This is a genomic window from Paenarthrobacter sp. NPDC090522 (assembly GCF_044769225.1).
Taxonomy (GTDB): Bacteria; Actinomycetota; Actinomycetes; order Actinomycetales; family Micrococcaceae; genus Arthrobacter.
Genome location: NZ_JBIVXL010000012.1, coordinates 56,774 through 114,444 on the forward strand (window position 1 = coordinate 56,774; position 57,671 = coordinate 114,444).

49 protein-coding genes (1 of these 49 cut by a window edge) are annotated in these 57,671 nt (G+C 62.1%); 29 read left to right on the top strand and 20 right to left on the bottom strand.

Going from position 1 to position 57,671, the window contains the following annotated elements; genetic code table 11:
- Positions 1 to 88 precede the first annotated feature (88 nt).
- The 3 genes from ACIQT2_RS16035 (at position 89) to paaZ (ending at position 3,730) form a co-directional block, all read left to right on the top strand.
- Positions 89 to 697, top strand: coding sequence for a GNAT family N-acetyltransferase (locus ACIQT2_RS16035; RefSeq protein WP_402948290.1), 609 nt, complete (start codon positions 89 to 91; stop codon positions 695 to 697).
- A gap of 77 nt (positions 698 to 774) precedes the next feature.
- Positions 775 to 1,488: a tyrosine-protein phosphatase gene (locus ACIQT2_RS16040; RefSeq protein WP_402948293.1), complete on the top strand. Its 714-nt coding sequence runs from the start codon at positions 775 to 777 to the stop codon at positions 1,486 to 1,488.
- 142 nt (positions 1,489 to 1,630) lie between these two features.
- Positions 1,631 to 3,730 carry a phenylacetic acid degradation bifunctional protein PaaZ gene (paaZ, locus tag ACIQT2_RS16045; RefSeq protein WP_402948296.1) on the top strand — a complete coding sequence of 700 codons (2,100 nt, stop codon included), beginning with the start codon at positions 1,631 to 1,633 and terminating at the stop codon, positions 3,728 to 3,730.
- Between the two features lie 149 nt (positions 3,731 to 3,879).
- Here paaZ and ACIQT2_RS16050 read toward each other — a convergent pair whose 3' ends face one another.
- The 4 genes from ACIQT2_RS16050 to ACIQT2_RS16065 all read right to left on the bottom strand — a co-directional run bounded on the left by ACIQT2_RS16050 (position 3,880) and on the right by ACIQT2_RS16065 (position 7,003).
- Positions 3,880 to 4,287 (bottom strand): VOC family protein, encoded by a 408-nt coding sequence (locus ACIQT2_RS16050; protein ID WP_402948299.1) that lies wholly within the window; start codon positions 4,285 to 4,287, stop codon positions 3,880 to 3,882.
- A gap of 215 nt (positions 4,288 to 4,502) precedes the next feature.
- Positions 4,503 to 5,105: a TetR/AcrR family transcriptional regulator gene (locus ACIQT2_RS16055; RefSeq protein WP_397325481.1), complete on the bottom strand. Its 603-nt coding sequence runs from the start codon at positions 5,103 to 5,105 to the stop codon at positions 4,503 to 4,505.
- Between the two features lie 88 nt (positions 5,106 to 5,193).
- Positions 5,194 to 6,534 carry a phenylacetate--CoA ligase PaaK gene (gene paaK / locus ACIQT2_RS16060; protein ID WP_402948303.1) on the bottom strand — a complete coding sequence of 447 codons (1,341 nt, stop codon included), beginning with the start codon at positions 6,532 to 6,534 and terminating at the stop codon, positions 5,194 to 5,196.
- Between the two features lie 7 nt (positions 6,535 to 6,541).
- Positions 6,542 to 7,003 (bottom strand): hotdog fold thioesterase, encoded by a 462-nt coding sequence (locus ACIQT2_RS16065; protein ID WP_400328483.1) that lies wholly within the window; start codon positions 7,001 to 7,003, stop codon positions 6,542 to 6,544.
- 199 nt (positions 7,004 to 7,202) lie between these two features.
- Between ACIQT2_RS16065 and ACIQT2_RS16070 the strand changes: the two genes are divergently transcribed.
- Positions 7,203 to 7,790, top strand: coding sequence for a GNAT family N-acetyltransferase (locus ACIQT2_RS16070; protein WP_402948307.1), 588 nt, complete (start codon positions 7,203 to 7,205; stop codon positions 7,788 to 7,790).
- A gap of 70 nt (positions 7,791 to 7,860) precedes the next feature.
- Here the strand turns inward: ACIQT2_RS16070 and ACIQT2_RS16075 are convergent, their stop codons facing one another.
- Entirely contained in the window at positions 7,861 to 9,417 is a 1,557-nt protein-coding gene (locus tag ACIQT2_RS16075) for a putative bifunctional diguanylate cyclase/phosphodiesterase (protein WP_402948310.1), read from the bottom strand.
- A gap of 2 nt (positions 9,418 to 9,419) precedes the next feature.
- Entirely contained in the window at positions 9,420 to 10,481 is a 1,062-nt protein-coding gene (locus tag ACIQT2_RS16080; RefSeq protein WP_400328492.1) for a hypothetical protein, read from the bottom strand.
- A gap of 107 nt (positions 10,482 to 10,588) precedes the next feature.
- Here ACIQT2_RS16080 and ACIQT2_RS16085 point away from each other — a divergent pair, with 107 nt between their 5' ends.
- Complete coding sequence (locus ACIQT2_RS16085) at positions 10,589 to 10,756, top strand: hypothetical protein (protein WP_021473873.1); 168 nt, start codon at positions 10,589 to 10,591, stop codon at positions 10,754 to 10,756.
- Between the two features lie 145 nt (positions 10,757 to 10,901).
- Here ACIQT2_RS16085 and ACIQT2_RS16090 read toward each other — a convergent pair whose 3' ends face one another.
- Positions 10,902 to 12,545 carry an ATP-binding protein gene (locus ACIQT2_RS16090; protein WP_402948312.1) on the bottom strand — a complete coding sequence of 548 codons (1,644 nt, stop codon included), beginning with the start codon at positions 12,543 to 12,545 and terminating at the stop codon, positions 10,902 to 10,904.
- 194 nt (positions 12,546 to 12,739) lie between these two features.
- On the opposite strand from ACIQT2_RS16090, the gene ACIQT2_RS16095 reads away from it, so the two are divergent.
- On the top strand, positions 12,740 to 13,123 hold the full coding sequence (locus ACIQT2_RS16095; RefSeq protein ID WP_402948315.1) for an STAS/SEC14 domain-containing protein: 384 nt from the start codon (positions 12,740 to 12,742) through the stop codon (positions 13,121 to 13,123).
- A 38-nt stretch (positions 13,124 to 13,161) separates the two neighbouring features.
- A complete protein-coding gene (locus ACIQT2_RS16100; protein ID WP_402948318.1) occupies positions 13,162 to 13,965 on the top strand; it encodes a class I SAM-dependent methyltransferase in 804 nt (267 codons plus the stop codon).
- A 79-nt stretch (positions 13,966 to 14,044) separates the two neighbouring features.
- Here ACIQT2_RS16100 and ACIQT2_RS16105 read toward each other — a convergent pair whose 3' ends face one another.
- From ACIQT2_RS16105 to ACIQT2_RS16125, 5 genes are all read right to left on the bottom strand, one after another.
- Positions 14,045 to 16,264: a S9 family peptidase gene (locus tag ACIQT2_RS16105; protein WP_402948320.1), complete on the bottom strand. Its 2,220-nt coding sequence runs from the start codon at positions 16,262 to 16,264 to the stop codon at positions 14,045 to 14,047.
- A gap of 148 nt (positions 16,265 to 16,412) precedes the next feature.
- On the bottom strand, positions 16,413 to 17,678 hold the full coding sequence (locus ACIQT2_RS16110; protein WP_402948323.1) for a hypothetical protein: 1,266 nt from the start codon (positions 17,676 to 17,678) through the stop codon (positions 16,413 to 16,415).
- Between the two features lie 164 nt (positions 17,679 to 17,842).
- Positions 17,843 to 18,769, bottom strand: a complete 927-nt coding sequence (locus tag ACIQT2_RS16115) for a diguanylate cyclase (RefSeq protein ID WP_402948325.1) — start codon at positions 18,767 to 18,769, stop codon at positions 17,843 to 17,845.
- Positions 18,766 to 22,260: a response regulator gene (locus ACIQT2_RS16120; RefSeq protein ID WP_402948328.1), complete on the bottom strand. Its 3,495-nt coding sequence runs from the start codon at positions 22,258 to 22,260 to the stop codon at positions 18,766 to 18,768. Before ACIQT2_RS16120 ends, ACIQT2_RS16115 begins: the two co-directional genes overlap by 4 nt.
- 137 nt (positions 22,261 to 22,397) lie before the next feature.
- Complete coding sequence (locus ACIQT2_RS16125; protein WP_402948331.1) at positions 22,398 to 23,921, bottom strand: chitinase; 1,524 nt, start codon at positions 23,919 to 23,921, stop codon at positions 22,398 to 22,400.
- Between the two features lie 256 nt (positions 23,922 to 24,177).
- On the opposite strand from ACIQT2_RS16125, the gene ACIQT2_RS16130 reads away from it, so the two are divergent.
- From ACIQT2_RS16130 to ACIQT2_RS16160, 7 genes are all read left to right on the top strand, one after another.
- Positions 24,178 to 26,538 carry a glycosyltransferase family 2 protein gene (locus ACIQT2_RS16130; RefSeq protein WP_402948334.1) on the top strand — a complete coding sequence of 787 codons (2,361 nt, stop codon included), beginning with the start codon at positions 24,178 to 24,180 and terminating at the stop codon, positions 26,536 to 26,538.
- 282 nt (positions 26,539 to 26,820) lie between these two features.
- A complete protein-coding gene (paaA, locus tag ACIQT2_RS16135) occupies positions 26,821 to 27,816 on the top strand; it encodes a 1,2-phenylacetyl-CoA epoxidase subunit PaaA (RefSeq protein WP_402948337.1) in 996 nt (331 codons plus the stop codon).
- The gene (paaB, locus tag ACIQT2_RS16140; protein WP_402948340.1) at positions 27,816 to 28,214 is read left to right on the top strand and encodes a 1,2-phenylacetyl-CoA epoxidase subunit PaaB; all 399 of its coding nucleotides are present in this window, start codon (positions 27,816 to 27,818) and stop codon (positions 28,212 to 28,214) included. Before paaA ends, paaB begins: the two co-directional genes overlap by 1 nt.
- Positions 28,211 to 29,134 carry a 1,2-phenylacetyl-CoA epoxidase subunit PaaC gene (gene paaC / locus ACIQT2_RS16145; protein ID WP_402948342.1) on the top strand — a complete coding sequence of 308 codons (924 nt, stop codon included), beginning with the start codon at positions 28,211 to 28,213 and terminating at the stop codon, positions 29,132 to 29,134. The genes paaB and paaC overlap by 4 nt, the downstream gene beginning before the upstream one ends.
- 8 nt (positions 29,135 to 29,142) lie before the next feature.
- Entirely contained in the window at positions 29,143 to 29,700 is a 558-nt protein-coding gene (gene paaD, locus ACIQT2_RS16150) for a 1,2-phenylacetyl-CoA epoxidase subunit PaaD (protein WP_402948469.1), read from the top strand.
- An 8-nt stretch (positions 29,701 to 29,708) separates the two neighbouring features.
- Complete coding sequence (paaE, locus tag ACIQT2_RS16155) at positions 29,709 to 30,914, top strand: 1,2-phenylacetyl-CoA epoxidase subunit PaaE (RefSeq protein ID WP_402948345.1); 1,206 nt, start codon at positions 29,709 to 29,711, stop codon at positions 30,912 to 30,914.
- Between the two features lie 9 nt (positions 30,915 to 30,923).
- A complete protein-coding gene (locus ACIQT2_RS16160) occupies positions 30,924 to 31,703 on the top strand; it encodes an enoyl-CoA hydratase/isomerase family protein (RefSeq protein ID WP_402948348.1) in 780 nt (259 codons plus the stop codon).
- 11 nt (positions 31,704 to 31,714) lie between these two features.
- On the opposite strand, the gene ACIQT2_RS16165 is transcribed toward ACIQT2_RS16160, so the two are convergent.
- Complete coding sequence (locus ACIQT2_RS16165; RefSeq protein WP_402948350.1) at positions 31,715 to 33,259, bottom strand: hypothetical protein; 1,545 nt, start codon at positions 33,257 to 33,259, stop codon at positions 31,715 to 31,717.
- A 161-nt stretch (positions 33,260 to 33,420) separates the two neighbouring features.
- Here ACIQT2_RS16165 and ACIQT2_RS16170 point away from each other — a divergent pair, with 161 nt between their 5' ends.
- Both ACIQT2_RS16170 and ACIQT2_RS16175 read left to right on the top strand, forming a co-directional pair.
- A complete protein-coding gene (locus ACIQT2_RS16170) occupies positions 33,421 to 34,053 on the top strand; it encodes a hypothetical protein (RefSeq protein WP_402948352.1) in 633 nt (210 codons plus the stop codon).
- Positions 34,054 to 34,167: 114 nt separating this feature from the next.
- Positions 34,168 to 35,109: a lipid kinase gene (locus ACIQT2_RS16175; protein ID WP_402948355.1), complete on the top strand. Its 942-nt coding sequence runs from the start codon at positions 34,168 to 34,170 to the stop codon at positions 35,107 to 35,109.
- Between the two features lie 31 nt (positions 35,110 to 35,140).
- Here ACIQT2_RS16175 and ACIQT2_RS16180 read toward each other — a convergent pair whose 3' ends face one another.
- On the bottom strand, positions 35,141 to 35,662 hold the full coding sequence (locus ACIQT2_RS16180) for a hypothetical protein (protein ID WP_402948358.1): 522 nt from the start codon (positions 35,660 to 35,662) through the stop codon (positions 35,141 to 35,143).
- Positions 35,663 to 35,775: 113 nt separating this feature from the next.
- On the opposite strand from ACIQT2_RS16180, the gene ACIQT2_RS16185 reads away from it, so the two are divergent.
- A complete protein-coding gene (locus ACIQT2_RS16185; protein ID WP_402948361.1) occupies positions 35,776 to 36,213 on the top strand; it encodes a VanZ family protein in 438 nt (145 codons plus the stop codon).
- Here the strand turns inward: ACIQT2_RS16185 and ACIQT2_RS16190 are convergent.
- Together ACIQT2_RS16190 and ACIQT2_RS16195 are read right to left on the bottom strand one after the other, a co-directional pair.
- On the bottom strand, positions 36,210 to 36,830 hold the full coding sequence (locus ACIQT2_RS16190; protein ID WP_402948364.1) for a low molecular weight phosphatase family protein: 621 nt from the start codon (positions 36,828 to 36,830) through the stop codon (positions 36,210 to 36,212). The genes ACIQT2_RS16185 and ACIQT2_RS16190 overlap by 4 nt on opposite strands.
- On the bottom strand, positions 36,830 to 38,362 hold the full coding sequence (locus ACIQT2_RS16195) for a polysaccharide biosynthesis tyrosine autokinase (protein WP_402948367.1): 1,533 nt from the start codon (positions 38,360 to 38,362) through the stop codon (positions 36,830 to 36,832). Before ACIQT2_RS16195 ends, ACIQT2_RS16190 begins: the two co-directional genes overlap by 1 nt.
- 288 nt (positions 38,363 to 38,650) lie before the next feature.
- On the opposite strand from ACIQT2_RS16195, the gene ACIQT2_RS16200 reads away from it, so the two are divergent.
- From ACIQT2_RS16200 to ACIQT2_RS16245, 10 genes are all read left to right on the top strand, one after another.
- Complete coding sequence (locus ACIQT2_RS16200; RefSeq protein WP_400328564.1) at positions 38,651 to 39,367, top strand: helix-turn-helix domain-containing protein; 717 nt, start codon at positions 38,651 to 38,653, stop codon at positions 39,365 to 39,367.
- 200 nt (positions 39,368 to 39,567) lie between these two features.
- Positions 39,568 to 40,209 (top strand): hypothetical protein, encoded by a 642-nt coding sequence (locus ACIQT2_RS16205; protein WP_400328567.1) that lies wholly within the window; start codon positions 39,568 to 39,570, stop codon positions 40,207 to 40,209.
- Between the two features lie 156 nt (positions 40,210 to 40,365).
- Positions 40,366 to 41,490, top strand: a complete 1,125-nt coding sequence (locus ACIQT2_RS16210; RefSeq protein WP_402948370.1) for a PqqD family peptide modification chaperone — start codon at positions 40,366 to 40,368, stop codon at positions 41,488 to 41,490.
- A complete protein-coding gene (gene lepB, locus ACIQT2_RS16215; protein ID WP_402948372.1) occupies positions 41,487 to 42,215 on the top strand; it encodes a signal peptidase I in 729 nt (242 codons plus the stop codon). The genes ACIQT2_RS16210 and lepB overlap by 4 nt, the downstream gene beginning before the upstream one ends.
- Before the next feature lie 45 nt (positions 42,216 to 42,260).
- A complete protein-coding gene (locus ACIQT2_RS16220) occupies positions 42,261 to 43,454 on the top strand; it encodes a polysaccharide pyruvyl transferase family protein (protein ID WP_402948375.1) in 1,194 nt (397 codons plus the stop codon).
- Positions 43,442 to 44,674: a lipopolysaccharide biosynthesis protein gene (locus tag ACIQT2_RS16225; protein WP_402948378.1), complete on the top strand. Its 1,233-nt coding sequence runs from the start codon at positions 43,442 to 43,444 to the stop codon at positions 44,672 to 44,674. The genes ACIQT2_RS16220 and ACIQT2_RS16225 overlap by 13 nt, the downstream gene beginning before the upstream one ends.
- Before the next feature lie 29 nt (positions 44,675 to 44,703).
- Positions 44,704 to 45,600 (top strand): hypothetical protein, encoded by an 897-nt coding sequence (locus tag ACIQT2_RS16230; protein ID WP_402948380.1) that lies wholly within the window; start codon positions 44,704 to 44,706, stop codon positions 45,598 to 45,600.
- Between the two features lie 390 nt (positions 45,601 to 45,990).
- Positions 45,991 to 47,019, top strand: a complete 1,029-nt coding sequence (locus ACIQT2_RS16235) for a glycosyltransferase (protein WP_402948383.1) — start codon at positions 45,991 to 45,993, stop codon at positions 47,017 to 47,019.
- Positions 47,016 to 47,780, top strand: coding sequence for a WecB/TagA/CpsF family glycosyltransferase (locus ACIQT2_RS16240; protein WP_402948386.1), 765 nt, complete (start codon positions 47,016 to 47,018; stop codon positions 47,778 to 47,780). The genes ACIQT2_RS16235 and ACIQT2_RS16240 overlap by 4 nt, the downstream gene beginning before the upstream one ends.
- The gene (locus ACIQT2_RS16245) at positions 47,777 to 49,144 is read left to right on the top strand and encodes an O-antigen ligase family protein (RefSeq protein WP_402948389.1); all 1,368 of its coding nucleotides are present in this window, start codon (positions 47,777 to 47,779) and stop codon (positions 49,142 to 49,144) included. The genes ACIQT2_RS16240 and ACIQT2_RS16245 overlap by 4 nt, the downstream gene beginning before the upstream one ends.
- Positions 49,145 to 49,156: 12 nt before the next feature.
- Here the strand turns inward: ACIQT2_RS16245 and ACIQT2_RS16250 are convergent, their stop codons facing one another.
- Together ACIQT2_RS16250 and ACIQT2_RS16255 are read right to left on the bottom strand one after the other, a co-directional pair.
- Positions 49,157 to 50,527, bottom strand: a complete 1,371-nt coding sequence (locus ACIQT2_RS16250; RefSeq protein ID WP_402948391.1) for a sugar transferase — start codon at positions 50,525 to 50,527, stop codon at positions 49,157 to 49,159.
- 480 nt (positions 50,528 to 51,007) lie between these two features.
- Positions 51,008 to 51,403: a hypothetical protein gene (locus ACIQT2_RS16255; protein ID WP_402948394.1), complete on the bottom strand. Its 396-nt coding sequence runs from the start codon at positions 51,401 to 51,403 to the stop codon at positions 51,008 to 51,010.
- A gap of 452 nt (positions 51,404 to 51,855) precedes the next feature.
- Here ACIQT2_RS16255 and ACIQT2_RS16260 point away from each other — a divergent pair, with 452 nt between their 5' ends.
- Positions 51,856 to 52,638, top strand: a complete 783-nt coding sequence (locus ACIQT2_RS16260; protein WP_402948397.1) for an alpha/beta fold hydrolase — start codon at positions 51,856 to 51,858, stop codon at positions 52,636 to 52,638.
- A 63-nt stretch (positions 52,639 to 52,701) separates the two neighbouring features.
- On the opposite strand, the gene ACIQT2_RS16265 is transcribed toward ACIQT2_RS16260, so the two are convergent.
- Positions 52,702 to 53,778 carry an LCP family protein gene (locus tag ACIQT2_RS16265; RefSeq protein ID WP_400328604.1) on the bottom strand — a complete coding sequence of 359 codons (1,077 nt, stop codon included), beginning with the start codon at positions 53,776 to 53,778 and terminating at the stop codon, positions 52,702 to 52,704.
- A gap of 546 nt (positions 53,779 to 54,324) precedes the next feature.
- Between ACIQT2_RS16265 and galU the strand changes: the two genes are divergently transcribed.
- Positions 54,325 to 55,218: a UTP--glucose-1-phosphate uridylyltransferase GalU gene (gene galU / locus ACIQT2_RS16270; protein WP_402948400.1), complete on the top strand. Its 894-nt coding sequence runs from the start codon at positions 54,325 to 54,327 to the stop codon at positions 55,216 to 55,218.
- A 741-nt stretch (positions 55,219 to 55,959) separates the two neighbouring features.
- Here galU and ACIQT2_RS16275 read toward each other — a convergent pair.
- Positions 55,960 to 57,671: the 3' portion of a hypothetical protein gene (locus ACIQT2_RS16275; protein WP_402948403.1), read on the bottom strand. It continues 10 nt past the right edge of the window; 1,712 of the gene's 1,722 nt are visible here — the last part of the coding sequence; its start codon lies beyond the right edge, outside the window — the gene reads right to left on this strand; the stop codon is at positions 55,960 to 55,962.

A 57,671-nucleotide genomic window follows, 5' to 3' on the forward strand; every position in this document is an offset into this window, starting at 1 on the left:
GGCAACCCAACTAAGTCGCAATTAAGCGCGTTTTGAAGCCTCAGAACGCGCTTAACTGCTACCCAGTTGGGTCGGTTAGGCTGACCGGGTGACTGCGATCGAACCCATCACCCTGACCGGCACCTTCGTTACTCTTGAACCGCTCCGCACGGACCATCACGACGGTTTGGTGGACGCCGCGCGAGATGGCGAGCTGTGGAAGCTCTGGTACACCTCCGTGCCCACTCCGGAGGGCATGGCTGCAGAGATTGAGCGGCGGCTTGCCCTCCAGGAATCCGGTTCCATGCTGCCGTTCGCCACGCGGCTGAACAGCACGGGCAAGCTGATCGGGATGACCACGTACATGAACATCGATCCGGCGCTGCCGCGTGTCGAGATCGGCTCGACGTGGAACGCCGCGTCCGCCCACGGGACGGGGACCAACCCTGACTCCAAGCTGCTGCTCCTGCGCCATGCCTTCGAAACGCTGGGTTGTCCCGCCGTCGAATTCCGCACGCACTGGCTTAACCAACAGTCACGCGACGCGATCGCCCGCCTCGGCGCCAAGCAGGACGGCGTCCTTCGGAACCACACGCGGAGCGCCGATGGAGCCCTGCGTGACACCGTGGTGTTTTCCATTCTGGAGCACGAGTGGCCTGCCGTCCGGAACGGGTTGGAGTACAGGCTCTCGAAGTACACCGCTTCGCCGAGGGGTTAGCTATTGGGGCTAAGCATGCCCCTAAAGCCCGGAAGCCAACCCCTCGTGGTGCGCACCCGTGTGGTTAGCTGGCTCTTATGGATGGGATGACTTCTGCTCCCCAGGCGGTCCCTTGGGACGGCGCCGTCAATGCGTGGCGGGTCGCCGGCGATGTGTACCGGATGGGCCGCCATGAGTGGGTCACCGCGGCCGGGTGGCAGCAAATGTACGACGACGGCGTCCGCACCGTGATCGATCTTCGCGCCTCGCGCGAGCGGCGGCAACGCGACACGGATCCCCAGGTGCCGGACGATGTGAAGGCGCGGATCGACGTCGTACACTGCCCAACAGAAGACCCGGATCATAGCCAGTTCACCACGCTCTTTGGCCCGTACCTCAAGGAGCCGGGCCAGTACGGGGAGTACCTCGCGCTGTTTGCGGACAAGATCGCGCTCGTTTTCACGGCGATCGCGGCCTCGCCGGGCAAAGTGGTGGTCCATTGTTCCGCGGGGCGGGACCGCAGCGGAGTGATTGCGTTGATGCTGCAGCGACTGGCGGGTGTCGATGACCGGGAGATCGTCCGGGGCTACGAGTTGGCTGCCCGCGGAATCAATGAACGGCACCGCACCCATGGTGCGCCGCATGCCCATGATCCCTACCTGCCGGCCGCGGATCTTGAAGCGCTGCTGGAGCGTCGACGCACGGCGCTTGAGGCCTTCCTTGTCGGGCTTGATGTGCAGGGCTACTTGCGCGCCAACGGTGTTACGGATTCCCAGCTTGAGGTGTTGAAGGCGAAGCTCACGGCCGCTTGATACGGCTGCGGCGAAATTTCTTGCTGACCTTGGCCGGTCCTTCATGTACCCTGTATATATTACCGAACGGCCGGTCAGTAATGTTGGGCCCCTCCAGCAATGACCGTGCCGCTTTCATGTGCCTTGGAAGGACCCGTCGACGATGACCACTACAGCAGTCGCCCCGGAAACCACAGCCGTTGCCACCGTCCCCAGCTATGTCCAGGATGCGTGGTGGACTCCCGCGCCCGAAGCCAAGACAGTGCCCGTGCGTGATGCCAGCACGGGAGAAGTCCTGGCCAACGTGAGCACCGACGGCCTGGACCTTGCCGCCGTCGTGAATTTCGGACGCACCACCGGCCAGTCCGAACTGGGCAAGTTGACGTTCCACCAGCGCGCACTCAAGCTCAAAGAGCTGGCCATGTACCTGAACGGACGCCGTGAGGAGCTGTACGCAGAATCCTCGCAGTCCGGTGCCACCAAGATCGACAACATGATCGACATCGACGGCGGCATCGGCGTGCTCTTCACGTTCGGCTCCAAGGGCCGGAGGGAACTGCCCAACTCACAGGTTGTGGTGGATGGTCCCATGGAGATCCTTTCCAAGGACGGGTCTTTCGCCGGCGAACATATCTACACCCGGATCCCGGGCGTCGCCGTGCAGATCAACGCCTTCAACTTCCCGGTGTGGGGCATGCTGGAGAAGTTCGCGCCAGCGTTCCTGGCCGGCGTTCCCACCATCGTCAAGCCGGCCACTCCCACGGGTTACGTCGCCGCTGCCGCGGTTCGGGCGATCGTTGAATCAGGCATCCTTCCCGCTGGCTCCCTGCAGCTGATCTCCGGCTCGGCCCGGACCCTCCTGGACGAACTCGACTACCGTGACCTCGTGTCCTTCACCGGTTCGGCATCGACTGCCAACTCCCTCAAGTCTCACCGCAATGTTGTCCAGGGCGGCGTTCGCTTCACCTCCGAGACCGACTCCCTCAACGCCGCGATCCTCGGCCCTGATGCCGTCCCGGGCACCCCCGAGTTCGACGCCTTCGTCAAGGCCGTCGTCACTGAGATGACGGTGAAGGCCGGCCAGAAGTGCACCGCGATCCGGCGTGTCCTTGTCCCGGCAGCACTGACGTCCGAGGTCGCCGCCGCCATCGGTGCCCGCATCAACGAGCGCGTTGTAGTGGGGGACCCGCGCGCAGAAGGCGTCACCATGGGTGCGCTCGCTTCGCTGGAACAGCTCGCCGACGTCCGGGCTGCTGTCCAGTCAATGCTCGACGCCGGCGGTGAGCTCGCGTACGGATCCCTCGATGCGCCGTCGGTCACCTCGGTAGGTGGAAACGTTGGCGTCGTGGAGGACGGTGCCTTCATGGCGCCCGTCCTGCTGAGCTGGGCGGATGCCGAAGCCGAAGAAGTGCACTCCCTGGAGGCCTTCGGTCCCGTGTCTTCCGTCCTCGGGTACACGGATCTCGCCGACGCCGTGCGCTTGGCTGCACGAGGATCCGGCTCGCTCGTGGCTTCCGTTTGCACGAACGACCCCGCCGTGGCGCAGGAGCTGGTGCTGGGGATTGCCGCCCATCACGGCCGCGTTCACATGCTCAACCGCGAGGATGCCCGTTCCTCCACTGGCCACGGCTCGCCCGTTCCGCACTTGGTCCACGGTGGCCCGGGACGTGCCGGCGGCGGCGAGGAGCTCGGCGGTATCCGTTCCGTGCTGCACCACATGCAGCGCACGGCTATCCAGGGCTCACCCAACATGCTGACCGCGGTCACGGGTCAATGGCACACGGGGGCCGACCGGAACTTCACCGTCGAGACCGAAGGCGAGCACCCGTTCCGGAAATCCTTGGCCACGCTGCGTATTGGCGACGCTGTCCGCTCGGAGCTTCGCCAGGTCACGCTGGAGGATATTACGGCGTTCGCCAACTCCACGGGCGACACCTTCTACGCGCACACCAACCAGGAAGCTGCGGAAGCCAACCCGTTCTTCCCGGGCATCGTTGCGCACGGCTACCTGCTGCTGAGCTGGGCAGCCGGGCTGTTCGTGGAGCCTGCCCCGGGTCCTGTGCTGGCCAACTACGGCCTGGAGAACCTGCGCTTCATCACGCCCGTGGCCGCTGGTGATTCCATCCGGGTGACCTTGACCGCGAAGAAGATCACCCCGCGTGAGACGGACGAGTACGGCGAGGTTGCCTGGGACGCCGTCCTGACCAACCAGAACGACGAGATCGTAGCCACTTACGACGTCCTCACCCTCGTAGAGAAGTAGCCCTCTCTCACCGAATGGCCGGTTTGGTGGGTCCCTCTCTCACCGAATGGCTGGTTTGGTGGGTCCCTCTCTCACCGAATGGCCCCTTAAGCGCGATGCTCTCTCACGAAGAACGCCTTCCCTAACGGGCAGGCGTTCTTCGTTTTCATCTACAACTGATATTCGGCTTGTTGGCCCAAGGTTTCATGGATGCATAGGACGTTATTTTCCGAGTCCATGAACCAAGCGCACTTTTCAGCATCCGTGGTGCAGATGTGGTTTTCGGTCTTGAGGTCAGGCTGGTCGTAGTCCTGGAAGGTGACACCCCGTGCTTCCATCTCGGCGACCAGGCGCTCGATGTCCTGAACCTCAAAACTCAATGCGGTATGGCTCGAGTGCATGCCATCCGTAATGGGCAACAGTTGCAGCATGGCGCCGCCGTCATTGCCGAACAAATCGTTTCCATCCCAGGTCCTGCCCCTGTGCGGCAGGCCGAGCTTTTCCGCATAGAACATGCGTGCGCGGCTCATGTCATCGACGGGCAGGACAGTTGTGGCTGTGTTGAGGGCTAGATGCATAATGGCCACCTCCTACGCTGAAAATTTTACGCTTGGGGAGGCCATCGTGACCTTACGATTCCTAGTCGGACTGCCCCTGTGAGAGAGGGATCGCCGGAGGGCGGTTGGGTGAGAGAGGGAGCACCAAAATGGGCGGTTGGGTGAGAGAGGGAGCAACAAAATGGGCGGTTGGGTGAGAGAGGGATCGCCGGAGGGGGCGGTTGGGTGAGAGAGGGTCAGGCGGCGGCGTGGAGGCCGTCGAAGGCCATGGTGATGACGTCGTCGGCGAGCTTCTCCGGGGACAGCGAGCCGCCGGGCTTGTACCACTCCACGATCGAGTTGATGGTGCCGAACAAGAGTCGCGTGACGGTGCGGGGATCGATGTCCTGACGCAGCGAGCCGTCCTCGCGGGCCGCGGAAATCAACGCGGCCACTTTGTGGTCGAACGCGCGGCGACGTTCCAGGGCATCGCGCTCGATGTCCGTGTTGCCCCGCAAGCGAAGCAGCAGGGTCACGAAGGGCAGCCGGTCCACCAGTACGGCGATGGTCTGGCGGAGCACGAATTCCAGGCGGGAGTCGGCCGGGCCGGTCAACGCGGCGGGCTGCTCCAGGATTGCTTCAAGACCGCCGAGCGCGTGGTCCAGGGCAAGCTTCAGGAGGTCGCCCTTGGAGGGCACGTGGTGGTAGATGGCTGACTTGGAGATCCCCAGGTTCTCGGCCAGGATGCCCATGGACGTCGCGTCGTATCCGTGGCGGTTGAAGACGTCGACGGCGATGCGGAGCACCGACTGCTGGTCGTAGCCGGGCCGTCCGCGCTTGGCTGTGGTCTCACTAGGCATGGTGGCATCTTCTCACGTTCTCTGGGCGTGACTGCCGTTCAGCGACTTCGCATGTCAGGGCAAACATGCGAAGCCGCGAGGAAGAACGTCAGCCTTTGGGGCGAAGGTCGTAAATCCGGCGGAGCTTACCGTTGGACCTTTCAAGCGAACCGGGTTCAACGACGTCAACGACGCAAGACGACCCGACATGGATCTTGATTTGCTCGCGCAAGGTGTGGGCCGCCGTCGTGCCCGCCTCGACTGGAACCGTTTCACGCCGTTCGATCCGGACCGTCAACGAATCCATGCGCTTGCCCTCGGGCCGGGTGATTTCGAGCTGGAAGTGCGGGCTGAGCTCCGGGATCCGCAACGCGATTTCCTCGATCTGGGACGGGAAGAGGTTCACGCCGCGCAGGATGATCATGTCATCGCTGCGGCCGGTGATGCGTCCCATGCGTCGGTGTGCGGGGCGGGCCGTGCCGGGGAGCAGACGGGTGAGGTCCTTGGTGCGGTACCGGATGATCGGCAGCGCTTCCTTGGTCAAGGACGTGAAGACCAGTTCGCCGGGTTCGCCATCGCCCAGGACGGTGGAGTGGTCGAACGGGTCGATGATTTCGGGACGGAAGTGGTCCTCCCAGATGTGGCAGCCGTCCTGGGTTTCGACGGCTTCGCCTGCGACGCCCGGGCCCATGACCTCCGACAGTCCGTAGATGTCTGAGGCCTTGATGTGCATGGTGGTTTCCAGCTCGTGCCGCATCTCCTCGGTCCACGGCTCGGCACCAAGCACCGCGTACTTGAGCGAGGTGGACGTGGGATCGATGCCCATGTGGGCCATGGCGTCCGCGATGGTCAGCAGGTACGTGGGCGTAGCCAAGATGGCGTCCGGCTTGAAATCCTGGATGAGCTGGATCTGGCGTTCTGTCTGGCCGCCGGACATCGGGATGACCGTGCAACCGAGGGCTTCGGCTCCGGCGTGGGCGCCCAGGCCGCCGGTGAAGAGGCCGTAGCCGTAGGCGTTGTGGACCTTCATCCCGGGACGGACGCCCGAGGCACGCAGGGAGCGGGCAACCAGCGTGCCCCAGTTGGCGAGGTCCGTCTTGGTGTAGCCAACCACGGTGGGCCGGCCCGTGGTTCCGGAGCTCGCGTGGATGCGGGCCACCTGGTCCTGCGGAACGGCGAACATGCCGAACGGGTACTCCAGTCGCAGGTCCTCTTTGGTGGTGAAGGGGAACTTGCCGAGGTCGCCGAGTTCGCGGAGGTCCGTGGGGTGCACGCCCGCCTCATCGAACTTGCGCTTGTACAGCGGCACGCGGTCGTAGGCGTAGGCCACCGTGTGCTGGAGGCGGGTGAGCTGCAGGGCCTCCAGTTCGTCGCGGGACATGGTTTCCTCGCGGTCCAGCACGGCATCGGACGTGGACGCAGTCGGTGAGGCGACGGTGTTCTGTGTCATGAGCTTCCTACTTCTTGGAGATGGTGCGGCTGCGGCCACGGAACTCTGCGATGAGTTCGCCGGGCGCGTCTGTGGAGGGGGAGTCGGCCGGGTCGGCGGCGTAGAGCTGGATGTCATACAGTCCGCTGCGGCCGGTACTCGCGCGGCGGTTCGCGACGGCGGTAATCACCTGGCCTTCGAAGGCCGGCTTCATGAAGTTGATGTCGACGCCGGAGGCCACCGTGATGGTGGCGGCTTCCTCGGGCGTGGGGTTGGCTGGGTTGCAGGCCAGGGCGAAGGCTGTGTCACCGAAGGCGAAGATCATTCCGCCGTGTGCCATGCCGAAGCCGTTGAGCATTTCCTGCCGGAGCTTCATGCGGATGGTGGCGTGGCCGTCGTCGAGCTTGAGGACCTCTATGCCCATCCATTCGGACGCGTAATCGTTGGTCAGGATGTGGTGCGAAGCACCGGAGAGGGTTGTTTCAACCATGCGTCATTGCCTCCAGCTTTATTTACCGAATGTTCATTAGGTAATCCCAGATCGGGCGAACTGTCAAGACTGGACGAGGATTCGGGCGGTGAAGCAGCCCGGAAAAATGACAGGGAAGGGACTGGGATACGCGGTGGGGTCCGTGCCCGGATGCCAACGATTGGACACCGCTTCGGGCGAACACTGTAGCCTCGGAGGCATGCCCGACATTGAGCTTCCCATCCTCACTGAACGACTCATCCTCAGGCGCTTCGAAGCTGAAGACCTTGAGCGCTTCCACAGTTACCAATCCCTGCCCGAGACCGCACGGTTCCTGCTGCGCCCCGAGCTGAGCAAGACCAAATCCATGGAGGTGCTGGGACGCTACGCCAACTTCGAGTTCAAGCAGGAAGGGGACTGGGTGTGCCTGGCCATCGAGCGGCAGGACAAGCCGGGACTCCTGGGCGAAGTGGTGCTGAAATGGTTGGAAGGTCCCGGGCAGGCGGAGATCGGATGGATCCTGCACCCGGACGCGAGGGGCCAAGGGATCGCCACCGAAGCGGCCGAGGCCGTGCTGGACTTGGCCTTCGGACTCCTGGCCTTCCATCGGGTGGACGCGAAGCTTGACGCGCTTAACGCCGGCTCAGCGGGAATTTGCCAACGAATCGGTATGCGCCTTGAAGCCACGCTCGTGGACATCTGGCACTACAAGGGCCAATGGGCTTCGGAAAACATCTACGCGATCCTGGACTCCGAATGGCGGGCACGCAGGGTCGCGAACAGCCAGGACGCCGACGCGCCCCATTAGCAAAACCAAAAGGACGCAGGCAACGCACCCAACCCGGCCCGCCGCCGTCGTGCGGCAACAAGCCGCAGGCTCAATCCCGGACCGGCCACGCCTTATGGTGCCTGAGCTGTTCGGTGAGCTGCGCCTCGGGCAGGGGACGACTGAAGAAATAACCCTGGCCGCTGGTACAGCCAATGCTGAGCAAGTACTCGGCCTGGTCCTCAGTCTCGATGCCCTCCCACACAGCACCCAGGCCGCATGCCCGGATGAGTTGCAGCACCGCGGCAAGCAGTGCCGGCTGCGAAGGGTCGCTGCCCAGGGCCGAGAGCAGGGAACGGTCCACCTTGACCGCATGCACGGGCAGTCGCCGGAGGTAGTCGATGGAGGAGTAGCCGGTGCCGAAATCGTCGATCTCCATGCCGACGCCCAAGCGCTCCAGGGCTTTGAGCGTGTACCGGTCAAGGTCGTTGCCCTGGATCACGGCTGACTCGGTCAACTCCAGAACCAACTGGGACGGGTCCAGGCCTGCCGAGTTCAACGCATCCCGGACGTCCTCCACGAACTCCAGCCGCTGGAGGTCCGCCGCGGAGACGTTGATGCGCATATTGAAATCGTGGTGGGCGGTAAGGGGGTCGCTGCGCCACTGCTGCAACTGCTCGACGGCGGTGCGCAGCACCCAGGTGCCCAGTTCGGAAATCATCCCCGTTTCCTCGGCGATGGGGATGAACTCGTCCGGCATCACCATGCCGCGGGTGGGGTGGTTCCACCGGACCAGAGCTTCCACTCCTTCGATCCCGCGCGTATCAAGCCGGATGATCGGCTGGTAGAACAGCACCAGTTGTGACCCGGTGATGGCTTCCTTGAGTTCGCTGACCAGCTGGTTGCGGAGCTGGCGGGCATGCAGCATCTCCTGCTTGAACACCTTCAAGCGCCCACGGCCCTCGGCCTTGGACTCGTACATGGCGATGTCGGCTTCCATCATGAGTACTTGGGCCGTCTGCTCCGGCTGCGCCATTCGAAGGCCCATGCTGGCGCCGCAGCGGAGGTGGTGCCCCTCGATTTCCATAATGCCGTCGACGGCGGAAAGCACCCGGTTGCCGATGGAATTGGCGATCGCCGGGGTCACGTCGCGCAGCAGGACCGCGAACTCATCGCCGCCCATGCGGGCCACCATGTCCTCTTTCCGGACTGCTCCGCTGATCCGCTGGGCCACGATTTCGAGCACCTGGTCACCGATGGTGTGGCCGAGGGAGTCGTTGATGCCCTTGAAGCCGTTCATATCCAGGAGGAGGATGGCGGGCCGTTGTCCGCCGTTGCGGGCGCGTTCCTGGGCATCGGTCAAGGCGGAGGTGAAGGCCGAGCGGTTGTTGAGTCCGGTGAGGGAGTCTGTCATGGCCATGTGCTGCATCTCGCGGTGTGCCTCGTGCAGCTGCTTGGTCCGGGCCGCTACGCGCTCTTCGAGCTCGGCGTAGATGATCTGGAGGTCCTCGGCCAGGAGGTTGGTCCCCATGATGACGGCATCGATCTCGTCCCGGGCATCGGAGACTTCAATACGGGCGTCGAGATCTCCTGCGGCCAGTTTGATGATGCCTTCCAGGAGCAACCCCAGACGCGGATCGTTGCCGGCGTCAGACTTCTCCTCGGACATGCTCACCCCCCGTGCGGTCCGCCTCGCTCATCTGCGGTACGCCCAACATTATCGCGGAGATACTCGTGAACGGCAGAGCTGCGTTCCGGGAGGGCTGCCTGCTCGAACAATGCGGCCGATTCGTCGAAGGTTGCCTGGGCCTCTTGCTGCCGTCCCAGGGCCAGCAGGGTCCGGCCCAACAGGAAATGCGCCTCGGCCGCTGTCTGGGTGGCCAGGACGGAGGAACGGTTGCACAGCGGCTCCAGGATGGCCAGGGCGGCGGGCATGTCCTGGTTGAGATAGTTCCAGCGCGCCCGGACCAGTGACATCTCCAGGTGGTCCCGTTCCGAGCCGCCCACAATGTCCGTGGCCAGCTCGGCCCTTTCGATGCAGCGCAGGGTAGCGGCGTCGCTCAGTTTGGCTTGGAGGCGCATTTCGGCGGATGCCCGGTTGAACCGTGCCCACAGGTCCACGTCCTTGGAAGGGGACAGCCTTTCGGCCGCGAGATCGTGGTAGAGGCCGCCGTCGGAAACCCTGTCCGCGAGGAAGGCGACGTTGCCGATCACCCAATAGCCCTTGCCTGCCGTGTCTTCGTCCACGTCGGCCAGCAGGTTCTCGAGTTCCAGGCACTCGCGCCACGCGTCTTCCAGCATCCTGCTTTCTGCAAGCGAGGCGATGAGGGCACGCTGGGCCAGGATCTGCACATACAGCAGGTCCGGATCCCCGGCAGCAAGTTTCGCGGCGTCCGAGGCCATGGCAGCGGCTTCGGCCAGGCGTCCGAGTCCCTGCAGGGCGACAGCCACCATGGTTCCCGCCATGGCGCCGCGTTCGGCAGAGGACGCGGTCAGGGGAAGGTCATTGAGGGCCGTTGCAAGTTTGAGGTATTCCTCGATCCGTCCTTGGTCGCGGCGGCACTCTGCCTGCAGGTAGAGCATGTTCCACCAGGCATCATCATCACCGGCCGATGTGGCCAAATCGGCGGCTTCGCCGGCCAGCCGGAAGGCTTCGTCGAAGTCGCGTTCCTTCCACTTGGCGCGTGCGTTGAGTCCGGCTACGACCACTGGCGTTAGTTGGGGACTCTGCATGAGGCCATTATCCATGTTATTGCGGAAGAAAAGCTCGTATAGTTTGCCCCGTGACTTTATTCAAGTCACGAACAAGAAATTCGCATCAGAACGAAAGGGCACAGCGAATGAAGAAATTTGCGGCAACACTGCTCATGGCAGCAGTCTTGGCGGTAACAGGCTTTGCTGCTCCGGCCAACGCCGAGCCTTCGCAGGACAGCACGGCAATCGGCTGGTGGCCGAACAGCGTCACCACCAAGACCAACACCACCAGCATCGGTTGGTGGCCGAACTAATTGGGGGGACGCCTGTAAAGGCCCCATGACGCAAATTGATGCCCCGGGTTACCACCCGGGGCATCAGTTTTGTTTCGGCATGTGTCGCGGATTAGTGACGATCCGCGTCAGGGCAGGCTGCCATGGTTGACAGTCTTGTCACAAGCTAGGGTCCCCCGACGGGCAGTTCCACGGACACGGTGGTCCCGGCCCCAAGCGTCGAGTCCAGGTCCAAGCGACCCATGTGCCTGCTGACGATGTCCTGGGCGATGGCCAATCCCAGGCCGCTTCCGGGGACAGCAGCCGCCGTCGCATTGGAGGCGCGGTAGAAGCGCGTGAAGATGTGCGGGAGATCGTGCTCGGGGATGCCCAGCCCGGTGTCTTCGATTTGGACGAGGGCCGCTTGGCCGCCATCCTCGGTGGCCGCCAGAACACTCGTGATGCCCACCCGGCCACCCTCGGGGGTGAACTTGATGGCGTTGGCAACGATGTTGGTGAACACCTGTTCCAGCTTGGCCTCGTCCGCTGTCACCTCGATGTCTTCGGAGGCCTCCACATAGGAGATGGCGACGTGCCGCGATTCCGCAAGCGGACGCAGCGTGGCAACCACCACCTGCAGCAGCTTGGCGATATCCACGGGTTTCAGGTCCAGGTTGCTGCCGTCCTGCATGGACACCGTGAGCATGTCTTCGATAAGCCGCCGCAGCCTGTCCGAATTCCGGGCGATGACATCCAGCATCTTCTTGATGCCGTCCGGCACGGGACCACCCGAGCCGTCACGGATCATGTCGAGGTAGGCGGTGATGGAGGTCAGGGGAGTACGCAACTCATGGTTCACCGTGGCCAGGAAGTCCGTCTTGGCTTTGTCGAGCTGCCGCAGTTGATGGAGAACCCGTTGCTGGGCGCTGATCAGGTGGCCCTGGATGAGGCCGTGTGCAACGTTCCCGGCAACGTGCTGCATGAGGTTGATTTCCGGGCGCGTCCACTCGTGGCTCGCCTCTTCGGTGGCCAGGAGGATGACGCCCAAAGCAGAAGCACCCTCACCAACGGGAAGGATCACCGAGGACACGGGGCTGAGCTCGGGCGACCATTCACGCAGCGCCGCAGTGATGCGTGAATCGGGTTCCGTCCGGTGGTCCAGGATGGCCCGGACATCCGCCTGGGTCCACAGCTTGTTGGCGAGGCCCATGATGACGCTCTCCATGTCGCCGAGCTTCGCGGGCAATTGCGCGACGCCGGTTCGGTTCCATTGGGCGCGGATGGAAGGAACCCGTTCGTCGCGGAACGTCGCGAACCACACATGGTCAACATCCAAGGCTTCGCCGAAGCCGCGCACCACCAAGTCCGCAATGAGCTGGGGATCGTTGGTTTCCCGGATGGCGGCGGAGACGTTGCGGAGGCTCTCGCGCAAGGTTTCCACTTCGCCGCGGGCACGGGCCCGTTCCTTGGATCGGCCGATCAGCGTGTTGACGCGATACACCAGTTCCTCGGGGCGGACCGGATTGAGGACGTAGTCCACCATGCGCCACGCCTCGACCTCTTCGAGGTCCACCTGGTCACCGGCATCCAGCAGCAACAGGACGGGGACGCCGGGGCTGCGGAGACCGTGTGCCAGGGAGTTGTCGAGCACCACCACAGAATGGCTGTTGTGTTCCAGGCTGATGGCCAGAGAGGCGGCATTGGAGGCAGGAAACACCTGGAACCCCGCAGCGGTCAGCGCAGCAGAGGTCACCGTCAGCCGTTCGATGTCAGAGTCCGCCACCAAGGCGGAGAGTGAGACCTGCTGGACATCGGCCCTGTCCGAAACCACTGAGCCCCCTCCGATACAACGTTCGTTCCACGGCAAATACCAGATTTGGCAACACCCTATCAGCGCATGCCCCGGCAGCGGACCAGCGGCGCAGAATGCGTCGGAGGGTTCTTTCGCATCCTTGCCCCAGGGATTTGCCGGCCTTAAAGTGCCTGTTAGGGCTGCCCCGCCCCGACCAAACGCCAAGGAGCATAGTGGAGCACCCAGAAGCTTCGGAGGACCTTCAACCGGTCACCTTCCAACTGGAACTCGAGGAGCAGGGCATCCTGCGGCTGACATGGCCGCGTGGAGCCAGGATCAAGGAGACGGACGCCCAACGTGCCATGGACCGGGTCAACGAGCTTTGCGGAGCAGACCGGTACCCGATGATCGTGGACATGGCCACCACGGACGATGTGACCCGGGGCGCCCGCTCGGTTTTCGCCAAGCCGTGCCAGGCCAACCGGATCGCCCTGTGGGGTTCGTCCCCGGTGGACCGGGTCATCGCCAACTTCTTCCTGGGGATCATGAAGCCACCCTGCCCCACCCGATTCTTCACGGACCAAACGGAAGCCCTGGAGTGGTTGGTTGAGGAATAAGTGCAGGTGAGGGCGGCGTGGCCCCCTATATTGGGAGAATGCTCTCCGCTCTCCGGAAATACCTGCTGATTCCACGCCTGATCCGGCTTTCCTCCGGTGCGCCCAAGGATCCGCTGACGGCATGGGATACGTACTGGGGCAATGTCCGTTCCACGGGGGCCGCGGGCGATGTCCTCTGGGATTCGGGCAGCAACCACGAGCTTGAGGGCTACCTTCCCAGGTTTTCCCTGCTTGATCGGTCCCTTCCGATCGTGGACGTCGGTTGTGGGAACGGCAGTTTCACGCGCTCGCTGGCGCAGCATTTCCCGCACGCCCTTGGCCTGGATTATGCGGAAAACGCGGTGGACCGGGCACGGCTGGAATCGGACGGAAGTACAACGGCGAGCTACGGGGTCTGCGATATGACGGCACCCGACGCCGCGCGAACTGTGGCGACGGCCTTGGGCCGGGCGGGTTACTCCGGCGACGCGAACGTGTTCATCCGCGGGGTGCTCCACGTACTGGACCGCAAGGGCCGTGCCGCCTTGGCAGCGAACCTGCTGCCCGTCGTCGGAAAACGCGGCCTGGTGTTCCTCGCCGAGACCAACTTCCCAGGCACGCCGGTGGACTACGTGACCCATCTGGGCGCGACGAAGGACTCCATTCCGGCGCCGCTCGAATGGGCCATCCGCGGCCTGCCGATGCCGGGCCGCTTTGGTGCCGCGCAGCGCCGCAAGGCCTTCCCGGCGGCGGATTGGGAGCTTGTGGAGGAGGGCGAGGCGAAGATCGAGACAAGACCCCTGAGCAACCCGTCCAAGCCGGACGTGATCCCGGGTTACTTCGCGATCCTCCGAGCCCGCTAGTACCCAACTGAGTCGCATTTGTGCGCGTTTTGAGCCCTCAAAACGCGCTTAACTGCGACTCAGTTGGGTGCCACGAGCGCTACTTGAGGCCCGCGCCCGGGAGGAGTTCGGTCGCGCCGAGGGAGTCAGCCACGAACGCGTAATCCCAGGCCCGTTCGCGCCACTGCACGTAGCGCCCCGAAGCGCCACCGTGGCCGCCGTCCATCTCGATCTTCATGACGATCGGCTCGGACCCGGTGGACGCCGAACGCAACGCCTGGACCCACTTGGCCGGCTCCACGTACAGCACGCGGGTGTCATTGAAAGACGTCACGGCCGCGATCTTCGGGTAGGCCACAGAACGCACGTTTTCGTACGGAGTGTAGGACTTCATGTACGCGTAGGCCTCGGGATCCAGGATCGGGTTGCCCCACTCTTCCCACTCCAGCGCGGACAGCGGAAGGTCCGGGTCCAGGATGGTGGTCAGGGCGTCCACGAACGGCACTTGTGCCACCACGGCCGCGTATTTCTTAGGAGCCAGGTTTGCCACGGCACCCATGAGGAGCCCGCCGGCGGACCCACCCATGGCCGCAATCCGCCCTGGAGAAACCCACCCCGAGGAAGCGAGCCAGTCCGTGGCTGCGATGAAGTCCGTGAAGGTGTTCTTCTTGGTGAGCTTCTTGCCGTCCTCGTACCAGTGCCGGCCGAGTTCGCCGCCACCGCGGATGTGCGCGATCACCATGACGATGCCACGGTCCAGCAGGGACAGGCGCGCAACACCGAAACCGGGGTCCATGCTCATTTCGTACGAGCCATACCCGTACACCAAACCCGCTGCCGTGCCGTCCTGCTGTACCGAAGCGTGCCGCAACACCGAGAGCGGAACCCGGGTGCCGTCGTCGGCCGTTGCCCATTCGCGCGTCGCTACGTAATCGGTGGGGGAGTAGCCGCCCAGCACCGGGCTCTCCTTGCGGAGAAGCAATTCGCCGGCGGGCTGCGAAGCGGTGGGCAGCACGAAGTCGTAGACCCGCGATGGCGTGAAGTAGGACGTGTAGCCCATGCGGATCACCGGGGCGTTGTAGTCGGAGCCGGAAACACCCGCGGTGTACAGCTCCTCGTCGAAGGACGGCTCAACCGGCGAGCCCTGCGCGGCAGTTCCCAGGCCCTCAAGCGGCAGCACCTGGACGCGCTCGATCGTGTCCTTGCGGATGGACAGCACAAGGTGGGTGGCGGTCACTCCGGCACCGTTGACGCGCACCTGGTCGGAATGCCCGACGACGGTACGCCAGTCCTGCTCGGCCAGCGGCTTGGCGAGTTCCTCCGGATCCACCAGGCTCACCTTGGAATTGATGGCGTCCTTGTTGTGGGTCAGGAGGACCGTTTCGCGACCGTCCAGGAGGAAGGGCTCCGCCTCATAGAGGATGTGCTCGTCGCGGGAAATGACAGTGGTGAGGCCGGCTTCGTAGTCCTCGAAGCGCAGGAGGCGCGTTTCGCTGAACTCGGAGCAGCCGATGCTGAGCACCAGGTGACGACGGTCGGAGGCGAGCTCGAAGCCCAACCACATGGCGACGTCGTCCTCCTGGTACAGCACCTCGTCCTCGGTGACGGGGGTGCCCAGGACGTGGGCCTTCACCTGGTACGGCCGCCAGGAATCGTCCACCACGGTGTAGAAGAGGCGGGTGCCGTCGGGGGAGAAAGCAATGCCGTAGAAGATGTTCTCGATGACATCCGGCAGGAGCTCACCCGTGCGGAGGTCCTTGATGCGCAGGGTGAAACGTTCGTCGCCCGCGTTGTCCACGGCGTAGGCGTAGAGGTTGCCGTCGATGGTTACGGCGGCCCCGCCGATGCTGAAGAACGGCTGGCCCTCGGCTTCTACGTTGCCGTCCAGGAGGATCTCCTCGCCCGCGATCGGCACACCGGGCTCCACGGATGGCGGCGTCCAGTCGGCCACGCGATCTCCGGTGTCTTCAGCCTGGACGCGGCACTGGATGCTATATTCCTTGCCCTCCACCGAGCGGCTGTAGTACCACCAACCGTCCTTGCGGCTGGGCACGGAAAGGTCGGTTTCCTGGGTGCGGCCCTTGATCTCCTGGAACATGGCCTCGCGGAGGGGCTCCTGGTGCGCGGTGACGGCCTCCTGGTAGCTGTTCTCAGCCTTGAGGTGCTCCACTACCTCGGGGGACTCCTTGTCCCGCAACCACTCGTAGTTGTCCACGAAGACATCGCCGTGGTGTTCGCGGTGGACAGGGACCTTCTTGGCGACAGGAGGCTGAAGCGCCGGTTCCGTGGCAGCGGCAGGTGCGGGGGAGATGTGGCTCATGTGGTCACTTTATCGACGGGCTCTGACAGCGAGCCAGCAATTTCGCTGAGAGCGCCGTCGCCTGACTTCGACCCGCGGCGTCCGGTCCAGTTCGACGCCGGACGCCCCACAGGCGGAGCCCAGATAGACCTGGGGTCCTCGTTCGTAGTCAGCAGGTTCCTGTTTGCACCGTGTTGTTCTGGTTGATGTTGCCGGTGCCCGGTGCGACATAGACCTTTCCGGCTGCGCACGCCCTGTTGTTGGTTGCGACCACGTTCGTGATCGGGCCGCGGGCGCCAAAGTCGCCGATGTGGATGGCATCGAAGCTACCGTCGGGGAACGCGTAACCTGCCTTCAGGTCGTGGATGTAGTTACCGGTCAGCGTCACCCCGTTGACGGACCCAGTGCGGTTGTCGTAGTAGCCAGTGCGGATGCCGTACGGAGCCCCGTAGAACTCGTTGTCCGCGATCTTTAGGTTGTAAATGGAGTAGTTGCCAACGGCCAGTTGCATGCTGTTGCCCCGGTGCCCGCCCCGAACCTTGTTCCCGATGTAGTTGATGTCGTGGGTGGTTCCGTTGATGGTGTGGGCTACGAGACCGTCGTCGCCGTCGGTACCGACGCGCTGGTCAATGGTGTTGCCGGTAACGTCGCCGAAGGATGAGTCCAACACGTGGATTCCGTCGAGCTGGTCGTATTTGCCGCTCGTAGCGACGGTGGTAGTGCTGTTCTTCACGCAGAACTTAGTGGTGGCGACGGCGACGATGGAGTAGGTGAAGGGATTCTTTACGTGCACGCCATCCACCACGTTGTTCGAGCCGCCCCGAATGTCAACTACGTACTCGTCCAGGCGCCCGTCCAAGGTGACGCTCGCTGCGAGGGTGTTGCCTGAATGGTCTGCGGTGAGGTTCCTGATGGTGGTGTTCTTCGAATTGTTGGTGCTAACGATCGGGTAGCCGCCCGCAGGTCCCCTTGTAGACAGGAAGTTCGGGCCCGCCTTAAGGATCGTGGTGGGGCCTGCGCCCTCCAGTTTGACGTTGTTCGCCATCCGAAGTTTGCCGTTGATGATGTAAGTGCCGGCCGCGAGTTTGACCACGCCACCGCCTGCTGCCCCTGCGGTGTTGATGCGGTTCTGGATGGCACTCGTGTCATCTCCGCTGTCGTTGACGGTGGTACTGACCGAGTAGACCGTGGTTGCATTGCTGCCCGTCGCGCCACTCTTAGTGCATGCCGCCACCGTGGTGGTGGCTGTGGGAATGGCCGATACCGCGCCCGTATTGGCAGCTGATGCAGGGGTCGCCGAAGCTGGGGCAGCAGGGGCAAAGGCCAAGGCAAGCGACGCGGCCGCGGAGGCAACCACCAAGGCTGACCACCGCCGTCGTGGTTTTGTCCAAGTGCGGTTTTGGGCGAGTCCCGGATCTATGTCAACAGTTCTCATTGCAGTCCCTCCAAAGTGATAGAGCGCTCCGTCCGCGCCGCTCGCTGGAGTTTAGGTGTTGACAGATGCACCCGGAAAACCACTCCCGTTGCCCTGTGGATAACGTCTTGAAGTAACTGGCATTTGTGGTTGTTCTGAGGGCCCAGAACAACCACAAATGCGAGTCAGTTGGGGGAGGAGCCGGGGCTGGCCAGGGTTACCCGGTTCCTGCCCGAGGCCTTCGCCGCATACAGCGCCAGGTCCGCTTCCTTGAGGAGTTGCTCCGTTCCGGCAGGGTGTTCATGGCTGTGCGCGGCGACCCCCGCGCTGATGGTCAGCACGCCGTCCGGATCAGCCGAGTGTTCGATGTCCAGCGCGTGCACGGCCGAGCGGACGCGCTCCATGACACCCTCGGCACCTGAAGCACCCTGCCCGCGAAGGACCAGCAGGAACTCTTCCCCACCGAATCGGTACACTCCATCGGTCTCCCGCACCTCCGCGGCGAGCGTGGCCGCGATGGCCACAAGCGCGGCGTCTCCCGCCTGGTGTCCGTAAAGGTCGTTGTAGCTCTTGAAGTTGTCCACGTCCACCATGGCCAGGCAGTACTCCTGCCCGTAGCGGTCGCTGAGACTGTGAAGCTCTGCCAGGTCCTCAGTGAGCTTCAGCCTGTTGTGAAGCTTGGTGAGCGGATCGGTGCGGGCCTGCTCGGTCAACGCGGAGCGGTACCGGGCCAGATCGGCGTGCAGGGAAGTGATCCGTTGCGCAGCGAGCAGGCGAATGCGCAGGTTGAACGGGTCCAGCGGTTTGGTGACATAATCGTCCGCGCCCGCTTCCATGCCTGCCAGCACGTCGTCCCGGGAACCATGGGAAGTGACCAGGATGAGGTACGTGTACGAGTCGCCTTCGGAAGAACGGATGGTCCTGCACAGGTCCAGTCCGTTCATGCCCGGCATCATGAGGTCCGTGACCACCGCTTCAGGACGGTGCAGTTGGTACAGCTCCCAGGCCTGGTCCCCGTCCAGCGCCACGATGCACTCATGGCCGGATTGCTCCACCGCGGCTTTGGTGATGAGGCGGGAAATCTGGTCGTCATCGGCGATCAGGACTTTCATGGGGCTCCCAACAAGGTCCGCTCGAGTGCGTGCTCAACCCGGGCGAGTTCGTCTTTCAACTGTTCAATCAGCGGCGTGGCGTCGGCTTCCAACCCCGGGCGGTCCTCCCGGCCCAGCTTTTCCAGATCCTTGGCCAGACCGGCGGCGCCAACAGCTCCAATGTTGCCCGCCGCTCCCGACAGCTTGTGCGCCGCCAGTTGCAGGGCCTTGCCGTCGCCAGTGGAAAGTGCCTTGCTGAGGTGGGCAAGGGAGCGTTCGGCTTCGTCGCGGAAGGCCGTGACGGCTGCCGGCAGCAGGCTGGGGCCGAGTTCGCGCAGCAACTGCAGCCGCTCGGCGTCCAAGGGCGCGGGACCGTCCAGCACCGCGGAAACGTCCGACGCCGGTGCTGCCGCAGTCGAGGGTGCTTTGCCCGCCGATTGCTGCGGCGCGGCATCCGGAAGGTGCCCGGCACCCACGGCCGGTTGCACGGGGTCCCGACCATCCGGCGTCGTACGTTCTCCTGAAGCGGCGCTGGCAGGCGCGGCCGGGACCCACTTCGCCAGGACCGCGCCCAGCTTGTCCACATCCACCGGCTTGCTGACGTAATCGTCCATGCCGGCGGCGAAGCAGCGCTCGCGGTCCTCGTCCAAGGCCCCAGCGGTCATGGCGATGATCGGGATCCTATGAGTGCCTGCGTCGCGGGCCCGGATGGTGCGGGTTGCTTCGAAGCCGTCCATCACGGGCATGTGGCAGTCCATCAACACCGCAGCGTATTTTCCGGTGAGGGTGGCAGCGACAGCTTGCGAGCCGTCGTCCACGATTTCCACGTCGTAGCCCAGACGGTTCGCCATGCCCCGGCCCACCAACTGGTTCACTTCGTTGTCCTCGGCTACCAGGAGCGTGCCGAGCCGTGGGAGGGTTTGCACGGGGATTTGGGGTGCGACTGGTTCGGCAGCCGTGCGTGGGCTCGTCTTAGTGGCCATGAGCCTTAACAACCGGTTGTAGAACTCGGAGCTGCGCACCGGCTTGGTGAGGTACTCGCGGATCCCGGCGGAGGTTAGGTCTGCCTTGTCAACGGCCATGGTGGAGGTGAGGAGGATGATCCCCGGCGACGGCGTTCCGTTGCTTTCGGCCTTGATCCGGCGGGCGAGCTCCAGGCCATCGGTGTCCGGCATGCACATGTCCACCACGGCGAGGTCATAGGGGGTGTGCGCGGTGGCGGCTGCGTGGTATTCGTCCAGCGCGCTCCGGGCATCGGGGAAGGCGACCGGCACCATGCCCCAACTGGCGAGCTGATTCTCCAGGACCAGCCGGTTGGTGGCGTTGTCGTCCACTACCAGGACCTTCCGGCCGGAGAGCGAGGCAGGGAGGGCTACGGTGTCCGGGGAAACCGGACCGACTGGCAGGTCCAGCACAAACCAGAACTTGCTGCCCACGCCGACGCGGCTGTCGAGCCCGATGTCGCCGCCCATGGCTTCGGTGAGCTTTCGGGAAATGGCGAGGCCCAGTCCGGTCCCGCCGTAGCGCCGCGTGGTGGACGCGTCTGCCTGGGCGAAGGAGTCGAAGAGACGCCGGTGGTCTTCCGGCCGGATGCCGATCCCCGTATCACGCACCTCGAAGCGCAGTTTGGCGTCCTCACCATCCTGTTCAAGGACCGCCACCTGGATTTCCACCTCTCCGCTGGAGGTGAACTTGACCGCGTTGGAGGACAGGTTCAGCAGGATCTGGCGAATGCGTCCGGAGTCGCCCATGAGCCGCGCTGGAACGTCAGGGTGGCAATAGGAAATGAGTTCGAGGTCCTTGCTCTGCGCTGCCTCGGCCACCAGTCCGGCGACTTCGTCCACCAAGGCACGCGGATCGAAGGAGGCGATGTCCAGGTCCACTTTCCCGGCCTCGAGCTTGGAGAAGTCCAGGATGTCGTTGATCAGGGTCAGGAGCACTTCGCCGGCGCCCTTCACGCCTTGGGCGTATTGGCGCTGGGCCTCGCTGAGCTCCGTGTCCATCATGAGGGAGGTCAGGCCGATCACGGCGTTGAGCGGGGTACGGATCTCGTGGCTCATGGTGGCCAGGAACTCGGACTTGAGCCGGCTGGCCTCGAGCGCGGCTTCGCGGGCGTCCAGGAGTTCGGCCTCTGCCGCCCTGCGCTCGGTGATGTCCCTGGAAATGGTTGCTACACCGCGGATCCCGTCGGGGCCGCGGACGGGGGACATGGTGATGGAGACGGGGATGGTCTTGCCGTCCCGGCGCGTGCGCTTGGTTTCGTAATTCTGGATGGTGCCGGAGGCTGCAGTCAGGGCGATGGCGTCGCGTTCCTCCACCAGCAATTCCTTGGGAATGAAGAAGGTGCTGTTCCGGCCGATGGCCTCCGCGGACGGGTAGCCGTAGATCCGTTCGGCGCCCGGATTCCAGCTGGTGATGATCCCATCGGTGGTCTTGCCAACAATCGCGTCGCCCGAGGAATTGACGATCGCACCCAGGCCCTCGAGTTCGGCCGTGCGTTCGGCGACTTTCGTCTCCAGTTCGCGGGTCAGCGTGACATTCTCGACGACGATCAGCACCTGCCGCACGATGACGAACGCAACGACCACCAAGCCTGTCACCAGCAGGATCGGGTCCGTGCCGATGGGGCGGCTGCGCGAGAAGAACACAGCGCTGAAGACGGGGAGGTAGGGGAGGAGTTCCAGCATCGCAGCATAGGCCCGGCCGTCCTTGCGCTGCCGGTCTGCTTCCGGGACCAGCGGGCTCAGTGCTACCAAGAGGAACGCAATCACCCAGCCAAATGCCAAAGGAGAACCGGTGACCCCCGTAATGCCTTCAAGGGTGAAGCGGACGTAGGTCAGGTCGGTGATGGCAAGGATCCAGAAGCCGATACCCAGGCACAACCACGGCAGGCGGCGGCCCCGTGCCGCACGCATGGTCAGGACAATGACCACCGACACCATCAACACGTCAGCAATCGGGTACGCCATCTGCGTCAAGTGGGCAAAGGCGTCCTGGTTCGATTCCTGTGCAAGGGGGCCCAGCACCGAACTCCACGCGATGAAGAACGTGGCGCTGGCAACCACACCAGCATCCAGGATGGTTCGCCGCAGCGACAGCTTCAGTCCCTGCCCCCGGAGCAGGAGGACCAGCCCGATGGCCGTTGGCAGGGCGTACCAGACGAACCCGACATCCGCGAAGGAAGGGAAAGGGTACTGGTGGTCAAGGGTGATCCCATTGACTGCCCATACAGTTTGTCCCGCGCTCCACACAGCCAGCCCGGCCACCACGAGCCAGCGGCCCACTGCGTTGCCGCGCCGTCTGAAAGCGGCCCGCGCGTGCGTGGCGAGTGCAGTGAGCACAGCCAAAAGGATGGCCAGATCGCCGGCGAGTTGCGCCGTCGTGCTTCCAATTCCGCTACCCAGACCGACGGCGAGCAACACGGCGCAGACGCCCGCAGCGATCAGGAACAGCGGCAAACCATGCCAACCGGTTGGGCGTACCGGACCAACCCCAAGCTTCACTTCTGCCACTGAACCCCTGCCTTCAACCGTGGCCCCACCAAAAGCGAACAGCGCCTCTTGCCCTCGCGCTGATGCGAGCATACGTGAAACCAACCTGAGTATCAGCACCTATCGGCATCAGTCGTCATGCCGATAGGTGCTGAGCACTATTTGGGTGAAGCAGTGGCGAGAAGTTTCGCCAGTTCCTCGTTGGAGAGCTTCGTCCAGGCCGTGTCAGAGGAGCCCTGCAGGGCGGCCTCCGGGCTCTGGGCCTGGACCCACCACTTGGCCTCGAAGACCTTCTGGTCGAACATGACCCGGTCGCCCTTCCGGTAAACCGTGGCGGACGACCATTCCGGATACGTCCCCGCCGGGACAGTTACTTCCGGTTGGGGCTTGTCTCCGGGAAGGACCGGGCCGATCAACGTCCATGGTGCAGCTGCCCCGTTGGCCACGGGGTTGTTGGGCACATCGTTCTTGGTCCACCACTTGGCCTCGTAGACATTGCCCTGCCAGACAATGCGGTCCGATTTGGAGTACGTGGCGATGGGCGACCAGATCGGGTACGGACTCGTGGCGGGATCGTCAACCACTGCGCTCGCCGTGCCGGTGTCCGTAGGAACCGCCGCGGAGGCCGGGGCACCCTTCTCCGAAATGTCGGCACCAAGGACGGCGGAGAAGAGGGCGCCACCTTGGGAGACACCGCTGCACGCATCAGAGACCACGGAGATGGTGGGGTAGTTGGGGCCGCACTCGGCGTCGCGGTTCAGGGACCACATGGACATGCGGCCCACGCCCTTGTTCTCGGCGAAGTCGTGCAGGCCCTGGGCATCGGCCAGGGTGAAGACGTCGGCAACAACATCGTTCTGGCCGATCATGGGGGTCAGGCCGACCTTCCGCCACAGGGTCTGGGCGCCGAGGTCCTGGTTGGCGGCCTTGAACACGTCGCTCAACTGGGCGTGCGTTGCCTCGGCCGCGGCAATGGAAGCCTGGAGCATCGACTGGCCGGGAACGCGGCTGTCACCGTAGTCCATGGTCATGATGTTCACGCCGGCCAGGTCAACGCCTGCGTCCAGCATTTGCTTCACTGCAGCAGTTCCTTCGGCGGTGAGTCCGCTGGGTGCCACCGGGAGGGTGAGCCACACGGCCAGGCCCTTGTCCGAGGCCTTCTCCTTCTGCAGCTCCCCCACGGACTTGGCCAGCCGCGCCAACGCCGCCTTGTCTGACAGGGCGGCACCCTCGATGTCCAGGTCGATCGAGGTCAGTTCGTACCGGTCCACCACGCTGGCGTAGGCAGCTTTGAGCTTGGTCTCGTCGGTGCAGGCAGTGGAAAGTTCCTTGTTGGTCAAGCCGCCGAAGGAAACGCTGACGTTGCCTCCGGACTGGCGCAGCCTGGCGATGCGCCGGTCCAGGTCCAACTGTGAAGCTGCCGCGTCCAGGCTGTAGAAGGTGCCCCACGACGGGGTGCAACCGTCCTTGGCGTCGGCCACGATGAAGGACAGGACCACGGATTTGGCGTTGGCATTGACGGGCTGTTCAAACGCGTACCGCGGGGTGGCCGTGACGTCCACGTATCCGGCGAATACAGAGGGTGAGGCTGCCGCGGCCCGGGTGTCCGTGTAACTGCGCCATGAAACAACTCCAGCAGTTACGAGTCCTCCCAGGAGGAGCAACAGAACGGAAAGCCTCACAATGGAGAGCTTCCGCCCCGGGAAATATTTCGACATGGAACACCCAAACGTTGAGGGGAATTTTGAGGTGGAGCAGGTACAAAGCGTGGTGCGGAGCTGCCGAATAAGACCGGCACTGTCAACCCTTAGAGACAGGAAATAACAGATGCCCAACGTCGATTACTATAAGGGCAATCGACGTGACTTGGGGCATAGAAGGCGCACGTCGAACCGGACAACGGGCCCAACGTCCCGTAATGCAGTCTGATGGGGAAACATGACAGACCAGCTGGTTGATTCACCTGATCTTGCGCGAAATTCGGCGGAAACGCCGGAAGAAGCAGCGGAAGGCAAGGGACGCAAGAGGCAGTGGGGATCCGAACGCAGGTCGGAGCCGCTCGCTATCGTGCACCCGACGCCGTCGTCACGGAAGATCGTCCTGGGCCGTTTGGCTATTTTGGTTACGATCGCCTCGTGGATTTATTACGTGGTTTCCACCATCATCCGGCAGTTCGTGGATAACCCGAACTCCGGATTCCGTTTTGGTCTGGAATCGGTTTCTTACCTTGTTGTAGTTACTTTCTTGACCTTTTCTGCCCTCATGTACCTCCTGGCGCGCCAAGGGGCACTTTACCGATTCAAGGAACACCGCCGGGTACCGCGGGGTGAATTGGATAATCATTTCACCGACTATTCGGAGGGCATTACAGTCCTGGTGCCTTCTTACGCCGAAGAGCCGGGAGTGGTCCGTGGAACTCTCTGGTCCGCGGCATTGCAGGAATTCCCCGATCTGAGCGTTGTCCTGCTCCTGGACGATCCCCCCAACCCCACGGACCCGGCGAAGATCCAGCGGCTGGATCAGACGCGGGCCCTGGCGGGCCAGATCCAGAAAGCCATGTCCGGGCCGGCCCAACGTGCCAGCAAGGCCTTGGAAGGTTTCCGTGCGGCCTACGGCCACTCACCTGCCACCTCCGACGCCCCGTCTGCCACCACCAAAGAACTCCAGTTGCTGATCGCCGAGTACGAGGCCGCCGTGGAGTGGCTGGAGGCCATGGCGGAAGCAGAGTCCGTCCAGGACCACGTGGACGAATTCTTTGTTGACCTGGTGATCATGGGCCTGGCCCGGGAACTCCGGCTCGTGTTGCTGGCGCTGGAGGCGGCGAAGGCCCAAAAGACGGCGCCGAGCCCGGAGCGCATGGAGCAGTTGTACCTGCGCCTTACCTGGATCTTCAACGTCCGCATGGACACGTTCGAGCGGAAGGCCTACGCCAGCCTGTCGCACGAGGCCAACAAGGCCATGAACCTCAACGCGTACATCTCCCTCATGGGCAAGCGGTGGCGGAAGGACCAGACGGACGGAAGCGTGGTCCTGCGGCCTGCCACCACCGAGCGCGAGGATGACCTGGTGGTGCCTGACAGTACCTACCTGTTGACCCTCGACGCCGATTCCCTCCTGTTGCGTGACTACTGCCTGCGGTTGGTGTACTTCCTGGAATCGGCCGGCAACGAGCGCGTAGCGGTTACCCAGACCCCGTACTCCTCGTTCCGCGGTGCCCCTACCCGCATCGAGCGCATCGCCGGTGCCACCACGGACATTCAGCACATCCTGCACCAGGGCATGTCCTACTACGGAGCCACTTTCTGGGTGGGAGCCAACGCGATCATCCGCAAGTGTGCCTTGGAAGACATCGTTGAAGTGGAAACCGTGGGCGGGTTCGAGGTCCGGACCTACATCCAGGACCGGACGGTCATTGAGGACACCGAGTCCAGCATCGACCTGGGAACCCATGGCTGGACGCTGGTGAACTACCCCGAACGCCTGAGCTACAGCGCCACCCCACCGGATTTCGGTTCGTTGGTGGTGCAGCGGCGGCGGTGGGCCAACGGTGGCCTCTTGATCCTGCCCAAGTTGTGGAACCAGTTGTCCCAGCGACGCATGCAGCGCCAACGGATCCTCATCCGCGAGGTGCTCCTGCGCGTGAACTACATGGCCTCCATCACCTGGGCCAGCTTCGGACTTTTGTTCCTGCTCGCCTACCCCTACGACAGCAGGCTCCTGAGCCCGGCTGTGTTCATCGCGGCCTTGCCTTACTTCCTGTGCATGGGTTCGGACCTGCGGGACTGTGGCCACCGGTTCAGCGACATTTTCCGGATCTACGGCTTCAACCTCATCCTCCTTCCGGTGAACCTGGCCGGCGTCCTCAAGTCCCTCCAGCAGGGCCTGACCGGTGACAAGATTCCGTTCGTCCGCACCCCCAAGGTCAAGGACCGGACCGCCGCGCCGGCCATCTATGTGCTGATTCCGTACCTGATTGTCGCGTTCTCCGTTCTCACCATCTGGCGGGACGTGCAGCAGCAAAACTGGGGTAACGTAGCCTTCGCCACCCTGAATGCCGTGCTGGCCATGAGCTGCATCCAGGCCTACATCGGCATTTGGAACTCCGTGGTGGACATCGCCCTGGGCGCCGTCAACTGGCTCTACGTCACGCCCAAGACCAAGGCGCCGCAGGTGTCCCTCGTGGTTCCCAAGACCGCGGAGGAAGTGGACTGGAAGTCGATCCTGTACCACGGTGACCGCAGGCTCAACCGGGACCTGCGCGGCGGAACCGACCGCCGTCGTCGTATCTCGCTCCGCTAGAGCACTCTGCTGAGGCGCCTAACCCAGGCGCTCCGCTGAAGCACCGTAAACCCGGGCCCGGCACACTGCCGGGCCCGGGTTCTTGCGTATCTGGCTCGAGATTTTGCTGCATCATTCCGCAGGGCGAACCTCGCAGGCCCGGAATGGCGGGCCCGGCCCGCGGCGTGCCGGGAATGATCCAGCAGAATGTCACGCCCGCGCTGAATCGAAGCCAAAAGGTTGACTGTAATCACCCGCTCCGCATATTCTGAACGAACGGTCGGTAATTTATTAGGAGCAACCATGGCATCGCAGAATCTGCAGTCTGTGCCCGCTGAGCTGTCCCCGGAGGAACAGGAGCGGGAGGCAGCCGGTCAGGCGTACTTTGATCGCATCATCTCGGAAGACTCGCGCATCGAGCCGCGCGACTGGATGCCGGCGGCTTACCGCAAGACTTTGCTGCGCCAGATCTCGCAGCACGCGCACTCGGAAATCATCGGCATGCAGCCGGAAGCCAACTGGATCACCAGGGCACCGAGCCTGAAGCGCAAGTCCATCCTCATGGCAAAGGTCCAGGACGAGGCGGGCCACGGCCTGTACTTGTACTCCGCAGCAGAGACGCTGGGGCAGTCCCGGGACCAGATGATGGAAGACCTCATTGCCGGCAAGGCCCGGTACTCGTCCATCTTCAACTACCCCACCATTTCCTGGGCGGACATGGGGGCCATCGGCTGGCTTGTTGATGGCGCGGCCATCTGCAACCAGGTGCCGCTGTGCCGTGCCTCGTACGGTCCTTACGGCCGCGCAATGGTGCGCATCTGCAAGGAAGAGTCCTTCCATCAGCGGCAGGGCTTCGAGATCCTGCTGGAACTGTCCAACGGCACGCCTGCGCAGAAGCAGATGGCCCAGGACGCCGTGAACCGCTGGTACGCGCCGTCGCTCATGATGTTCGGCCCGCCGGATGACGATTCACCCAACTCCAAGCAGTCCATGGCGTGGAACATCAAACGGTTCAGCAACGACGAACTGCGCAGCCGGTTCGTCGGCATGATGGTGGAGCAGGTGAAGGTCCTGGGCCTGACCCTCCCGGACAAGGACGTCCGCTTCAACGAAGAGACCAAGAAGTGGGAGCACGGACCCCTGGACTGGAACGAGTTCAAGGAAGTCCTGGCCGGCCGCGGTCCCTGCAACTCGCAGCGCATCGAGCGCCGCCGTGAAGCACACGAAGACGGTGCCTGGGCTCGGGAAGCCGCCGCAGCCTACGCCCGCAAGCAAGCAGAGAAAGTGAACGCAGCATAATGGCTCCTCACGGAAACCCCGAAGCACCGGCCAGCGCCGCCGGCGAAGTCGCCAGCGAGGCGCCCAAGGTTGCAACAAGCACGACGGCGGCACCGGTCACCTCCGGTGCGGCGCACGAAACACCGTGGTCCCTGTGGGAGGTCTTCGTCCGCTCCAGCCGTGGCTTGTCCCACGTCCACGCCGGCTCCTTGCACGCCCCGGATGCGGCCATGGCCCTCCGGAATGCCCGCGACCTGTACACCCGCCGCAACGAAGGCGTGTCCATCTGGGTTGTCCCGGCCGAAGCCATCGCTTCCAGTGATCCGGACTCCAAGGGTGCGTTCTTCGAGTCGCCCCAGGGCAAGGATTACCGCCACGCGACGTATTACACCAAGAGCGAAGGCGTGAAGCACCTGTGACTTCCCACGAAACGAACACTGACTTCGCGATCGACGGCCACGGCGACATTTCCGTGGGCGTTCACGGCGCCGGTGCCTCCGGTGACGGCTCGGCCAGCGCCACCCGCATCACGCCGGGCAACGCGCTGCGCCCCGAGGACATCGCCCTTGAAATCCGCCGCGGCGAGGTGAAGCCCAGCGAAGACGTTGCCGAGTTCGCCCTGCGGATCGGCGACGACGGACTGATCCTCGCCCAGCGCCTGGGCCACTGGATTTCCCGTGCCCCTGAGCTTGAGGAAGACATTGCCCTTGGCAACATCGCGCTGGACCAGTTGGGGCATGCCCGCTCCTTCCTGACCTACGCCGGTGCAGCCTGGGACAAGTCCGAGGACGACCTCGCCTACTTCCGCCGCGAGCACGAGTTCCGTTCGGCGCACCTGTTCGAGCAGCCCAACGGCGACTTCGCTGTGACCATTGCGCGGCAGTTCATTGTGAGCTTCTACCAGTTCGAGCTGTACACCGCGCTCATGGCGTCCACGGATCCCACCATCGCAGCCATCGCGGCGAAGGCCGTGAAGGAAGTGGATTACCACCGCGACCACAGTGCCCAGTGGGTGCTGCGCCTGGCCGGCGGTACGGACGAGTCCCGTGCACGCATGATCCAGGGCTTCAAGCTCGTGTGGCCGTACGTGGACGAACTTTTCGAGGACGACGAGCTCACCACCCGCCTGGCCGAGGCCGGGGTTACGGTGCAGCCGTCCAGCCTGCGCGAGGCCTTCGATCGGCTCACCGGCGAAATCATGGCCGAAGCCGGACTCGAGGTTCCCGGCACGCCGCAGTCCCTGGGCGGCGGACGTCGCGGTAAGCACTCAGAACACTTGGGCTACGTCCTGGCCGAAATGCAGGTCCTGGCCCGTGAACACCCCGGCGCGAGCTGGTGACCAGCGTGATGACGCCGTCACGAACACAGTCAAGGACTGAAGAGCAGCGGGCCTGGGATATCGCGTCCACGGTCTGCGACCCGGAAATCCCCGTGCTCACCATAGAGGACCTGGGGATCCTGCGCGGCGTACGGGTCACCGAAGCACCTCACGCTGAAGGCAACCACGACGGCGGGACCGCACGTCCCGCCGTCGAGGTCACCATCACGCCCACCTACTCGGGTTGCCCGGCGATGGACGCGATCGGTGATGACCTGCGGACCGCGTTCCGCAACGCCGGGTATGCGAGCGTGCACGTGAACCTGGTGCTCTCGCCGGCGTGGACCACGGACTGGATGACAGAATCCGGCAAGGCCAAGCTGGAGGAGTACGGCATCGCCCCGCCTTCCGGCCGCGCCGCTGCTGGTGGCCACTCCGGCCCCGTCCGGTTGAGCCTCGCCGTGAAATGCCCGCAGTGTTCGTCGCTGAACACCAAGGAGCTCACCCGTTTTGGTTCCACGTCCTGCAAGGCGCTGTTCGTCTGCCAGGACTGCAAGGAACCGTTCGACTACTTCAAAGTCCTCTAAGGAATTCCATGACCACCGAAACCCAGACGGCCAGCCGCCGTCGTGCGTCTTTCCACAACCTGACCGTCGCGGAAGTCCGGCGCCTCACGGACGATGCCATCGAGGTCACGTTCGGTGTGCCCGCGGAGCTGGCCGGCCAGTACGACTACCTTCCGGGCCAGTACGTTGCCCTGCGCACCACGCTGCCGGATGAGAACGGGGAGCCGCACGAGGTCCGCCGCAGCTACTCGATCTGCGCAGAGCCGCGCAGTTTCGAGGACGGCAGCAGCGAGATCCGGGTGGCCATCAAGAAGGACCTGGGCGGACTCTTCTCCACGTGGGCCAATGCCGAGCTGAAGGCCGGTGACGTGCTGGATGTCATGAGCCCGCAGGGTGCGTTCATCTCCCGGCACGGCAAGGATGGTGCGGCCGTGCAGCACAACGTGATGAACTCCATGAACCACCCTGAGGAGCTTGCCGGTGACGCCGGGAGCTTCGTGGCCATTGCTGCTGGATCCGGCATTACCCCGGTTATCGCGATCGCCCGGACGCTGCTTGCCGCTAACCCGGAGACCCGCTTCGACCTGATCTACGCCAACAAGGCCGCTATGGACGTGATGTTCCTGGAGGAGCTCGCGGACCTGAAGGACAAGTACCCGTCGCGCCTGGCCCTGCACCATGTGTTGTCCCGTGAGCAGCGGATTGCGCCGCTCATGACCGGCCGCATTGACGCGGAGAAACTGCAGTCGCTGCTCTCTTCCGCCATTCACGCGGAGGACGTGGACGAATGGTTCCTGTGCGGCCCGTTCGAGCTGGTCCAGCTGTGCCGCGATACGCTCGCTGCGCGCGGTGTCGAGCCCGAACACGTGCGGTTTGAGCTGTTTACCACCGGCCGCCCGGACCGTCCCGAGGGCCACGCCGGCCGTCCCGTGGTGGAGGACGAGTCGCAGGAAACGTTCAAGATCACGTTCAAACTGGACGGCCTCACCGGCGACGTCGCGAGCCCGACGCATGCCCGCGAATCGATCCTCAACGCCGCGCTGCGTGTCCGTCCGGATGTGCCTTTCGCGTGTGCCGGCGGCGTGTGTGGCACCTGCCGTGCCAAGCTGGTCACCGGTACCGTGACCATGGATGAGAACTACGCCCTGGAACAGGACGAGCTGGACAAGGGCTACGTCCTCACCTGCCAGGCCCACCCCACCAGCGAAGAAGTGACCGTCGACTTCGACGTCTAAGGAGTCCCCATGATCGAGCTCTCCCTTGAAAACGGCATTGCCGAAATTGTCCTCAATGCCCCGGAAAAGCTGAACTCGCTCAACGAGGACGCACTGGTTGAGTTGGGCAAGGCGTACGACGACGCTGCTGCCGCCGCCTCCCGCGGTGACGTGCGGGCGCTGCTCCTTCGCGGAGAAGGGCGTGCGTTCTGCGCCGGCCGCGACATTGCCGGAGTCACGCCCGAAACGGACGATGCCCAGGCGTACCTGGGGGGACTGGTTGAGCCGTTGCTGAAGAAGATGGCGGCGTTCCCCGCACCCACGTTTGCCGCTGCACACGGTGCCTGCCTGGGTGTTGGCCTCGGCCTTCTGTTGGCTACCGACGTGGTGTACGTGGCGGAAAATGCCAAGTTCGGCTCGCCGTTTGCCAAGCTCGGGGCCACGCTCGATTCCGGTGGGCACTGGTACTTCACCGAGCGCCTGGGCATGCACCGCACGCTGGACCTGATCTACACGGCGGACCTCATCTCGGGCTCGGAAGCCGTGGCGCAGGGGCTGTTCAGCCGGGCGATGCCGGCTGAATCCTTGCTTTCGGAGACCCGCGCGATCGTTTCACGGGTAGCTTCCGGAGCTACCCAGGCGTTTGTTGCTTCCAAGGAGCTCGTGGCACACATCCGCGACCAGCGGCTGGGACTGTGGGAGTCCATGGCCGAGGAGAATACCGAGCAGGCACGCCTGTGCAAGACCGACGACTACGCCGAGGGTTTCCGCGCGTTCCAGGAGAAGCGGGCCCCGATTTTCAAGGGATAGCCCGCTGGGGCCTAGGTGAATTCCTTCAGGAGCTTGTAGCCGGCCACTTTGCCCTCCAGGGCAATGACGGCGATCCCGTTGTCCGTGGTGTCGACGTCGGTGAGGGCGCCGTAGGTGAACGATGGGACGGCTGTTCCGCCCTTCGTGCAGGGGAAAGCGGTAAAGCCGCCCGCGGCGGTGGCGCTCTTATAAGGCGCGTTCGGAGGCACGTCGAAGTCAGTTTCCTTCAGGCAGACAAAGACGTCCTCGAACGTAGTCTTGCTTCGGAATTTTCCCGTGCGGGTGTCTACAAGGTTTGAATCCCAGAAAGTGCCTGCCATCACCTGGTCGCCGCGGTTTACCGATGGAAGCATGCCGTGGCTGTACCAGTTAACGTCCACAGGTTTCGACTCCCACTTTGAATCACCTGTTTGGGGGTCGTAGCCAACTACCTTGCCGCGGGAGCCGCGGTAATTGCCGGAGGGGTAGTCCACGAACCCTTCTGTGTACTCGCAACGAATAGGGAACGCATCGCCTCCTTCGAACTTGGTGGCCGCCGTTCCCATGGACCTGGCACACATGACATGCGATCCGGGCGAACTCCAGAGGACACGGCCGCTGGATGCACGGAACCCCACAGTCTTGAAGGCATCGCGTAGGTCGACGCTAAGAGTGGTCTCCCAGAGTTTGGCTGCCTCTTTGTCCGTGGGGTTGTAGCCCAGGGAACCAACATAGAGGTCCAACTTTTCCGAGTAGGTGAAGTACCAGCCCAGATCCGTGGTGGCACCTTTTCCGAAGATTTTCTCAACGTCCAGTTGCCACAAGACTTCGCCGTAGGAAACGCGGGCCAGCGATTCGGTTGCGCCTGTCACCACCGAGTACAACCCCTTGCCCACTGGACGGAAGTTGCCCGTAAGTGGATTGATGTCAGGACCGGAGAGGTCCTCGCCCGATGTGAGATCGATCCAATGCTCCACTGACAGCGACGCATCATCCAAGGAGATAAAGCACAAATCCACGTGGTCATCGCAGGCAAACGGGGGTGTGGTAACCAGTTCTGCCCGACCACGGAAAAGCTCCTTGCCCGTCTTCAGGTCCACGGCCACTGGAGTTGTCCACCAGGAGGTGCCGCCGTTATCAGCAGGGGGAGTTGCAGCTTGGAGAAAAATCGCTGCGGTTTGTCCTGCCTCGGTTTTGGTGAGGGCAGGTTCCAGAGGGATGGCAGGTGCCCCGATACCGGGATGCACGGGTTGTTTCCAGAGCTCCTTGCCAGTGGAAACAGCGATGGCGTGCGCCTCCACTCCACCGGAAACCTTGGCGTAAACCAATGCGACGCCATCGGAAACCACAGGCTGCCCGAGAGGTTCGAGCGGAAGCTCCCAGGCCGCCGTCGTGGTTTCCGTGTTCCGCGCATCAGGCGCCTTGGTTGGGGCCGGTGAGGTGGGTGTTGCCTTCGGCATTCCCGGCAAAGGGAGGGCAACGCAGGAGGACAGCAACAGTGCCCCCACAGCGGCCAGACCCACGCCGAGGAGCTTAAAGCGCTTACGCCCACGGGCGGTGGAGGCGGATGACATCATGGTTCCCCCAAGGAACGTTTGAGGTTCAGCACCTGTTGGGTGTTTGTTCCAAACCAGAGAGTGCCAACTGGACGTGGCTGAGATAGAGGATAGCTGACATCGGCGGCGGTGTTACTGTTGCGACGGCGCGGAGTCGCGTCCGGGATATTCATGGGGGTTCAGTGACCAACGAGACGAGCGATTCGGTCTACGGACGGCAACCAACGCAACCCGTGGGAGCGCCGCCGCTCCAGGCCCAAGGTTTCGCGCCGCCGTCGTACCCGCCGCCGATGCCGCAGTACTACCAGCCGCAGCAGCCCTTTCCCTACCAGGCGTATCCGGCGCCTGTACCGCCGTCGTACGCTGTGCCCGGCCCAGGCCCCGGCCCTGTGCCCGCACCGGCGCCTTACCCTTCGAGAGCGCGCGGGGCGTTTGGCCCATCATTCTGGTTTACGGGCTCACTCCTGGCCATTGTGGCTTTGGTCGGCGCAGTGCTTGGCAGCGGCGAGGCCATCCTGGTTTTGCTTGGCGTGGCGGCGGCGATCACCGGACTCTACGCGCTCGTGTTCAGGAGGGCTTCCTGGGCTGGGCTCTCCGGGAGGAGAGCCGCAGCCGCTGTCGCCATAGCCGGTGCCGTGTCGCTGGTCCTGGGCGGCATCGCCGCTGGTGTTGAAACGTGGAAGGAGAAGACGTGGCGCCAGGCGAGTACAAGACGGTCAACGAAGTCACGGATGGGTGCTACTGGCGGATTACCAGGCCCGGCGGAGGAAGTGACGGCACCATGGGCGCCGTCACCAGTGGATACCCTGTGGTGAAACTGAGCAAGGGGCAGAGGTTCACCACCCACGGCTGCGGTACCTGGGCCAGGCAGTAGGCCGTCCAGCCAGTACGCAGGGTTCTCCCAGGTGGGGCCACCTACCATGGACCACATGACTTCTGCCCGTGACGTACGCTCTGCTGCCGTGGTGATCAATGCGGCGTCACGTCGTGGCGCCGCTGCCACTGACGCCGCCGTCGCTGCGATGGGGCAGGCAGGCTTGCCGCTTTCCTCGGTGCACGCGGTTACCTCCGGCGCGGAGCTGGGGGCAGCACTTGAACGGGTGATCGCGGAGCAGCACGACCTTGTGGTGGTCGGCGGCGGGGATGGCACGGTCAGCTTCGCGGCGGGGCTCTTGGCCGGCACGGAGATCGCCCTCGGTGTCCTTCCGCTCGGCACGGCGAACGACCTTGCCCGGACGCTTGAGATTCCCAGCGGCCTCGCCGAGGCGTGTGCCGTGGTGGCCGAAGGCAAGGTAGTGGACATCGACCTCGGGCGCGCCAACGGCAAGCCGTTCCTCAACGTCGCCTCAGTGGGTCTCTCGGTGGGAGTTACCGAGGCCCTGAGCCCACGCTTGAAGAAGCACATTGGCCCTCTCGCCTATGGCGTCGCCACAGTACAGGCGTACGCCCGCCACCAACCCTTCCGGGCGCGACTGGAGTTCCCGGACGGGGACCACCAAACCCTGGAGCTTGAGGACCTGCTCCAGGTGGCCGTGGGAAACGGCCGGCACTACGGGGGCGGGAACACCGTCTCGCCCATGGCCGGAATCGACGACCACACCCTGGACATCTACGCCATCCTCGCCGCGCCACTCCGGGAGCACGTCAAGATCGCGCGCCTGCTGAAGGATGGAAGCTTCATTGAGCACGATCGCGTGTACCACCTGGAAACCCGAAACGTCCGGCTGGTCACCGAGCCGGCGTTGTCAGTGAACCTCGACGGCGAGATCGCCACCGAAACGCCCACGGACTTCAGTGTGCAGCGGAACGCGGTCCACGTCGTGGTGCCGCAGGCGAGCACGAGTGCCACGTTCGATGGTCCTGTGAAGTGACTCGCCGCGGATCGGAGAGCCCCGACGGAGTCTACGAGGCACTCATACTCATCGACATCAGCTCGGATGCGAACTCACTTCCGGACACCATGAATGGCTTGCCTTGCCCGAAGACATCAATTGCCAAGAGCCATTCCTCAACTGTCATGCCACCGGTGACGTCAACAGTGTCTTGGGTCTTTCCTTCAGCGGGAATCGCGGATGGTGGAGACTTTCGGTTGACTCGAAAGGACGTTACGTTGACCCGGTCGTCCAGGATGGTCACGAGCGTGAGCGCCTGTTCGTGCAGTTGCTCCATGCGATGAATGGTGACGACTGCGGACTCGGAGGGGTCGGCGACAACCACGGAGTACTCACCTTGGGAGTCAACAGGCATGACTTCGCTGGCGGCGTCGTAAAACTTCGGGGTGCGCATCAGGGCAGAAAACCGGGCCGCGATGTGTGCGCGACTCTTCTCGATGTTCTTGAGGGCAGGCCGGGTCTCACGGCAGTCATCGCATTTTTCGTGGTGTAAGAGGCCCTGATCGAGCGTCTTGTGGTCCCCAATTCCCATCCCACAAGGATAAATCCATTCGCAGACAATATTGGACCGAGCGAAGCCAAGAGGCCGGCGTTACATGCTTGTCAAGCACTAACTCCCGTCGGCCGGCCCATTAGGCTGGTCGAATGACCACCGCCGAGGACTCCGCCACCCGCCGCGCGCAGAGGTGGCTGCAGGCAGCCTTCGCTGCCTACCTGGTGGCTTTGGCCTTCGTGGTCTTCCTGCCGTCGAAGGAAGCCAGTACGGTCACGGGTTTCGTCGGGATCATCGCCGGTTGGCTTGCAGCGGTGGGACTGCCCCTCAAGGAAGCGGCTGTCGCCGTCGAGTTCGTCTCCAACATCGTCATGTTCGTCCCCTTCGGAGGACTGGTCCGGCTCCTCTGGCCAAGGCGTTGGAACTGGTGGCGCATCCTGCTGCTGGGAGCCGCGACGTCCACGTTCATCGAGCTCACGCAGCTGTTGGTTCCGGGGCGGGTGACGGCGTTGTCGGACGTCATCGCCAACACGGCCGGCGCAGTGATCGGCGCTGCTGCAGCGGGCTGGTGGCTGCGCCGGAGCGCCTAGAGGTGCTTGCCCAGGATCGCCACAACGTCGTCGCAGTACCCTGCGATGCGGTGGCCCACCTCGCGGTGCACTGCCTCGGTGGCGTTGATGGGGTCCGGGATATCGTCGGCGACGACCAGCACGGCGGCTGACCGGACGGCCGCGGTTCGCCGCACCAAAAGCGCGACGGCGGAATCGGCACCGCTGCCGGTCACGGCGGCCCAACTGGGCGCGGCGGGCTGGCTCATGGTGACAGGCAGCGTCTGCGCCGCCCTCACGAATTCGGCCATGGTGAAGGTCCGCTGGGCTGCGCCGGGGAACCTTTTGACCAGTTCGTCACGCTGCTTCCGGGTCATGGTCAGGACCAGGTTGGCTGCCGCTACGGATTCGTCCGTGATCTGTTCGCCCACCGAGCCGTCGGGGTTGCCGCCGTACTCCCTGGACAGGTCAGCGGGCAAGGGCTCCATGGGGGCGCCGACCGCTGCGTGCAGGCCAGCGCTGGCCACAGAGAAGTTCCCGATTCCGGCCTTGGCCAGCCGGGCACGGATCAACTGTTCCGCGAGCGGTGACCGGCAAATGTTGCCGGTGCAGACCGTCAGGATCGACGACGCCGATTGGCTGCCGGCGTTGGACGGCATCACAGTGCGGGGGTGCTTTCGCGACGGCGGCCGCGGCGCTGGGTGGGCAGGGGGATGTGCTCGGAAGAGTCCACCGGCTGCGACTCCGACGCAGGAACGTGGGTGGCATTGGGGGAGTCGCTGCCTGCTTCTTTGCGGTTGTAGTACGTGTAGTACTGGTAGCCGTAGTCTTCGCCCTTTGACGACTTCCGGGAGACGCCGTTGATGATGAGGCCCAGGGGGCGTCCTTTGACCCGATCCAGGTTCTGCAGCGCCCTTTTGAGCTGGTCGTAAGTGGTCTTGCCCGCCCGGCTGACCACGATGGCGCCATCAGTGCGGGCCGTGAGGATCGCTGCGTCCGTGACCGGCAGGAGGGGTGGAGCGTCCACCAGGACGATGGCGTGCTTGGCGATGTCCTCCAGCAGCGTGTGCATGACATTGGACCCGAGCAGCTCGCTGGGGTTGGGCGGGACGGAGCCGGCGCCGAGGACGAACAAGTCGCCGCTTTCGCCCCACGGCTGCAGGACGTCGTTGAGCGTAGCGCGTCCGATGAGTACGTCGGTCAGGCCGACATTGGTGAGGAGCCCGAAGGTTTTGGCCAGCTTGGGCCGGCGGAGGTCGCCGTCCACCACTACAACGCGCTGGCCTGAAGCCGCGATGGTCTGGGCAAGGTTGGCGATGACGGTGGTCTTTCCTTCGCCGGGGAGTGCGGAGGTGACCACGATAATGCGCGGGGGATTGTCCACGTCCATGAACTGCAGGTTGGTTCGCAGTTCACGGATGGCCTCGGCCACGGCGTAGTCCTGGTGGTTCTTGTTCTCCAGGTCGTTGCCGCCCTGGGACAGCACGATGCGGTTGGAACCATCGAAGTTCTTGTGGAAAGGGACCGTGCCGATCACTGCTACGCCGGTTTCGGATTCCAGGCGTACGGCCGAGCGGACGCGGCGATCGAAAATATTACGCAGCAGGGCGTACGCGATGGCAACCACCAGGCCCGCTACCAAGCCGATGACCAAAGCAAGCCGGGTGTTCGGGGACGTCGGTGATGTTGGCAACTGTGCTGCATCGAGGGAACGGAAGCTGACAATCGATGTGTCAGTGCTGTTGGCGCCGCCCTTTTCCAGCTCGTCAACTTGCTTGCCGACCGCCCGGACCCATGCCTCGGCGAGGTCGCGTGCAGACTCGGGAGTGCTTGCCTGGGCGCTGAACTTCAACGTTGCCGTGTCCTGGGGGTTTTGGACGGAAACCCGTGCGATCAGTTGCTCAGGAGTGGTGCCTTGGAGCCGAAGGTCCTGGATGACTGTTTCTGCCACGGAACGGGACTTGGCGACATCCATGTAGGACTTCGCCCTGGACTTGGAGTAGGTCTCACCGGCCATGGCCGTTCCAAGGTCCTTGTTCACACCAACGGAAATGATGCCACTGGCGTCGGCACTATAGACCTTCGTCTGGGTCAGGGTCCAGCCAAAGGCAACTATTCCACCCAAAACCGTGATGGCAATGACCGAAATCCAATGCGCCCGGAGGACCTTCCAATAGTCCGTCAGCTCCATGAAAAATGTCCCCCTGATGTTGTGTGCCCTCGACACAATAAAGAACGCGGTTCTTGAACTGCGCCACGGATATCGTAACGTGCAGTTCTATAGGGGCGACTCACCACTGGGTGGGATGGGGGATTTATGACAATGCAGGATACTGACTTTCTCGAACGTGAAGCAGCCGATAGTGGTCTCGGCAGTGCACCGTCAAGGGGCCACCACGAGTGCATATTCGGTGCTGTTTCCCTTGGGTCCATTTCCGGTGATTTGGAGCTGCATGATCCAAATGCTTCGCCGGACAACGTGAATATCTATTTCGTCGCTTCCGGGGCTGTCCGCGATCCGGGCGCGGGCACGTTGATTCCGGCTGAAGGAACGGTGGTCATAGTGCCTGGCGGGCAGGAGCTGGCGTCGCCCTTCGTGGGGGAGGGCGAGGTCAAACGGATCTCCATCCAACGGGCTGCGGCTGAAACATTTGTGCCGCAGGCCTTGGACAGCGTGACTGTGACCCAGGTGAAGTCCAGGCTGGATGCAGCGGCCGAGGCTTTCATTGGTGCCATCCTGGAGCAGCCATCCCGCGAAGGTTCTGCCATCGAGTCCTATGCAACCGAACAGATCCTGTTGGAACTGACGGGAAGCCTGCTCCTGGACCACTGCGGGGTCAGTTGGAATTCCACGTCAGTGACGTCGGTGCTGAGGGACCAGGCCATGGCCGTCATCGCTCAACGCTGTGCGGACAGGGAGCTGAATCCGGACGCTGTGGCCAGGGCCGTGCAGTCTTCGTTGCGACGGGTGCAGGCCGCTTTTGCCGAGGTGGGGAACTCCATTGCTGCCGAGATCCGGAGGCAACGGGGCAGGCTCGCCCGCACGCTGCTCACCGACACGCGGTATGACGTTCTCAGCGTCCAACAGATCGCCGAGCAGACCGGCTTCGGAACGACGGCGGCCCTCCGGCGGACGCTCGACGAACTGTACGGCTGTGGTCCCTCGGACCTGCGCGACCGTCGGGGAAGAGACTAGCCAGCGCCTGGAAGTGGCGGAATGCCGGGCGTGACGGACGTTTCGTGCAGACCTTGAACCATACAGCGACAATCTGCGCGCAAACACCGAATCTGTTCATTTGGGCCAAAAAACCGTGGGTAGTCTCTATCCCAGATGGGGGAACTCGGCATGTGCTGGATTCCAACCGATGGTTTTCATCCCTAGCTGAAAGAAGAACTATGAGCGACGAACTTACGGTCTCCAAGCCGCACACACGCCGTGCAGTGGTCAAGGGCGCAGCTTGGTCCGTTCCGGTCATCGCGGCAGCTGTTGCAGCGCCTGCCGCTGTTGCCTCCGTGAACAACGCGGCCCTCGCCGTGACCGGCACGCAGACCGGTCTGCTGACCCTCAACCTGCTGGATGGTGGTGGCACCCTTACCGCGCAGGCGCTGACCACGGTTCCCACCCAGCTCACGCTGACCAATGGCCCCGGAGCCATCAACGAAACTGCAACGATCACGGTGACGGTTGCCCGCCCTGCCGGTATCAACATTCCGGTTGGACGTGCCCGCGGTTTCGGCGTCTACTCCTACAACGGTGTCAACAGCACTGCCGGCCAGCGCACCACGAGCTACCAGACTGCCCCGATCATCGGCCAGTACGGGATGCCAACCACAACCTTTACCACCACGCAGGCCATCAACGTGGCGAGCAACGGCACGTTGGATATTCCCATCGTGTTCGGTCTTGCAGGTATCAGCACCGGCGTTGCAATTAGCCTTTTGGCCACCTTCCCGGTAACCATCACTGTGCAGTTCAGTACCAGGACGCTTACCGCCAGCGGAACGATTTCCGTGCCGGTGGGTGCGGGTCTTCTCTAAGGTTTCTTTGAGGAAACTTTAGAATCGAAAACGCGTCAGCAAATTTGGCTGACGCGTTTTCGTGCGTCCTGATCGCGGAGGTCGATTCTTTCTGCACAGGAATATGCAAGGATGCTTAGCTTGCACCTCGGGCTGATGATTTTTTGGGTGGGATAAATGCGGACCGGTGACTTTACGGTAGATGCCTTGGGTGGCCATGTCAGGATTCGCCTGGATTTTGCCGAACATGCTTTTGACGAACAACGTTTCCGGGAATTCGAGGAACCCTGGCGGGATGCCTCGCCGCACAGGAACGAGGCGGGTGCCGCCGTCGTAAATCCCGTAGCCGAACTGGTGTGGCGGTTTCCCGACGCAGCCGGAACCCCCGGATCCATAGCGGAGTTGTCCACGTACGCCACCCTCGCGGCCATCGAATCCAAACGGGGCCGCCTGCTGATGCTGCACGCAGCCGGTATTGCGGACGCATCCGGGGAAGTGTTGGCGTTCATCGGGCCCTCCGGCAAGGGGAAAACCACCTTGGCGCGCACTCTGGGCTCTGACTACGGCTACGTCACGGATGAGACCGTCGGCATCGATTCGGACGGCGCCGTCCACCCTTACCGCAAGCCCTTGTCCGTTCTGCGATCAGGCCAGGATTTCAAGGAGCAGTTGGCGCCGTCGGCACTGGGACTTCGCGAATTGCCAGGCGTGCCGCTCCGCCTGGGCGGTCTTGTGGTGGTTGACCGCGATGAAGATTTCGCTGGCCCACCGCGTATTGTCACCCTTGGGCTCTGCGGGGCCTTGGCCGCGATCGTCCCGGAGGCCAGCTATTTGGCCGACATGGACAAGCCCCTGCAGAACATAGCCCGGCATGTGGACCGAAGCGGGGCGATCCAGCAGGTGACGTACCGTGAAGCTTCGCAAGTCCTGCCCCTTGTCCCCGAACTTCTCTCAAGAGTTGAACCCGGCCCGTGGGCTGCGGTGATGCCGGCGGTCAACGCCGGTGTACGGAGCCCGTTCGCGGACGAATCCTTTGTGCCTTCCCTTGTGTTGGACGCGGTGGAGGCTGACGGCCAAACTGCTGTCCTTGATGCGAACCGCGTGGTGCACGTCCTGGACGGCGTTGGTCCCTTGGTGTGGCGGACCCTGAGCGACGGTCTCGATTTCGAGGCCATCCTGGGGGAGGTGCAACGGGAGTTCGGCGCGCCGCCGGAACAGAACCTTGACGCCGCCGTCGTCGATGTCCTTGCTGCGTTCGCTGATGCCGGGCTTGTGCTCCGCCTTCCGGAACCACACGCATGAGCGGCGCACCCGCGACGGCCGCCACCCGCCGTCGACGATTCCTTCGGTCACCTTGGTTCCATGCTGTCCTGGCGCTGATCCTGGTTTCCTTGGTCCAGGGATTCTTCCTGAAGGTTTACAGCGTCCCTTCCGGCTCCATGGAACAGACCCTCAGCGTGGGCGACCGCGTCCTGGTGAACCGGACGGCCTACGCGTTCGCTGAACCGCAACGCGGGGATGTAGTGGTGTTCCGGAAGCCGGCCACGTGGGGACCGCCGCCCCAGCACGGATTCGCTCGGACCGCCGTCGGCTGGTTCGGGGAGGTGACGGGCATCGGGCCTGGCAACACCGAATACCTGGTGAAGCGCCTGGTGGGCTTGCCCGGGGACACAGTGGAATGCTGCGGCGCCAGCGGCCAGGTCATGGTCAACGGCCAAGCGATCGCTGAGCCCTACGTCTTCGAGGACCTCCCTTTCGATGTAGGAAGCCTCGACTGCACGACGGCGGTGTCTTCACCCCGCTGCTTTGGGCCGATCCGGCTGGGTGATGACCAGTACCTGTTCTTGGGTGACCACCGTTCCAACTCTGACGACTCCGTTGCAGCATGCCGGAGCGCCTCTGCGGGCAGCGACTGTGCCAAAACGGCGTCGCGTTCGGACGTGGTGGGGACCGTCGGCTGGTTCCTGTATCCGTTCAACAAATGGGGCAGCGACGGCCTGAATGCTGCGATCGGCGGCTCGCGATGACCAAAGCCCGCAGGATAATGCGCATGAAGAAATGGGGATGGACCTGTGGGTAATCTCAACCGCCTGGTTGCCGGATATGCGGCGCCGACGCTGGTCAACGGCCAGCGGAGAATGCTGGGATTTCAAAGGCCGGCACAAACAAAACCCGGTGTCACCGCGGTACTTTCGCCGGCCAGTTACGGCTCATTCGGCGATGAAGGGATGATCCTGGGGAGCCGGGACAGCATCATCGCGTCTTCAGGCACGCCCCAGTTGTACACTCCCGGACCAGTGGAACCCTGGACTGCGATGGGAGTGGCCGGCGTACGGTCGATTGACAGGGTCATTGCCCTTGGCCGGATGCACATGGATGCCCGTAAGCTGCGACTCCTCACTCGGGCAGAACGGGTTGTAGTCCTGGGGGCCGACTCCATAGACGGCGCCTACGGTATCCGGTCCATCTCCCAACGGGTCAGCCTGCTGAACGTCTCGGTTGCGCAGGGCCGGCGTGCGGAATTGGCCAACTTCAGCTTCCGCCGAAATCCCAGCCCGGACGCACTGACGTCTTTGCGACGCCTGGACAGGCGGGTACGGCTGACCGCCCGCGACAAGAACTCCCAACGGCGTGCCGCAGAAGCCCTGCAACGCGATGTAGGAGTTCACCCTGATGTGGCGGCTTATATGAAGCCGGGCAAGAGCCCTGCAATCGATGCGCTGCAGTCCTGGGTTGCGGGACGTGACAGGCCTGTTGCTGTCCTTGTTCCGAACGCCCACTTGGCGGCGTTCAACGGTACCGGGTACAAGGAAGTGGCGCGCAGATTCCAGTCCTACATGATTGCTTTGCTGAACGCAGGGTTCGCTGTGGTGGTCCTCCCGCATGATGTTCGCGACGAACCCGGAGACATAGCCATGTCAGAGCAACTGGTAGGTGGTACGTCCGCCGAGGACGTGATGTTGGCCGTGCCCCGTCATGCGCAGGAAGCGAAAGGCATGCTGGCCCTGGCCGACGTTGTGGTTACTGCACGCATGCACGCCGGCGTCGCCGCGCTCAGCCAGGGTGTCCCGTGCGTCGGGCTGGACTACGTGGACAAGTTCTCGGGACAGTTCCATTGGTACGGAGCAGATGACGCCGTGGTGGCTTGGGAAGACAACCCCGATGCTCACTTGGTTGCCGAACTGGGAGTCAAGGCCGCGATGACCCTTCGCGGCGCGACTGCCAAGCCTGATTTCGTCAGCACTCCACCACTATGGTTGCTGTAGACCTGCCCGTCAGGCGCAGCCACCATGCACTGAATGCCCTGGGTTCAGTGCTCGTGCCTTTGAGTTCGTTGCTGGTGGCCCCGCTGCTGACACGTGCCCTGGGTCCCGCAGGACAAGGCGATTTCTCCACCAGCCAATCCATTATTGTGGTGGCCGCTTCAATCCTGGGACTCGGAACCTCGGACTCACTCGCTGTCTACGGAAACTACTGGCTTCGGAGGTTTCGGTTCGGGGCCTGGATGGCAGTGCTTGCCGTCGCTTTCCTTCTCGCGGCGGCAGCGGGTTACATCTTTGTGCAGGCCGGCTACTTGCACCCCGATTCGAGCATGCTCCTGGGCCTGGGGGCTGTCATGTTCGCCGCAGCCTTGGTTCAACGCGGAGATGCACTGAACCGCAACATGATCCTTGCCATCTCGGTGGAAAAGTGGATCACGGCGATGTCCAGACTGTGCTTGACCGCTGGGTTCTTCGCCACAGGATTCCTGAATCCGCAAACGGCGGTTTTGACCTTGGTGGTACCGCAGGCTCTGGGTTACCTGTACCTTCTCTCCGTTTCCTTCCGGGTTCCACGCGAGGTGGGCATCCCAACAACGCGGGTCATGCGCAAGGTGACTTTGAGGCCGCTGAGGACGCTGAACTGGGCAGTGCTGGGTGGCCTCGGGGGCGTACTCCTGGTCAATCTGGACCCCATTGTCCTTCGACCCCTGATCGGTGCGGAGCAACTGGGCTACTACGCGATCGGCATGCTGGTTGCTGAGCTCTTCACCGTCGCAGCCAAGCCCTTCAGGGACGCAGCCATGGCTGGGGGGCACGGATTACGAAAGGCCGGAGAGTTTACCGGTGTCATCAAATGGTGCGCACTGGTGATGACCGTTGGAGTAGTGGTTTGCGCCGGCAGCCTCTGGGCCGTCATTCCCTTGGTTTTTGGCGAGGAGTTCCGCGGAGCCGTTCTGCCGGCACTGATCCTCGCTTTCGGTGGCTGGGCCAAGGGCCTGGGTTTCCTTGTCAACGGAATCCTGGTCAAGACGGGACACGCGAGGATGCGGGCCTATGCCACCCTCACGGCGGTTGTTTTCAGCGTGGGTGGAATGGTGGTGTTGTCCCCTTTCGGGGCAGTGGGCGCAGCAATTGCAGGTTCCATTGCATACCTGGTGATGCTTGTCCCCGGGGTAATATTTTTGCGGGCAAAGAAATCAAAATTGGGTGGGGGCCTCAAATGAGCAGACCGGCAGACTCAGCCGCGGTCTCCTTGCCCATAGCCGCTGCTACGCCGCTTGCATATGCACTGGTGGCCCGCATAGCTGCGGAGCATTCCGTACGCATACTTGCCATCAAGGGTCCCCTCCTTGAAAAGATGGGACTTCGGAGCAAGAAGATTTCCAGCGATGCGGATATCCTCGTGGAGCCGTCCAGGATGTCGGAGTTCTGCGCCATTCTGGAAAAGTATGGTTGGAATGACCGTGAAGTACGCTTTTCGCCAAGCATCCTGGATCCCCACTCACGAACCCTGATCCATGCAAACTGGCCCAGCGATATTGACGTGCATTCCTATTTCCCGGGTTTCTTTGGAAAGGCAGATGAGGTCTTTGACCTTCTGTGGGAAACCCGGATAGAAGGTGAACTGGCCAACGTCCCGGTCCCGACAGCCAGTCGTGTGGCAAATGCGGTTATCGCGCTGCTCCATGTTCTGCGGAACTCACCTACCGCCGAGGACAACGTCCAGCATGCGGAGATCATGGCCGCCTTGAAGCGGGACATGGAACCGGCGGAGTTTCAGGCACTCGTCCGGTTGGCTGATGTTGGTCGAGTCAGGCGGGTCCTGGAGGAGGAGATGCGGGAACTGGGCGTTGCAGGCCCCTTTGATGATCTGGATTCTGTTGAACTGGCGCGCTGGAAGATCAACCGGACCAGTGCCGAGGCCACCACGGGTGGTTGGCTGTACGCCATAAGGACCGCTGGATGGAAGGCCAAGATCGGCATCTTCTTCAGGGCTCTGCATCCCAGCAATGAAGAGCTCCGGAAAGATCCGGGGATGGCGGATGCCAACCATCTCGAAATGGTGAGGACACGTGCAAAGAGACTGGCCCGAGGAATTCGAACGTTGCCTGCGGCTTCTATAAACCTCTTCAGGAACAGGGTCAACTAAATGGACAGCTGGTACAGGCCTCCGGGGGTGGCCTTCGAATATTACGGTGATTCCGTTTACGTCCTGGATCTGCGGGATGTGGAAGGGGAACTGAGTCCGCGTGCCCTCCAAGGACCAGCGGCCCTGATCTGGTCGTTTCTCGGAAGTGCGGATAATCCTCGACCAGAAGATGATGTCCTCGGAAACGTGGCGGATGCTTTTGGGATTTCAACCGAAGAAATCAGGACCCAGACGGTTTCATTTCTCTTGGATTTGGAGCGGGCCGGTCTAGCACAACGGGTAGAATACAAAGGAAGATCATGACGGCTCTTCCTAACCGTCTAACTGGGGGAAATAGAAAATGCAAATGATCCGTCGTGGCTGCACATTTCTTGAGAGGGATGCAGGCTAGTGACCACTTTGCTCCAGCCGGGCTCGGCCATTGCCCAGAAGAAGCCCGTTTTTGTCAGTTGGATAGATTTCCACGGTCGCAGTGAGGGAATTGCCCGCCGCTTGGGGATAGATGAATGGTCCGACGGCGGCGGGTCCGGACCGCTGCCGTTGCGTTACCTGCGGTTGTGGCTGTCAACCAGGAAGTTTCTTCGTCAATACAAACCCACTGAGGTCATCGTTATGCAGCCGCCTGTCGTGGCGCTGCTGGCTGTGAGGGCCGCCGTCGGGAAGGATGTCCGCATTTGCGGTGACCTGCACACCGGCACTTTTTACGACCCCAAGTGGAAGTGGGCCAGCAAGCTGGTGGCCAAGCTCCTTGGAGCTCCCAATCTGGCGATCGTCACCAACCAGGCCTTGGCCGATCAAGCCCAGGACAACGGCGCCGAAGCGCTGGTGCTTCACGATCTCATTGAGGCGTACCCCGAGGTAGGCGAACTGGGCGAATTTGAGGACGTGAACCTGGCCGCATTGCAGGCAAAGACATACGTTTTGGTTCCCATCACCTACTCGTACGACGAACCGTTGGCGGAGTTGGCTGCCGCCACCCATTTGGCTCCGAACCTGGTGTGGGTCTTCACGGGCAGGGCCCCGGAGTCATTCAAGACGGACTGCAATCCTGGAAACACCGTGTTCCCGGGGTTTGTCTCAAGGTCGGAGTACCTCAGGCTCTTGGGCCATGCCAACGTCCTGGTGGCGCCGACTACCGAAGAAGACACCATGCAGAGAGCCGGCTACGAAGCCATGTGCGCAGGGAAAGCGCTGATCACGTCGGACACTGCCGTCCTCAAGGATTTCTTCGGTACCGCCGCCCTGACCGTTCCGCCTGAAGCAGAGCTTTACGCCGAGGCAGCCAACAATGCCGTGCACCGCCAAGCGGAGCTGGAACGTTTGATTGTGGATCTCAGGACCCGCAGGGTCCGGGAACAGACCACGGCGCTCAAGAGGCTTTCGGAGTGGATACAAGGTGATGGGGGAACAAGCGAATGAATGATGCCAACCAGGTGGTCCGTAGAGAGCGCGTCTTCGATCTTCCCCTTGACCTGTTGACCATGGAGGAATCCGTGGAGCTCTGCCATAACCTTCTTGCCCAGCGTGGTCATTGGCGTGCCGACCTGAACGCTTCGATTGTCCTTGATGCACTGGAAGACGAACTGTTGAGGCAATACGTGGAAACCAGCGCAATCAGCAACGCTGACGGGCAGTCGATCGTATGGGCCAGCCGTATCCTTGGCGTTCCTGCTCCCGAGCGCGTCTCCGGCATTGACCTGTTCCTGGAACTGATCAAAAAGGCTCCCCAACGTGGAGACCGGGTGTACTTGTTGGGGGCCAGGGAAGATGTAGTCGCAGCGGTTGCCCAGGATTTCGTAGGCAGGGGCGTTAACGTGGTGGGCTATCGCGACGGATATTGGACACCCGGTCAGGAGAACGATGTTGTCCAGGCGATCGCAGCAGCCAAACCGGACCTGCTTTTCCTGGCGTTGCCCAGTCCCCGGAAGGAACACTTCGTGCTCCGCCACAAGGAGCAGTTGAATGCAGGCTTGGCATTCGGTGTGGGGGGATCTTTCGACGTCATTTCCGGGCGCTTGAAGCGGGCACCGTTGTGGATCCAGAGGCTGGGCCTCGAGTGGTGCTACAGGTTCGTTCAGGAGCCGAGGCGTTTGCTAAAGCGGTACCTCGTTGGGAACACCCGGTTTGTTCTGTTGACGTTGAGGACCCGGCTCCGACAGCGCGGAGAGTTGAAAGCATGAACATTCGTGATGCGGGCGGACCCGTGATCGGTGCCCTCTGTGTTCTGTCGTTGCTCCCCATCACCTACCTCGCAGTTACGGCTCCATGGGTCGCTGTCGTGATCGTTGTTGGCATCGCCGCTGCTTTGATGATTTGGCAGAAGCCCTCTGCCTTGTTCGGGGCCTATTTGGTGCCGCTGTTGATCGGTGAGCAAGCTTTGGCGGTTCTCATTGCTCAGGATCAGGGAAACACGGTCCAAAAGCTTTCGCTCATTCTCATCACGGTGCTTGCGTGCTTGATGGCGGGTGTTCGGCGTCCGCCAGCTACCGTACTCATGGTCATAGCGCTCTATGGGGTCCTTTTGGGCAATGCGCTCCTGACGAACCTCGAGCCGCCCCAGACTCTCACAGGCTTTCTGGCGTCAACGGCGGGTTATCTGGTGCCGTGGCTGATCTTTGCCGTCGACTGGCGAAAGGTGTCGCCTGATGAGCCGCTACGAGTGGTTTCACTCGTCCCTGTCATTGCTCTGGCGCTGAGCCTATTGCTCGACGCCGCAGGAGTGATTCCGCTGTTCACTTCCGGGAACTTTGACATGTCGCGACTCGGAGGTACGCTCCCTCCTGCCTATCTGGGTGCCGCTGGCGCCTTCGGTGCCATAGCGTCATTCTGGCTTTGGCTTCACCACAAGCGGGGTTCGCTGCTCACCTTGATATTTGGCATCTTGGTGACGGCTGCAAGCGCCACCAGAGCACCTGTCATTGTTGCGTTCTTCGTTATTGTCTGCCTGTTGCTCTTCACACGAAGGACGAGAACCCGCATCTCCGGAGTGGTGCGTGCTTTCGTGCTGCTCGGACTCAGTTTTGCAGGCTGGCAGATCGCGCCGGTCCTGATTGAAAGAACAACTGGTCAGGATGAGTACCACGGCGATGGACTGTCTGGCCGAAACCTCGCGTGGGACTACTTTTGGGGACGCTTTCAGGAGAAACCGTGGTTTGGTCACGGACCCGGTGCCAACGCTGTACTCTCCCAAGAGTCTTCGATCGCCTTGGTCCGTGAGTACTTCATTGCCCCGCACAATACCTATCTTCAGTTGCTCGTTGATTTCGGCCTTGTGGGGGCATTGGCGCTTACCGTTCTCATTGCTTCCACGTTCATCCATGTGGCCAGGAAGTCGGCACGCCGGGAGAAAGTGCTGATCGCATCCCTCGGGCTGTCCATGACGTTCTACGCCTTCTTCGACAACGTACTGGCCGCACCGCAGATCTATGTACCCATGGCGCTGATCCTCGCGGCTTTCAATGGCATGGCGGACAAAGCCCGCAGCGCAGAGGGAATGGAGCCTCGGAGAGAACAACTAAGAGTCGAGCGGGTGAAGCTGCGCTGAGCCTCGCTGGGGCTAATAAGCCCCATCTCTGGCAAGGACCGCGCGAAGGGTCCGGAAAAGGATGATCAGATCCTGCGCTGGTGACCAGTTTTCAACGTAGTAGAGGTCCAGGCGAATTGACTCTTCCCAGGACAAATCGCTTCGGCCGCTCACTTGCCACAGGCCGGTGATCCCAGGCTTCACCATGAGACGGCGGTGTTCGTGCTGCTCGTAGACAGCAACTTCGCGTGGCAGGGGAGGACGCGGGCCCACCAGGCTCATGTCGCCCTTGAGGACGTTGATGAGCTGGGGGAGTTCGTCCACGGAATACCGGCGGATCCACCGTCCCACTCGCGTTACCCGGGGGTCGTTCTTCAGCTTGAAAAGTACTTCATTGCCTTCGCTGAGCTGCGTGAGCGCCTCCAATTGCACCTCGGCATCGGTGCGCATGGACCGGAACTTATACATGTGGAAGGCTTCGCCGGCTTTGCCTATGCGCGTTTGAAGGAAGAACACCGGTCCGCGGCTGTCGAGTTTGATCAGGAGCGCGACAATGGCCATAGGAACGCACAACACGGCGAGGAGCGCCGTGGACGCCACAACGTCGAAGGCCCGCTTGGCTATGGCCTGCATTCCTTCGAGTTTTGGGGTGGTGACATGGACAAGCGGCAGCCCCGCAACTGGCTGGATGTGAATTCTTGGACCGGACACATCAGTCAACGCCGGGGCCATGATCATGCCCACATCGCGGGCTGACAGTGCCCACCCAAGGTGGCGTAGAAACGTGGGGTCTGCTCCGCTGGATATAGCCACGGTGTCAGCTTTCCGCTGCCCAATCGCGTTGAGCACATCGTCAACCGAGGGATTAGTGCCCAAGACCGGCAGCGTTTGATCAACGGTGCCTGAATCCGTGAGGAACGCTGCTACGGGTTTATACCCCGAAACGATGTGTTGATTCAGTCTCTTCCACAGGTGGTCGACGCTGTGGGCGGCTCCAATCAACAGAACGCGGTGGAGGTAGAGACCATCACGCCGTCCCTTGTGGAGCGCTTGCCGTTGCAGCCAGCGGCTCGCTAACAGCAGCAGTACGCCCAACGGGAGCGCCACCGAAACGTAACCACGTGCCGTCTGGAGCTGAAACACGTAGGAGACCACGGCGAGGGCTCCGAAGAGCCACAGGGAAGAGGCCGCTACTCGCTTGTACTCTTCGGTCCCTGTACCCAGAACCTTCATGTCCTTGGTTCCGCTGAATTCGAGCACACCCAGCCAGGTGATGACGAGCAGGACCGAAACAGTCGCGTAGGAGACTTCCGTCTCGGCGATCGACGCGTCCTCCGCCCCGAAGCGCAGAACGTGCGCTCCGCCAACTGCAAGAACCACGCAAATCAGGTCCAGAACGCGCATCTGCGTACTTTGTGAGCGAAGCCAGAGAGTGCTGCCAGAGGAGTCAGTCGACGTCGAGGCTGTAGTCGAAGTGGCCATGCCGACTACTACTTATGTCGGAGTGATGTGCCCGCTGATGGCCGCGGACATAGCAAGGTGGTCTTCAAAGTCAAGACACAAACATTCACGATTCAGCCCCCATAACTGCCCCGACGCCCAAGACGGCGTACGTAAAATGATCGCACAAGCCCAGCTACGTGCTGTTGACTTGACACTTCAACGTCAATCCTAAAGGGACTTTAGTTGGGCTACAAATTGAGTGCAATGATTGGATGATCCGCGATAATGTATTGGCGTATCATCGTAATTGCAAGTCAACTTACATACTCCATTTTGTGCACAGATTAGAAATATCCGCGCAATTGACAGCTGGCTGATAAACGGGTCGCCTAGAATACTTTCCCCGCCCTGCGCGCTCGGCGAGCGGCGCCGGACCGCCCCTCAAGGTCCCAGGAATTCCCTGACTGCGGGCAGCGAAGCGCTCGCAACGGCGGCCACGGCGCGCTGGATGTTGGCGGCAAGTGCGATGGCGGAGAGGTCGACGTCGGACGCCTCGCTACCTTCGCCGGCAGGTGCCGGAGTGCCACCCTTCAACAGGGAATTGTTGGCTGCGGCAACCATGTCGATGCCGCTTAGGAGTGAAGACATTGCGCGACGATGCTCCTCCAGGAGTTCTTGCCAGAGGCCCGATGGTGCAAGGGAGACCAGCGAGGGGAGCGTTTGCTGCTCCTGTTCAGTCCATTCGGAAACCAGGGCGGAAGCCTCCATGCCTCGCGCCAGTGAATCGAACCTAAGGTTCTCGATGACTTTTTCGAGTTCTGCCGCTGTAAAACTCAAGCGATGCCAATTTCCGGCTTCCAGATGCAGCAGCTGTGTTTCCAGGACGAAGAGCAAGTAATCGAGTTGCCTACGTTCGCGCCACAGTCGTGCCGATAGCTCATCCGCCCCCAACGGTTTCCCCCATCTATATTTTCCTGTGAAAAGCAAGTTTTCTACAGATTTCTAATTTGTTCTGCCAATGAGCGTACACCGACAAAGTGAGAACATTTTTTATTGTCAAAAATATAGCGCATAAATTGGGTGCGACTACTCAATAGGGTAGTTTTGCCTATCCTTTTTGGCAGGCACGATGCGTAAGCCGGAGCCTGCATCGTCCGGGAGGATAACCATGCCGTGCCACCTATCCGTTGTTGTTCCGTGGGAACCACTGATGCAAGCGCCCGTTGGCGGCGTAGGGTGGCCCCATGGAGTCCGGGGTGAGGGCTGTGGCTTTGCGCACGGGGATCAGCGTGACGTGTTTCGTACAGGGGTCTGCAGGGAACACGAACGACGACGGTGCTGCGCCGCTGCTCTTGTTGCACGCCTGGGGCGAATCCTGGCGGAGTTTCGTGAGGCTGATTGCTGCGCTTCCCTCGGCGGTGGTTGTTGCCCCCGATCTAAGGGGGCACGGTGGTGCCGACAAGCCGGAAGAGGGTTATTCACTCATTGAGGTTGCTGACGACGTGGCCGCCTTGTGTGAGTGCCTCGGGGTGAAGCGTGCCCATGTGCTGGGCTCCTCGAGCGGGGGATACGTGGCCCAGCAGTTGGCCGTGACCCGTCCAGATTTGGTGCTCTCCTTGATGCTGGTGGGTGCTCCCTTGAGTTTGCAGGCGCGTCCTGTCTTCGCTGACGAGGTTGAGCAACTGGCTGATCCAGTCTCCGAGAAATGGGTGCGTGACTCGCTGGCCTGGTACCGGCTGCTCCACGCGGTAGCTCCGGACTACATCGAAGACCGCGTTCAGGATGGACTGTCCATCCCGGCAGCTGTCTGGAAGGCATCGATGAGGGGACTTTTTGAAGCCGTGCCGCCTACGGACGTTGGCTCGATCCCGGCACCGACACTCATCCTTTGGGGCGCGCACGACCACCTGCTGCCCCGATCTCACCAAGAAACCCTCGCTGCACGGATTCCTGGTGCACGGTTCACGATTTATCCGGAGACAGGGCACCTCGTCTTGTGGGAATGCCCTGAGCGCGTGGCTGCTGACGCTTGGGCCTTTGTACGCGAGGTAACTCAATCAACCCGGAGTTAAGGCCAAACCCCGGCTGCCGCAGTTCAGCGGGAGCCGGGGTTGAACGGATAATTCGGTCAGGCCTCAGTTGCCCTTTTGGAGGGAATGCGCCGTGACATACGTACCCAACTGGTCCTTGGACAGTGCCGCTGCGATGTCCGAGATGGCTTGAGTGTCCGCCACGACGATCGATTGGCCGTCTGCGGACGTGCCAGTGCCGAGTGTAGGCAGAGTGAACATCACGGTGTCGTTGGCCCGGAGATCCTTGAGGCTGACGGCCAGCGTTCCGATAGCCGTCGCATCGAATCCTTTATCGACACTCACAAACGGAGAAACGGCGGAGACCATGTTATTGACGGTCACCGGGTTGGTGAGCGTGTCACGGGCGATGACCTTGCTGATGATCGACTTCATGTAGACCTGCTGGTTGCGTACACGCTGGTAGTCGCCGTCGCTGAAGGACTTTCGCTCGCGAACAAAGGCAAGCGCTTCGTCGCCATTGAGCGTTTGCTTTCCTGCAGCGTAGTAATGGCCCTTCATGGGGCCGGATGCCGGAGCAAAGGGAATCTTGACGTCAACTTCAACGCCTCCGAGAGCATCGGTGAGGCCCTTGAAGCCTTCAAAGTCCACCATGGCCACATGGTCAATGCGTTGCTTGAACAACGACTCGACCGTCTGGACCACCAGGGGCACACCCCCGTAGGCAAGAGCTGAGTTGATCTTGGACTCGCCCTTGCCCGGGATGTCTACCCAAAGGTCACGCATCAAGGAGACCGCGTAGACGTTCTTGCGGTCGGCAGGAATGTGCACCAGCATCAACGTGTCCGAACGCTGGTCCGTGGCCGCATTGGTTTCCAGGTCCACCTGGTCGGTTCCGCGGGTGTCGCTGCCCATGACCAGAATGTTCATGGCGGCAGTGCCGTTGACCGGCTCCGCCTTTTGAGGACGAGTGGACTCCTCGGGGAAGGCGGCGTCAATTTTGCTGGACCCGTTGTTGAAGGTTTGGGCCAAGTTGAAGAGATAAAGGCCGCACACCAGACCAACTACAACAACCACGGCGGCAAAGCCAAGGAGTACGTTCCGGGCGGTCTTTTTGCCACTCTTTTGGCGTCTGGGACGGGACTCGGTCGAGGAAGAATCGGTGTCAGTCGGCAGCGTCATGGGTTCCTAGGTGTCGGCGTCAGCAGGGACGATTCTATCAATTCGAGTTGACGAGTTTTTCTCCTGATGTGGGAAGAGTTTCTCCGAGAGCGGATCGTGGGCCCACGCAGGCTGAGGCCAGCCACTTACTCCACACGCCAAGATGGAATGAGTGGCTTCGTGCTGGATCAGTTTGAGGTGTACCACGCCGACGGTGTCGTGCCTCAAAGCGGAAGCGAGTGTTCGCTGATTGAGTTGGCAGAACTTTGCGGCTACTTCCTGAGTCTGCGTCGCAGGTTCTCGGCTCCTTAGAGTGACTACACGTGGCCAAAACTCGTTACTACGCATTCGCGCCTACTGTGGACTCTCTGAAGTTGTTGACGCCTCAATGGGATACAGAGACAGCCTGCCGACGCAGATGGGGTGGAATGGCCACCCAGTGGATGTCCGAGGGCCAGATACAGGTTCATTGACTGGCGTCGCTTCGCAACATGCGGCCCTCCTTGCCCGGACTATGTTGGCCAGCAATATTTCGTAGTCACGTGTGTCAACTATAAGGTTTCAAGCATGACTACGATCGGAAGAACTGTTCGGAAAGCCGTAATCCCGGCGGCTGGGTTGGGCACGCGCTTCTTGCCTGCTACTAAGGCCATGCCAAAAGAAATGCTGCCAGTCGTAGATGCGCCCGCTATTCAATACGTTGTAGAGGAAGCGGTCGATTCTGGTTTGTCGGACATCCTAATGATTACTGGGCGAAGCAAGAGGGCTCTGGAGGACCACTTCGACAGAGCACCTGCTTTGGAACGTACCCTTGAACTAAAGGGCGACGACGCTAGGTTGGGGGCGGTGCAGCATGCCTCAGGTCTTGGACCCATTCACTACGTCCGCCAGGGGGAACCGAAAGGATTAGGCCATGCAGTCCTTTGTGCCCGCCAGCACGTTGGGGACGAGCCATTCGCAGTGTTGTTGGGCGATGATCTAATCGATGCGCGTGACGAGCTACTTTCCGTCATGATGGAGGTCCATGAGAAGACAGGAGGCTCTGTTGTTGCGCTCATTGAAGTCGAACCCTCGCAGATCAGCGCGTATGGCTGCGCGGAAGTTGAGCATGTGTGTGACGAGGGCTACGTCAGGGTAAAGAGCTTGGTAGAAAAACCGCCGGCTGGTTTAGCACCCTCGAATCTGGCAGTAATCGGTCGGTATGTCCTACATCCCTCAGTGTTCGATGTACTGGAAGAAACGGAACCTGGTCGTGGTGGCGAGATTCAGTTAACCGATGCCCTTCAAACGCTTGCCGTGCGAGACGGTGAGGGCTCTGGCGTCTATGGGGTTGTGTTTCGTGGTCGCCGGTACGATACGGGTGACAAACTGAGCTACCTAAAGGCCGTAGTGACGCTTGCGTCTGAACGGGCGGACTTCGGTGAAGACTTCAAAGTCTGGCTGAAAGAGTTCCTCGGGTAGCTGTCGTCTCAGCTACCCAGGAACGTGTAAACTAATGGTTCTTGGCCGTAACGGCGAAGACCACACAAAAAGAGCCGTCCTCACGCAGTGCGGGCGGCTCTTTTGTGCGCGGGCTACGGGTGCGCCACTTCCCGGATCGATTTCACGTGACTCGTGAGCCGGATCTCTTTCGTCCGATTCCTTGCGTCGTAAAACCACCACTGTATGTTGCCTTCAATGGCACTGGCCGCCGAGATGACCTCTTCGGTTTCAAGACCTTCGTTAATTATGTAATTCGGCATATTTCTCCCCAAGGTATTTCTAAGAATATTATCGCAACCAGGCACGCCAGACTCTTTGAGTAGATCTCGTGGAAGATCGCTCCTGGGTGTCTCTGTGTGACGCGACATTTTAGGTCAGGTGCTTACTGTTGTATCGTTAGTGCGAAGGCTTCCCGTATGTGCAGTGGTTTCTAGACATCTCCACTGCACGTCGGGGAGCTTTTTCTTTGTCCCTGGCACTAGAGGTAGGCGGCGGATATCGTGGTGAGGGGCGTTGCCCGTCAGGAGGGCCGCGCCTCCTTGGGATTAGGAGCGCGGAGCAAATGGGGGACTTCCTCGGACTGACATCCCCAGCACCCCGAAGGGCTGCGTTCCAGCCACCTCAGCTTCAGCTTGCAACGCTGTCGCCGGCCCGTTGCTGCCACGGCACTTTTTGAGGACACAGGGCGCGACATATCTCCCAAGCGCAAACTCCGTGCCACTAGCCATTCGGTGAAGAGACATAGGACACGCCAGCACCCCAGCGATTTGTAACATTGATCAAAGGATTTTGTGAGGGCTTGAGCGTGGTTGGGCCTACTTCGACTGTGATCATTTCCAGTTGGGGGTGTAGGCCCAGCTGCTTGCCTAGGCTTGGATTGGTGAGACTGGGCTCTGCGGAAACCTGTTTACGTTGTCCACTGGCTGTGGTCCATGCGATTGTCGCCTTGCCCCCAGAGATATTGAAGCCGGCGATCTCGACCTTCCCTGCACCCGCTTGGAATGTTGCGGAGGTAACTACAGGTGCGTCGATGCCTGATTCCACCTGTGATTTTAGCGGTGTTCCAGCACCGACACATGTGTAATAAGAGTCCCACATAAATGAAATGACTCTTGTGGCGCGATAGAGCTGTTGAAGTTGCCGATCTATCCGCGTCTTGGTCGTCTGCCCGCGCAAACTATTGCCACACGCATTGGAACCAGTGGCAGGCGCCATCCCTTCCAAATTTGCCCAGAGCACCGCTTGGCTCTGTGACAACCCCTCTGCGGCAGCATCCATATAAGCGCTGATCGGCGCCGTGTACTTGCTCTCCCAGGTGCCCTTACCCACTACACTCTCTGCATACTTGTCCACTGAAGCTTGTGCTTCTGCTGGCGTGAACGCAGCCGCTTTCCCGGTTCCCATACCGTCCTGAATCGCCACGTTCAGCGGAACGCCTGCGGAAGTCTCTGCGATGCGAAGAGCACCTTTCCGTGCGGCATCGAGGGTGATGCTTGGCGAGTTACGCCTAGTATCTAGGTAGGGGCTAATAACTGCTGAGCGAGTGGGGAACACTCGGTGGATCGCTTGGTTTTGGAGTGTGTAGAGATTGAGAATGGGCTGGAAGACATCGCTGTTTGTTAGCGGCATTTCTGTGTGATGGTAGAAGCCTGCCAGGCCGGCGACATTGTTTACGTTTGCTTGATATTCCAAGAATCGTTCGGTGAAGGCCACAAGCGTTCTCTGGTAGGTGAGGTCAGGAAGGTAATCCACGTCAGTCCTCTTAACCGGGGATGGAAGGCCCGCAAAATACTGCATGCCCAGTTCGGTGGCGGCGCTAGCCAACGACGTAGCTGGATCGTCGGAATTTCGGCTGCTTCCTCCAACCACAATTACGTCGTAAGTACCACTGCTAGACGAGCAACCTTTGCCCTCGACCGGAACTACGAGAATTGTGAAGAGCTTCTCGCCCGTCGCAACTTCTTTATCTTGAGGGCACTTCAGTGCCGGAGAACCCCACCGGCTACCGTCCGAATATGTAAAGTAGCGATTGACTCGTAACTTGTCATTGAGCAACTGACCGCAACTCTTGCGTTCTACTATGCAGTCGAGAGGAAGATCTGCAGGTGATACGGGCTTCAATAGCGTCCCAAAAGTGATGACCGTGTCTCCGCCGAGCTTTTTAATCTCGGCCAGCTTGTTTCGGTTGAACACGTCGTCGTTGCTGGCAGATATGAAGTATCCGCTTACGGGGTACTGTGGGGCTGCATCCACATCTCCTGCGACTTGCCTTTCCTGATGATCCGCTGGCGTCTGAGAAAGGCCAGTAACCCATGCGATTGCCGCTATTATGAGGCACACCACGCAGAGTAGTGCGGTGCCGCGGCGGCCCTTGGAGGCAACGGGGCCGTTGGACGGAAGGCGGGGATCTATGTCGCGGTCGAGCAGCTTGG

Coding starts and splice junctions, on each gene's coding strand:
- ACIQT2_RS16040 (WP_402948293.1), top strand. CDS start 775: ATGGATGGGATGACTTCTGCTCCCCAGGCGGTCCCTTGGGACGGCGCC.
- paaZ (WP_402948296.1), top strand. CDS start 1,631: ATGACCACTACAGCAGTCGCCCCGGAAACCACAGCCGTTGCCACCGTC.
- ACIQT2_RS16050 (WP_402948299.1), bottom strand. CDS start 4,287: ATGCATCTAGCCCTCAACACAGCCACAACTGTCCTGCCCGTCGATGAC.
- ACIQT2_RS16055 (WP_397325481.1), bottom strand. CDS start 5,105: ATGCCTAGTGAGACCACAGCCAAGCGCGGACGGCCCGGCTACGACCAG.
- paaK (WP_402948303.1), bottom strand. CDS start 6,534: ATGACACAGAACACCGTCGCCTCACCGACTGCGTCCACGTCCGATGCC.
- ACIQT2_RS16065 (WP_400328483.1), bottom strand. CDS start 7,003: ATGGTTGAAACAACCCTCTCCGGTGCTTCGCACCACATCCTGACCAAC.
- ACIQT2_RS16070 (WP_402948307.1), top strand. CDS start 7,203: ATGCCCGACATTGAGCTTCCCATCCTCACTGAACGACTCATCCTCAGG.
- ACIQT2_RS16075 (WP_402948310.1), bottom strand. CDS start 9,417: ATGTCCGAGGAGAAGTCTGACGCCGGCAACGATCCGCGTCTGGGGTTG.
- ACIQT2_RS16080 (WP_400328492.1), bottom strand. CDS start 10,481: ATGCAGAGTCCCCAACTAACGCCAGTGGTCGTAGCCGGACTCAACGCA.
- ACIQT2_RS16085 (WP_021473873.1), top strand. CDS start 10,589: ATGAAGAAATTTGCGGCAACACTGCTCATGGCAGCAGTCTTGGCGGTA.
- ACIQT2_RS16100 (WP_402948318.1), top strand. CDS start 13,162: ATGCTCTCCGCTCTCCGGAAATACCTGCTGATTCCACGCCTGATCCGG.
- ACIQT2_RS16105 (WP_402948320.1), bottom strand. CDS start 16,264: ATGAGCCACATCTCCCCCGCACCTGCCGCTGCCACGGAACCGGCGCTT.
- ACIQT2_RS16110 (WP_402948323.1), bottom strand. CDS start 17,678: ATGAGAACTGTTGACATAGATCCGGGACTCGCCCAAAACCGCACTTGG.
- ACIQT2_RS16115 (WP_402948325.1), bottom strand. CDS start 18,769: ATGAAAGTCCTGATCGCCGATGACGACCAGATTTCCCGCCTCATCACC.
- ACIQT2_RS16130 (WP_402948334.1), top strand. CDS start 24,178: ATGACAGACCAGCTGGTTGATTCACCTGATCTTGCGCGAAATTCGGCG.
- paaA (WP_402948337.1), top strand. CDS start 26,821: ATGGCATCGCAGAATCTGCAGTCTGTGCCCGCTGAGCTGTCCCCGGAG.
- paaB (WP_402948340.1), top strand. CDS start 27,816: ATGGCTCCTCACGGAAACCCCGAAGCACCGGCCAGCGCCGCCGGCGAA.
- paaD (WP_402948469.1), top strand. CDS start 29,143: ATGACGCCGTCACGAACACAGTCAAGGACTGAAGAGCAGCGGGCCTGG.
- paaE (WP_402948345.1), top strand. CDS start 29,709: ATGACCACCGAAACCCAGACGGCCAGCCGCCGTCGTGCGTCTTTCCAC.
- ACIQT2_RS16160 (WP_402948348.1), top strand. CDS start 30,924: ATGATCGAGCTCTCCCTTGAAAACGGCATTGCCGAAATTGTCCTCAAT.
- ACIQT2_RS16165 (WP_402948350.1), bottom strand. CDS start 33,259: ATGATGTCATCCGCCTCCACCGCCCGTGGGCGTAAGCGCTTTAAGCTC.
- ACIQT2_RS16175 (WP_402948355.1), top strand. CDS start 34,168: ATGACTTCTGCCCGTGACGTACGCTCTGCTGCCGTGGTGATCAATGCG.
- ACIQT2_RS16180 (WP_402948358.1), bottom strand. CDS start 35,662: ATGGGAATTGGGGACCACAAGACGCTCGATCAGGGCCTCTTACACCAC.
- ACIQT2_RS16185 (WP_402948361.1), top strand. CDS start 35,776: ATGACCACCGCCGAGGACTCCGCCACCCGCCGCGCGCAGAGGTGGCTG.
- ACIQT2_RS16190 (WP_402948364.1), bottom strand. CDS start 36,830: ATGCCGTCCAACGCCGGCAGCCAATCGGCGTCGTCGATCCTGACGGTC.
- ACIQT2_RS16195 (WP_402948367.1), bottom strand. CDS start 38,362: ATGGAGCTGACGGACTATTGGAAGGTCCTCCGGGCGCATTGGATTTCG.
- ACIQT2_RS16205 (WP_400328567.1), top strand. CDS start 39,568: ATGAGCGACGAACTTACGGTCTCCAAGCCGCACACACGCCGTGCAGTG.
- ACIQT2_RS16210 (WP_402948370.1), top strand. CDS start 40,366: ATGCGGACCGGTGACTTTACGGTAGATGCCTTGGGTGGCCATGTCAGG.
- lepB (WP_402948372.1), top strand. CDS start 41,487: ATGAGCGGCGCACCCGCGACGGCCGCCACCCGCCGTCGACGATTCCTT.
- ACIQT2_RS16225 (WP_402948378.1), top strand. CDS start 43,442: ATGGTTGCTGTAGACCTGCCCGTCAGGCGCAGCCACCATGCACTGAAT.
- ACIQT2_RS16240 (WP_402948386.1), top strand. CDS start 47,016: ATGAATGATGCCAACCAGGTGGTCCGTAGAGAGCGCGTCTTCGATCTT.
- ACIQT2_RS16245 (WP_402948389.1), top strand. CDS start 47,777: ATGAACATTCGTGATGCGGGCGGACCCGTGATCGGTGCCCTCTGTGTT.
- ACIQT2_RS16250 (WP_402948391.1), bottom strand. CDS start 50,527: ATGCGCGTTCTGGACCTGATTTGCGTGGTTCTTGCAGTTGGCGGAGCG.
- ACIQT2_RS16265 (WP_400328604.1), bottom strand. CDS start 53,778: ATGACGCTGCCGACTGACACCGATTCTTCCTCGACCGAGTCCCGTCCC.
- galU (WP_402948400.1), top strand. CDS start 54,325: ATGACTACGATCGGAAGAACTGTTCGGAAAGCCGTAATCCCGGCGGCT.